Below are 44,394 nucleotides of genomic sequence, written 5' to 3'. Positions count from 1 at the left end.
GGCCCCCCCCCCCCCCCCCGGGCCCCCCCCCGGGGCGCCCCGCGCCTCGCCCTTGCCCGGGCCCGGGCGCGCCCGGCCCGCCGGGGGCCGCGGGGGGCCCCCCCCCCCCCCCACGCCCAGCAGCAGGGGGGGCAGCACGACCAGCAGCAGTACGGGGGCCAGGGCCGCCATGCCGGCGAGGGCGCCGACGGCGGTGAACACGAAGGAACGGGTCGTCAGGACCAGTCCCGCGAAGGAGTCCCTGGCCATCTCCGTCTGCTGGGTCAGCCGGGAGACCGCGCCCGTATCGGCTCCGCGCGCCGGGTCGGCGACCGCGCGGTCGAGCGCGTGGCGCACCGTCCGCCGCACCAGGCCGTCCCGCAGCGGCTCCACCAGGTCCGCGAGTCCGCCGAACACCCCGCGCAGCGCGAAGCCGCCGAGCAGCGCTCCCACCCCGGCGGCGCCCAGCCAGGCGAGACCGGTGCCGGTACGGCCGGCGAGGAAGCCGTCGTCGAGGGCGCGGGCGACACCGTAGCCGCCGAGGAAAGTGTGCGCGGATTCCAGGAGTGACCACCCCGCCAGGCGCGCGAGGGCGCGCTTGCGGCCGCGCAGGAAGCGCCGGCCCTCGGGCGCCACCCGGCGCCAGGTCTCGGTCTCGGTCTCGGTCCCGGTCACCGCGCCGCCTCCTGCCTGCCCGGCGGTGCGCGGCGGTCGTCCGGATCCGCGACCGGATCCGGATCCGACGCGGCTCCCGTTTCCGTGGCGGCCTCGGCTCCGGCGTCAGGTTCCGCGCCGGCGGCGAACACCGTGCGGTAGGCGGGGTCGCGCCGCCACAGCTCGTCGTGGGTGCCGACCGCCCGGACCCGCCCGTCCTCCAGCCATACGACGAGGTCGGCGCGGGCGGCGGACGAGAGCCGGTGCGCGATCACGATCCGGGTGCCCGGCCGGACCTCCCGGTCGAGCGCGCGCTCGACCTGGCGGGCCGTGACGGTGTCGAGGCTGGAGGTGGCGTCGTCCAGTACCAGGAGCCGGCCCGCGTGGCAGAACGCCCGTGCAAGCCCCAGCCGTTGGCGTTCGCCGCCGGACATCGGGGCCTCGGCGAGCGGCGTGTCGTACCCCTCGGGCAGCCGCCGTACGAACAGGTCGGCGCCGGCGGCCCGGGCGGCGGCGCGCACCGCTTCCGGGGCGGGGCCGGTACCCGGTCCGAACGCGATCGCGTCGGCGACCGTGTCCCCGAACAGCACGGGCCGGTCGAAGGCGTGCACGATCTCGCGGCGCAGCGCCGCGGCGGTCATCTCCCGCAGGGGCACCCCGTCCAGGAGCACCTGGCCCGCGTCGGGGTCGGTGAGCCGGCCGGCCACGGCGGCGAGCAGTGTCTTCCCGGCGCCGGACCGGCCCACCACGGCCACCGTGCTGCCTCCGGGGACCACCAGGCTGATGTCGCGCAGGACCGCGGATCCACCACGCACGAGCCGTACGTCGCGCAGTTCCAGGGTGCCGGGTCCGTCCTGCGGCAGTTCGGTCCGGCCGTGGCCGAGTACGGGCAGGGTGAGGAGCTCGGCGGTCCGGCGGGCGGCGGACCGGCCGCGGACGACGGCGGCGAGCCCGCCGGTCACGGCGCCGATGCCGGCCGCGAGGGCGGCGTACCGCAGGGCGGCGAGCAGTTCGCCGACCCCGATGGCCCCGGCCGACAGGCGGACGCCGCCGACGGCGAGCACCACGTACAGCAGCATCGGCATGAGGGCGGTGGAGCGGGCCGTCGTGCCGCCGTAGATCTGCCACATCCGCCTGCCCTCGGCGCCGAGCGCGGGCAACTGGGCGAGGATGCGGGCGCGTTCGCGGTCGGCGGTGCCGGCGGCGGCGATCGTGCGCGCACCGGCCAGTGCCTCGACGAGGCGGCCGGCGGTCGCGAGCTGCACCTGCTGGTAGCGGGCGACGCTGGTGTGGGTGTCGCGGGCGAAGGCCCGCAGCAGGAGGAGGAGTAGCGGGACGCCCGCCAGGAAGGCGAGCGCCGCCCACAGGTCGATCAGGAAGAGGGCGATCACGGCGCCGAGCGGCGGCAGCAGCGCGGCGACGGCGTGGGCGACTGCGGCCGGGGTCTTCCCCGCCTCGGTGGCGTGTGCCGTCAACCGCGCGGCGGTGTCGCCGGGTGCGTGGCGGGCCGCGTGGTGCGGGGCGGTCCGCAGCAGGCCGGCGAGTGCGAGCCGGCGCAGTCGGGCGGTGGTGCGGCCGTCGACCACGCCGGTCAGGCGTGCGGCGGCCGCGTCCAGCAGGACCTCGGCCGCGATGACCGCGGCGCACAGCAGTGTCCAGGCGGGAGCCGATGGGGATCCGCTGAGCAGCAGGTCGAGGGTGTGGCCGAGGACGGCCGGTTCGGCGAGGGCGGCCGCGGCGGCCGCGAGCGCGCATCCGAGGACGGCGGCGGTGCGTCCGCCGCTGTGCCGGGCCGCCGCCACGAGCTCCCTGTCGGCGGCCTGTGCGGCGGCCGACGCCCGTGCCGAGTCGGCCTCGGCGTCGGGACGGCTCATCGGCGGATGCCTCCAGTGAAGTGGTGCGGGCCCGGGCGGCGAACCGCCCGGGCCCGGGGCGACCCGGTCAGTTACAGGTCGTGACGCTCAGGCTGCTGTCACCGCAGAGCAGCAGGCTGGCACGGCTGCCGCCGCCCGTCATCGCGGCCTCGGTGGTCTCTTCCTTCGGGGTCTCCATCGACTGCAGGTCAAGAAGCGTCATGTCGGTTCCTCTTCTTCTCTTGAGTGGTGCGATGGGTCACGGCCCCGGACGGGACCGGCTCTGGGGCCGCCGCGCGATCGCGCAGCGGCGGGAGGAACGGCAGGTGCGCGCGCCCGTGGGGGGCCGCACTGCCGAGGGCGAGGAGAGCGCCGGCGGTGCCCGTGGTGAGATCCATGGACAGCCGCATCATCTGCTCGCCGGGAAAGGCCAGATGCCCCTGGTACGGCACGGCGTGCCGGGCCAGTGCGTCGATCTGGCGGGTGATGGCGTCGGGCCCGGTGCCGGGGCCCGGGGTGGTGGTCCGGGCCAGGTGGAGGATCATGCCGGCGGCGCCCCGCATGAGGCCGGGCTGGGCGTAGAAGGTCGCCTGCGCCGCCCGTACGATCTCGCGCCGGGCCTGTTCGAAGCGCTCGTCCGGTGCGTGCTCCAGCCAGTCGTCGAGGACCATGCCGATGCCGACGCTGCCCTCGCCGAGGTACGGCATCGTGCGCCAGCCCTCGTTCACCTGCAAGGTGCCGTACGCGCTCGTGACGCAGCGGTCGAGGTCGCGGCGGAGCGCGTGGGCGGCCTGGACGAGGAGTTCCTTGTCGCCGGTGCGCTCGTACAGTCGCACGAGGAGCAGGGCTGGGCCGGAGTGGCCGTGGAGCAGTCCGGCCCGGGTGGGCCGCTGCTCGGGTCGGGTGAGCAGGTCGGCGCAGCGCAGGGCCGCCGCGTGGAGCCGGCTGTCGCCGCTCGCGGTGCCGAGCGCGTCCAGGGCCAGGCCGATGCCGGCCAGTCCGCTGTGCAGGTCGGGCCCCGTGCTCTCCCAGGGCTGGCGCAGCAGCTGCTCGACGAGGTCGAGGGCGCGGTCGTGGTGGCCGAGCCGGTGCAGGGTCCAGGCGGTGCCGGCCAGGCCGTCGTAGAAGCCGAGCGGTGTGCCGGAGTCCGGCTCGGCGGTCCGGTCGAGCAGCCATTCCTCGGCCTCGGGCCAGGGTTCGGCTCCGGTCTCGGCGAGGGCGTGGAGCACTCCGGCGATGCCGTGGCCGAAGCCGACGCCTCCGCCGGCGGTGGCGAACTGGGCGATGTCGCCCGGGACCATGCGGTCCTCGCGGTCGGGGGTGGCGCTGGCGCGCAGCGCGGCGGCCATCGAGGTCCGGGCGGCCGGCCACTCCCCCGGCGCGACGGGCAGGTACGGATCGGCGGGCGCGGGCGGGCGGGCGCCGGTGCCGTGCGATGTACCTCGCGGAACGGTCGGCGACGTACCTCGCGGTGCGGTCGGCGGTGCGCCGTGGGGTATGCCCTGGGGTGCGCCGGCCAGGATCTCCTCGACCGCCTCGTCGAGGAAGCCGCGCGGTACGGGGAACTGCTCAGCGGCGACGGCGGCGAGATGCGCGGCCTTGGCCCGGTCCAGGACCAGCAGGCTGGTCAGGGGAAGGAAGAGGGCGAGCCGCAGGCAGGCGAGGGCGTAGCGGTCGACGGAGAACCCGCGCCGGTCGGCGGGCGCGACGAAGGCCGGGTTGGCCACGGTCTGGCGCAGGCCCTCGTCGACGTGCGCGGCGGCCTCGAAGTCCAGCAGCGCGACCGAGGGTTCGCCCGACTCGTCCTCCGCCACCATGATGTTGAAGAGGTGCAGGTCGTTGAACACCACTCCGCGGGCGTGCACCGCGTCGACGGCTTCCGTGACCCGCCGGTGGATCGTGAGCGCCCAGTCGGTGTACGAGGCGAGCTCCGCGGGGTCGGGATCCGCCTCGATCAGCGGGTGGCGGCGGGCGAAGTAGGTGTTGAGCGGTTTGCCGGCGAGGTGTTCCAGCACCAGGAAGTGGTGGTCACCGACCGTGAACGTCCCGCGGACGGCGGGGACGCAGTCCAGGCCGTCCAGTCTTTCCAGTGCGGCCTGTTCGCGGTGCAGCCGGGTTACCGCGTCGGCGCCGTCGGCGGCGAGGCCGGCGTGCGGGCGGGCCTCCTTGAGGACCACGGTCTCGCCGGTTCGGCTGTCCTTGCCGACGTAGACGCCGCCGCCGTTGGAGAAGTGCAGGGCCCGCTCCACGGTGTAGGGGAGGCCGGCCAGGTTGACCGCGGAGCGCGCGGCGAGGTGGGGTGCGAGGAAGTCGGGGAGGTCGAGCCACTCGGGCGGTTGGAAGGCCGGCCCGCGCTGGTCCGGTACGAGGCGCCCGTCCGGGGCCTCGATCGCCGGGACCAGCTCGCCGCGCTCGTCGTAGCAGTGCCGCAGGGTGAAGCTGCCGTACCGCAGGTGGACCGGTCCGGCGGCCCAGCGCAGGTCGCTGAGGATGTACGGGCCGGCAGCCCCCGCGAGTGCGGCGTCGAGGTCCTCGGCGATGCGGCGGCACTGCTGCTCGTCGGCCGGGTAGACGGTGATGAACTTCCCGCTGGCCGCGCGGGCGGCGTACTTGGCGTTGCGCAGGTGCAGCAGGTACCGGCTCGGGACGAACTTGAAGGCGATGCGCCGGGCGGTGCAGTACTCGTACACCGTCGTCAGCACCGACTCGGCGTTGTCGAGGGTGGCCGACACGTGGATCTTCCAGCCCTGGGAGGGCAGTTCGGTACCGACGGGCCGCAGGGCGAGCCAGTCGCCGCTCCGGTGCGAGCGCCAACCGGAAGGGACGGGGGCGAGCGCGGCCGGATAGCTCTCGCCGGTCCGGCGGTACGGCGCGTCGTAGAACCAGCGGTCTGCGTCGCAGAAAGCGGCGTACCCCTTGTTCACTCCTGCTCCCTCGGTCGGTGACAGACCCGACCGTGTCACGCCCGGCGGAGGCGGCAACAGTCACCGTTGTCACCGCCGGGGTGTGCAGTACTCATGAGTCACAAGTGGTGGGCGGCGAGGCCCCGTTGCGGGTTCCGGTGGCCGGTGGCGAGCCGGTACGCGTCGAACTCCGCCCAGACGGCCTTGCCCGCGCCGTGGGTGGTGGAGCCCCAGCGGTCCGAGAGCCGCTGCACGATGTGCAGGCCGTGGCCGCCGAGGGCGCCCGGCCGACGCGCGGTCAGGGGTCGGGGGGCCGCGTCGGCCCCGTCGAGGACGTCGATGCGCAGGCTCTCCCCGGCGGTCAGTACGAGCTCGTGGCAGCCGCCCGCGTGCAGGGCGGCGTTGGTCACCAGCTCGGACACGACGAGGAGGACGTCCTCGGCGCTCTCGTGGCGGTCCCAGCCCCAGTCCCGGAGGGTCTGGCGGGTGAACGCGCGGCCCTTGGCGACCGCGCCCCGGATGTTCCGCAGGAAGAGCCGGCGGCTCTGCCCCGTGACCGGCGCCCCCGTGGTCGGAGGATCGCCCGTAATCGCTACCGTCATATTCACTGTCGCCTCACCCCGACCGTCGACGCACTGCGGTGGATGGGGGCGGGCCGCACCGTCCGCGTGCCGCCCGGGCGGTCGTCCTGTGACCGCCGCTCTCGGCCCCGGTCCCGCGTATGCCCTCCCTGATCGAGCGGACACATCGGTGCGTGGTCGGGCGAAGCGGGGGCAAAGGCGGTACATGACCACAAGTGAGCAGACCCGCTTACGGGACACCGGTGTGCCGGCAGAGGCCACGGGCGCCCGCGGGGACCACGGGAGGCGACGATGACGGCCGGTGGGAGTCTGGCGGAGGTCCCGGTGTGGGTGCACCTGGCGGTGATGGCCGGGGCGCTGCTGATCCTCGTCTACGACTTGATCCGGGACGGCAGGTGACAGGCCCCCCGGGATTCCCGGGGGGCCTGTGTCAGGTGGCGCCCCGGGTCTCCCGGGGGCCTTCTCAGGCGGCGGACGCGGTGGTGATCTCCACGCAGCCCGCGACGACGGCGGCGAGGTCGCCGCGCGCGCTCAACAGCTCGCGCTGGACCCGGGCCCCGTTGCCCCGTTCCAGGAGCTCGGCGATCCCCGCGCTCACCCGTTCCTGGTCGCCGTGGTCCTCCAGCGCCTCGCGGACGTGGTCGTGGAGGGCGCGCACGGCGTCGGCGGGAGCGGCCTCCCGCATGGTCCGGGGGTGCAGGAGCGGTCCGTCCAGCCCCGAGCGCCCCGCCCTCCAGGCCGCCAGCCGCAGCAGGCTGGTGCTGATCCTGGCCGGCGGTTCACCGGCCCGCCAGGCGCGGGCCGCGGTCTCCACGAGCCCGCGGGCGAGGGCGGCCAGGAGGACGGGGCCGGACGCGTCCAGGCACACGTCCGCGACCCTGATCTCGACCGTGGGGTACGCGGCCGACAGCCGGGCGTCGAAGTAGATCATCCCCTCGTCGTGCAGCACGCCGGTGTCGACCATCGCGCGCACCTGCTCGTGGTAGCGGTCCGCGGACTCGAAGACACCCACCGGCCCGGCGGAGGGGAAACGGTTCCACACCCGGCTCCGGTAGCTTCCGTAGCCGCTGTCGGCGCCCTGCCAGAAGGGGGAGTTCGCGCTCATGGCGGTCAGTACGGGCAGCCAGGGGCGGATCCGGTCAAGGACCGCGACGCCCTCCTCGTCCGACTCGACCGAGACGTGGACGTGGCAGCCGCAGGTCAGCTGCTCCTGAGCGGTCAGGCCGAACTGCTCGCCCACCCACGCGTACCGCTCGCCGGGGCTCAACGAGGGCTGCACGGGCAGCGGTGACGTCCCGAGGGCCGCCACACGGGCTCCGGCGGCCCGGGCGTGCCGGTCCGCCTCCGCGCGCCAGCGGATGATCTCCTGCGCGAGCTCGCCCATCTCCGTCACGGGCTTGGTGGCGAACTCCACCTGCTCCTTCTGCAGTTCCTTCTCGAAGGTGTGCTCCTGCGGCTCCCCCGCCCCGGACCGCCCGCCCGCCGAGCGGTCGGCCGCGGCCAGGACGGCGCCCGACACGGCCAGCGGATCGCCGCTGGACGCGTCGACCAGCAGCAGTTCTTCTTCCACGCCCACGCTTCGCATTGCTCTGTCACCCATCGATCCGTCGTTGAGGGGCGGGGCCCCGGTACCGGGCCCCGCCCCTGCCTTCCGACTGCTGTGTGGCCCCACGAGGTGTCTCCCCGGGGCGGCCGGCCGTTCCGCGCGTCGTCGCCGCCGGCCCTCGGTGCCCGTCCGGGCACGTCCTACCAGTAGTGACGGCGACCGCCGACCGCGTGGCCGACCGAGCCCAGGATCCACAGCACCGCGCCCACCACGAGCAGGACGATGCCGATGGTCCACAGGATCGAGATCCCGGTCAGGAAACCGATGAGCAGGAGGATAAGCCCGATGAAGATCATGATTCTCTCGTTCTCCCGTTGGAAGCGGCGGAACAGTTGGCTCCGCCGGGCGACTCAGCGGGCGTCTACCCTCGAACGCCGTCCTTATCGGTGCCGCACCCCACTGATCCACACCACGCGCCACGCCGGTCCTCCGGCTCCGCCTCGTCCGACAGGCCCAGCGGCGGCCCATCGAGACGGAACCGCCTTGCACGGCACTAGGCGTCGCGGCGCAGCGTGAACCAGGAGGTCGGCATCGGGTTGGTGCCCGGGGTGACGTCGAGTAGTTCCCAGGCGGGGAATCTGGCGCGGAGCTCGTCGGCTGTGACACCCGCGGCCCACGACGTGATCTCGGTGTTCGGGCTGCCGAGCGGCTCGGGGCCGTATCCGAACATCAGCAACCGGGCTCCGGGAGCGGCGCGGTGGGTGAGGCCGGCGGCGTAGGCGTCGCGGCGGTGCAGCGGGATGCCGCAGTAGCAGCTCAGGTCGAAGAACAGGTCGAAGGGGCCCAGTACGTCCAGCTCGTCGAGTCGGGTGGCGTCTCCGTGCAGCAGCCGTACCGCCGCTCCTGCCTCCGCGGCCTTTGCCTTGGCCTGGTCGACGGCGCGGTCGATCAGGTCGACAGCCGCCACCTCCCAGCCGTGCTGTGCGAGGTAGATGGCGTTGGTCCCTGTGCCGCAGCCGAGTTCGAGAGCGCGGCCGGGCGGCAGCGCGCCGTGCCCTTCTACGAGGGCGACCAGTTCGGGCGGTGTCACGCCGGTGTCCCACGGTGCCTTGCCGGCGCGGTAGTAGCCCTCCAGTGCTCGGTGGACGGACTCCTCCTCCGGGTCTCGCCGGCTTGAGGCCGGGTCCCGTTCCTGGTTCTGGGTGGCGCTGGAGTGGTCCATCGTCTCCTCCAAAAAATTAGAGTTCAACTCTAGTGACGCTCTCTAGAGATAGACTCGTGACATGGACACTGTCAAGCGGCCGGACAAGCGGGCCGAGCGCTCACGCCGCACGCGTGAGAAGGTCGTCGAGGCGGCTCGCGAGCTGTTCGTCGCGCAGGGGTACGGGGCGACGAGCTTGCAGGAGGTCGCGGACCGGGCGGGCGTGGCCGTCCAGACGGTCTACTTCGTCTTCCGCAACAAGCGCACGTTGTTCAAGGACGTCGTCGACACGTCCATCGCCGGGGACAGCGAGCCGGTCGCGACGATGGATCGCGAGTGGTTTCGCGCCGCGTGCGCCGAGCCCACCGCGGCCGGCCAGCTGCGCGCGCACGTCCACGGCACCCGCGAGATCCTCGGCCGGGTCGCCCCGATCATGCCGCTGATCGCGGCCGCCGCGGCCACCGACCCTGAGATCGCCGCACAGTGGCCGGACGGACCCGACCCGCGTTACACCGTGCAGTACGCAGCGGCCGAAGCCCTGGTCCGCAAGCCCGACACCCGACCTGGCCTCTCCGTCGAGAGGGCGGCGGACCTGCTGTTCGGCCTGCTCAGCCCGCAGCTCTACCTGGTCTTCGTCCGCGACCGCGACTGGTCACCGGACACGTGGGAGGAATGGGCCCGCACCACCTTGACCTCCCAACTCTGCGCGGACCCGGGATAGGAGAACGTCTCGTCCCGGGGTAGGTGCCCCCACCGATGGAATGAGCGGTGCGCGATGCACCGCACTCCCCCACCCGCTGGTGCGCACGGCAAGTACGTACGGTGACGGTGCAGGTTGCGGCGGGACAGGGCCGGTCTGAATGCGCGCACCGCCGGCAGGTGCTCGGGGTCGCTGCGCGGTGGCGAGCGTGGTCAAGCCGTCTGGCGCGCCAGGGAGTCAAGCTACCTGCTTGGTCTGCTGCGAAGGCGATCGGCGTCGTCGTTGAAACTGGGTTCATGACAGGTGAAGCGAGCGAGATCGTTCTGAGCAAGCAGGACCTTCGTGCGGTCACCGCGTTCGCCGCGGCGTGCGCGGAGGCCGCGCTCAAGATATTCGAGGCCGACCAGCCGGATGACTCCCGGCCCCGAGACGCGGTCGGGGCCGCGTGGGCATTCGCTCGGGGTGGCGAGCGCGGGAAGGCTCTGCGCGACACGGCGTCGGCGGCCCTCAAGGCGGCCAAGAGCGCGGACACCGCGGCTGCGCGCGATGCGGCCTGGGCGGCGATGTCCGCGGCGGGCGCCGCCTATCTGCATCCGCTGGCCAAGGCCACCCAGGTCAAGCACATCCTCGGAGCCGGCGCCTACGCGGCCAGAGCAGCCGAACTCCTCGCCGGCGACGATCGGAGCGTCGGGGCCGAACACATTGAACGGGCGGCGCAACACGCGACTCCGGTCGTCGTTGACGTGCTCAAACGTTTCCCGGCAGCACCGGATGGGGGCGGACGGGTCGGCGAGTTGATCCGCGTGCTGGACGCCGATCTCCGTTCACTCACCCTCCTGGAGTGAGCAGAGACGGGGCGGCACTCGCCGACAGAGCCTGCCGTGGCCAAGGCGGGGGTCACGCAGAAGCTGCAAGCAGTGGTGCGAAGGCGTGTTGTCCGTCCCTGGTTCACCCCTGGTTCGGGTCGCCTCCGGCATGGTTGATCGCGGTGGAGCCCATCGGTCTATCGGGCGAGAGCGAGTTGTGCATCCGGGCGATGCCGAGCATCGCGTGGTGGACACCGTCTCCCTTGAGGCGGCAGTCGCGGAGGATCTTCCAGGTCTTCATGCGGGCGAAGACGTGCTCGACCCGGGCCCGGACCTGCTTGTGGGACCCGTTGTGCTCTTCTTTCCAGTCCGGCAGTTCGGTCTGGCCGCGCTCGCGACGGTGCGGGATGACGAGTCCGGTGCCCGGGTAGCCGCGGTCGGCGATCACGAGGGTCTTGCCGACGGCGGCCTTGGCGCCGGATTCCGCACACGCCTTGCAGTCGTTGCGGTTCCCGGCGAGCGGTCGGCCGACCACGACGACGCGCCGGGTGTCGGCGTCGATGATGACCTGGTGGTTGGTGGAGTACCGGTAGTTCTTCGACCGCTCGGCGATGGTGTGGTCCCGGGTGGGGACCAAGGTCCCATCCACGATGAGCACGGCGTCCTTGGCGAAACGCTTGCGGGGCTGGAGCGCGAGCATCGGCCCGAGGTGGTCGATCGATGATCCGGTCCGCCGCCGACTTGGACACCCCGAACAGCGGGACGAGCTGGCGCATGGTCAGGTTCGTGCGCCAGTACGCGGCCACCGGCAGGGCCCGGTCTTCCAGTGGGAGGCTCCACGGTCGGCCCTTGCGGACCACATCCGCACCTTCACGTCGCAGCACGGTCACCAGCTTCCCGAAAGCGCGAGGGCTCAGCCCTGAGAATGGAGCTATCCAGGACGGCTCCGACGCCGTGATCACACCAGTCACACCATGATCGTTCCACCCAAGTGAGGCTGCGCGAGTCCTCTTCCGCCCCAGCGCCGGCGGTCATCGAACCTGTGCCTGCCGACGTGGCCGGTCCAGAATGCTGCCGTGGCCGAAGACGAGCAGAGCAGCATAGAACCGCGTTCATTCCTGGCATGCGTGACAGAGCTAGCCCAGCTGTTGGGCGTCGGAGACGTCGGTATAGAGCCGGAAAATCGGCATGCCCGCCATCTTGCCCATGCGGTGCGCAAGCCCCTGCTCGGACGTGCGAGTCTGCCCGATGAGTGGTTCGTCCCGCTGATGGCGGCAGCCGCGTACGACCCGGATCCCAGCTTCTGCCGCTGGTTCGTCGAGCCGGCGGTCTACGCATTCGGACGCCGCCGTGTGATGGCGGCATTGGTCGACTACCTGCAGGTCGGCACGGATGCCGAGCGAGCCGGTGCCGTGCGGGCCTGGTACAGCGCCCATGTGCCGTTGCGTGCAGACCGGTCTCCAGCGTACGGACCCGGCGGGGTACGTGATCCCGCGCTGGACGAGTCGCAGGACATCAAGGGCGCCTGGCTGGAGGTATCCCTGCGGGTGTTCGCCGAAACCACCGACCTGCAGATGCGCCACCGCGTCCTGCTGGACCTGCCCACCGCCCGCGCGGCCTACCCGCCACCCCTGCACGAACTACTCGAAAGCACGCTCGTATCCGCCCGTGCCCATCCCGACCCGCACATCCGCCGCTGGGCCGCAGCAGCAGACCGCAAGGGAGTTTGAGCCCGACGCTTACTCCTCCAGACAGTTACGGGACAGCCCTTAGGCGTTGGCCGGATCGAAAGGCTTGACGGCCACCACGTCGCCGGCGGCCGCGGGGGCGGTGAGGGTCAGGGGTTGGGGACAGTTGTCGGTAAGCCGTACGGTGCCGTCCGCGTTCGCGTCGGCCTTCCAGAGCGACCCCTCATTGGCGGCGCTGAAGTTTTGGAGCCTGACATCCACGGCGGTGGCCGTGGTGCACGTGTTGGTGCGTCGCAGGCCCCAGCCACCACCGTTGGTGAGGCCGTGCGGCTTGCCGTCGCCGATGATGCTGGGCCCGTAGTCGATGGCGCTCCGGAACAGGTGGCCGAGCGCCGTGCTGTCGGCGGCCTGACGGTCCGCGCCGAGCGCGGGTTCCGGGACGTCCGCCGACCGGCCGCAGGAGCAGCCCGTCAGCTCGGCCCGGGTGACTCCGGCAGTCCCCGACCGCGATTACCCTTCGCAGGGGTACGTGGCGGGCCTGTGGGCGCCGGCCGCCGAAGGCCCACCCGCAGCGGCTTCGCCGCGACGTCCCACCGTCGACGACCCGTTGCATGCGAGCCGCCCCGTGGCGTACCGGGCCGGCTCCACCGTCGTCGAAGTCACCGGCGCCTCGCAGGTCGCCACAGTCAGCGACCCCTAGATCACCACAGGGCCGATCGAACAGGCCGACCCGGCCACGGACCGGACCGGTGCCGGGCAGTCAGGCGTCGAAGCGGTGACGTGAGGCCTCGATGTGCCCGAAGTGCCGATGGGTCCACTCGCACATGACGTCCACGGTCTTGCGGAGGGCTTCACCCGGCTCTGTGAGGGAGTACTCCACCCGCGGCGGCACAGTGGGGTGGACGTCACGCACGATGAGCCCGTTGCGCTCCAGCATCCGCAGGTTCTGCGTGAGCATCTTGTGGCTGATGCCGTCGACTTCGTTGCGCAGCTCCGTGAAGCGCAGGGTGCGCTCGCCCAAGGCCTCGATGATCAGCAACGCCCACTTGTTGGCGATGTCCGAGAAGATCTCGCGTGCCAGTGAGTCCGCGCGCCTGAGGTCCGCTTCGTTGGAACTGCCGTTGAGCTGCTTGGTCACCATGAGGTTCCCCTCTCACCAAAAAGTGCGTTCTTCCACGTCAGCGGCCACTCTCCTACGGTTACCAAGTAACCACAAGGGAGCGAAGTCCGCCCCGTCTCGGCGGAAGCGCGTCCCCGGATCCTCACGACAAGGAGCAGGCATGACCATCAACCTGGTAGACCCCGCGGGACTGGTGAAGGTGGACCTCTACCGGCAGACGGCGGTTGCGACCGGATCAAAGCTGATCTTCATCGCAGGACAGGTCGCCTGGAACGCCGACGGCGTACTCGTCGGCGAGGGCGACCTCCCAGCCCAGGTCGAGCAGTGCTACCTCAACATCGCAGCCGCCCTCGCCGAGGTCGGTGCCTCGTTCGACCAGGTCGCGAAGCTGACCGTCTACGCCGTCGACTGGGCCCCCGACAAGATGCCCCTGTTCGTCGAAGGTGTCGCGCGGGCCGCCGCGAAGCTCGGGCCCCTCCCCGCCCCGCCGCTCACCGGCATCGGGGTCGCGGCGCTGGCCGACTCCGGCCTCCTCGTCGAGGTCGAGGCCACAGCGGTCATCGACTGATCGGCCTTCGGGTGGGTCACCCCGAGCGGCTGCGCCTGTTGCCGGTGCGTATCCCGGCGGACCCCGAGACGCCCCGGGACGCCGGAAGGCTTTGTACACACCGCCGCGTCTGCCTCGGCCGTGTTCAAGAGCCGGGATCAAGGCCTGAGTCGACGTTGGCCGTCAAGGCAGGCCGGTCCCCGGACGGGTGCTGCCAACCAGGCACGCGTACCGGTACGTGAAGCGCCGTGGCCCTGGGGATTGTCTCTCTGCCTGTTCCTGTCCGGGCCGTCGGCGTCGGCGGCCGGGCCACCAGTGCCGCAGCGCGCTTCGGGAGGGGTCTTGTGATCGAGGACGGATTACTCGGCGCTGCTGGTACCGGCTCAGGTCCGAGGCGGTACTGGCCTGGCGGTTCAATGTGGTGGACCTGTCGGCCGCAGTGATGCCGGGAGCGTTCTTCACGGTGGCGGCGTGGCGAAACCTGCATCTGCCGGCATCGGATCTTGCGTGGGTGCTGGTCAAGAGCCTGGTCTACTGCTGGCTGTTCCTGTCCGTGCACACCTTGTCGAACCAACTGGTCGGGGTGGAGGAGGACCGCGCGAACAAACCCGACCGCCCCCTTCCCAGCGGCTTGGCCACGGTGCGGGGAACGACACACCGCCTCGTCGTGGTGGTCGTACTGTTCCTGCTGGCCGGGCAGGTGTGGGGCGTGCTGCCCTGGACGGTCCTGTGGGTTGTTCTGGTCGGAGTACGCACGTACGAGAACCTGATGCGCTGGTGGTTCGTGAAGAATCCCGCGATCGTCGGGGGTGCATTCGCCCTGCTGGGAGCGGCCTGGCAGCTGGCCGGGCCGCTGACCCCTGCGGCCTGGTACTGGGTGGTCGCGGGCACCGCCTACTGGCTGACCGGGTTCGTGGAGGACCTGCGGGACGTCCCCGGCGACACGGCGGTGGGCCGACGGACGTTGCCGATGGTCGTAGGTGCGCCCGTGGTACGGGGCGTAGTGGGAGTGGCGCTCGTCCTCGTGCCCTGCGCGGCGCTGTGGGTGCTGGGGCCGGGCTTCACCGCCCCGGTGGCCGTCTGGCTGGCGGTGCTGGCCCTGGGGTGTGTCCTGGTGACCGGTACTGATCACCGGCTGCTCCAGCGGCATCGGCAAGACGCTCGGTGGTGGACAGCCCCGCGCTGCGGGCGCAGCCCCCCGGCAAGGTGGCGCAGTGGATGCCGCAGCCCGGCCGCCGCGTGATCGTGCCCTCCAGGCCGCGGCTGCCGCTGCGGCCGGACCCTGTCCAGGCGCAGCGTGTCCGCGCGAGAGGTTGTCGCCGGGGTGCGCACTCGCGCCCGGAGCCCTCGTTAGATGCATTGGATAAACTTGGACAGGACGTCTAATCTGTGCGACGACCCGTCAACCGAGGTGCTGGTGGAAGCACGGCGCGCAGAAGAAGGTGGAACAGACCATGACCGCTGAACAGCACGCAGCCGCTCCCGCACCCCACCTGTATGACCGATCCGGGAACCGCTACTCCCTGGACGACCCCCGCTGGCGAGGCGAGGACGGCAGCCCCCTCACCGTCAGCCCGCTGCCGGGCCTGCGTCCTGACCGGATCGACACGAACGAACGGTCCATCTGGCGGTACCACGCGGCACTGCTCGTCCCGGCCGGCCACCGGGTGAGCTTGGGAGAAGGATGGACTCCGATGATCCCGGTCAACTGGGCCGGCCAGCGCGTCCACTTCAAGCTGGAGTGGTTCAACCCGACCTCCAGCTTCAAGGACCGAGGCGTTTCGGTCATGATGTCCCACCTCGCGGCACACGGCGCCCTCCGAGTGCTGGAGGACAGTTCGGGAAACGGTGGTTCCGCGGTCGCCGCCTACGCCGCCGCTGCCGGCATCCGCGCGAAGATCATCGCCCCCGCCGCCACCTCGGCAGCCAAGATCCTCCAGGCCCGCGCCTACGGAGCCGAAATCCAGCTTGTGAGCGGCAACCGCGAGAAGGCCTCGGACGAGGCGATCCGCCAGTCAGCGGGAATTCCCTACGCCAGCCACAACTGGCACCCCATGTTCATCCAGGGGACGAAGACCATCGCCTACGAGATGTGGGAGTCCCTCCGCTTCACGGCGCCCGACAACGTCGTCCTGGTGGCCGGGGCGGGCAGCAACATCATCGGTTGCGACATCGCCTTCGGCGAACTGCTCGATGCCGGTCAGATCGGCAAGCGCCCGCGCCTGTTCGTCGGGCAGCCCGAGCACTGGGCGACCATCGCCGACACGTACAACGGCATCGACCCTGCCAGCCGCGGCGAGCGGGTACCTACGATCGCCGAAGGCGCATCCATCGCCAACCCGGTCCGACTGCCCGAGGCGGTGGACGCCATCAGCCGCTCCAACGGCGCCGCATACGCCGTCTCCGAGGGGGAGATCCGCGCCGCGGTCCGCGCGCTGAGCGCACGAGGCCTGTACGCCGAGCCGACGAGCAGCGTCGCCGCCGCAACACTCGACCACTTCATCGCGACCGGAGACATCGCACCCCACGAGACGACCGTGGTCGTGCTCACCGGCGCCGGGCTGAAGTCCGCCGAGAAGATGGCCTCCGTGTTCGACGGGCCCTCCCACTGACCTCCGGAAGAGAAGGAAGAGCGCGATGGCACCCCCCTCGCAGCCCCCGCACCGGGGCCGTGCAACCGGCATTGACAGCCTGGACCCGTCAGCCGAGACCCTGGCCTCCGCGGATGACCGACCCGATGGCGAACTCGCCGACGAGCACCTCCTTCGGGAGGCGGAACGAATCGCGGTCGCCGTCGGGCGCATGTTCCCGGGGTTGTGCGAGGTCGTCCTGCACGACCTGCGTCGGCCTCGCAGCGCCATCCGCGTCATCGAGAACAACCTGTCCGGGCGCCAGGTCGGCGACTCCGCCACCGAACTGGGGCTACGCCGAATCGCAGACCCCGGGTACCCCAGCGTCCTCCAGAACTACAGCAACCGGTTCCCCGACGGCCGCCCGGCCAAGAGCACCTCGATCGGGATCAGAAACGCCGACGGTCGTTACATCGCGGCACTGTGCCTGAACCTCGACATCAGCACGCTGTCCCCGCTGACGCTGACCCTGGCGAACCTCGTCGCCGCAGACATCGAACACCGCGGCGAGCCCTTCGAGACGCTGCGCGACCGCACCGAACGCGAACTCCGGGCGGCCATCGACTCCTTCGCGGCGGATCGCTCCAGCACCCCACGAAGCCTCAACCGCGAGCAGAAGCGCGAGCTGGTCCGGCAACTGCATCGCGACGGGTTCTTCGAGACCCGGAGTTCCGCACAGCACATCGCCGACCAGCTCGGCATCTCCCGAGCAACCGTCTACAACTACACGAAGTAGCTGCACCACGGCCGGCGCCCGAGGGGCCGCTGTTCCACGATCCCGCCGAACCCGCCGGAGTGCTTGCCCGCTCGGGAGACGCCGACGAGGCCGCGCACCACATGGAGCAGGGCAAGGCCTGTTCACCGAAGTGGCCTCCGGTCGGGCGCGGGCGCACAGCGAACCCTTCAGCCACCTCACTCCCGAGACCCGTCGGCGGCTCGTTCCCACACGACGAAAAGCGGTAGAGTCAATAGTTGCTGCATGACAAATGTTTCGCGGTCGCATCACCCGCTCGTCGGAGCGGATCGGGCCAGAACGAGGAGACGCCTCGACGCGCGCCTGCGGCGCCTCCGTATCGCAGGTGCCGGCAACCACCACTGCTTCTCGAAGAAATGGCCCGTGACCATGACGAACTTTCTGGCTGTGGAACGTGCTCTGCGCACGGCAGCGCCCCATGACCTTCTCCACACGGTCCGCGCCGCCCTCATCGAGCATTTCCAGGCGATCGAGGTTGAACTTCTCATGGCCGACTACAGCCTCACCGTGCTGCAGCCGGTGACCGCGTTGCCGCACACCGCGGAGCCCCTACCCGTCCAGAGCACGTCGGAGGGCCGCGCGTTCGGCAGCCAGGAACCCTACGGGCAGTACGCGTCGCGGGAAGGCGCCATCGACCTGCATGTGCCGGTTACCGTACGGGGCGATCGCCTGGGCATCCTCACGGTGCGCATGCCCGAGGACGCCTGCACCTCCGAGACCGTCAGGGAGCTGGCCGACGTGGCGGAGCTGCTCGGGCATGAGATCGTCGTGGCGGAACGCGATACGGACCTCTATCTCCAGGCCCGCCGCGCCAGCCGGCTCACCCTGGCGGCCGAGATGCAGTGGCAGTTGCTCCCGGCAAGGTCCTGCGCCCGGCCGGAGTACGCCATCGGGGCACAGCTGGAGCCCGCGTACGACATCCACGGTGACAATTTCGACTGGTCCACCACCGCCGAGACCCTCACGCTCACCGTCACCAACGGCATGGGTGAAGGAATCCAGGCCTCGCTCCTGACGAACCTCGCGATCAACGCGCTGCGCAACGCCCGACGTGCGGGTATCGGCATCGCCGACCAGGCGGCGCTGGCGGACCAGGCCATCTACGGGCAGTACCGGGGGCGCGAGTTCGTGTCCACCCTTCTCCTGTCCTTCGAGCTGGGTACCGGGTGGGCGCATGTCGTGGACGCCGGCTCCCCACAACTGTGGCGCTACCGGGACAGACGTGTGGAGCGCGTCGAATTCGAGGCGCAGCTTCCTCTCGGGATGTTCGAGGAGTCCCTCTATGTCGCGCAGGAATTTCAGGTTCTCCCGGGAGACCGGCTGGTCTTCGTGAGTGACGGCGTGTACGCAGCCGCCAGTGCGGGTGGCGAGGCGTACGGTGACCGCGCTCTGGCCAAGGCGATTCAGGCGGCCGGCTTGCTGCCGGCCGCCGCGGTACCTCGGGCCATGCTGCAGGAATTGGCGGCCTACCGTGGCGCGGACTCCGATGACGATGCTTTGGTCCTGTGCCTGGACTGGTTCGGGCGGCCGGCGACGAATTGAACGGCCGCACGCCGCGGGCTCCGGGAGCGTTGCGCGCTGGGGCGCATGTTTCCGGCAGCGGGGATACTCTCCTGAGAGAGGGCAGACGAGGGGTATCCGTTCAGATGTGAACCTGTCGCCGGCAGCGCCTCTCCCGAGGGATTTGCACTTGCCTACAGGGAGTGACGCCAACAGTGAGCGCACAACCGCCCGAAGATCCGCTGTACGAGACGGCGTGCGAGGTGGCTGATGCCTCGGAGGCCTTGACGGCTCTTTGGGAGCGGGCGTCGCAGAGTGCTCCCCCGCGGCTGTCGGCCTTGCAGTTGCGGGCCCTGGTGGTGGTGCGGGGCTCGCCCCGGATCAACCTCACGCGGCTCGCCGAGGAGATCGACGCGACGGCCCCGGCCACCAGCAGGCTGTGCGATCGGCTGGAGGCCGCCGGGCTGCTGCACCGTGATCGGGCCGACTCGGACCGGCGTGAGATCGTTTTGACCCTGGCGCCGCACGGGTTTCAGGCCATCGACCGCCTCCATGAGCAGCGGTGCCGCGCCATCCACGAGGTTTTGCAGCGTATGGCGCCCGAAGAGGGCCGGGAGCTGTTGAAGGGTCTGAGGGCCTTCACCGGGGCGGCTGGGTCGCTGCCGCCCGGTCGCGAGCACTGAGTGCGTGCCCGTCGTGCGGGTTGACGGTTTCCTGCGCCCACGTCACCGCTTGCGCGTGGGGCGGGGGGTCAGCCGCCTGACGGCCGTTGTCCGCCCCGCCAGTCCAGGCATACCACTGCGGCGTCATGGGGGAGGTCGCTCCCACCGTGGAATTGGACGAGGCCGTCGACGAGGGCTCGGGCGGTCTCATGTGTCGATGACCTCTGGGTGGCGGCAATGGTTTCGCGTAGGGCGCGTTCGCCGAAGGCTTGGCTGCCATCGGCCGGTGATCCGTGCACGCCGCTGCTGACGATCACGAGACGGTCACCGGCGGCGACACTGAACGGCTGCGGGTGGTATTCGGTTTCCTGGAACATCCCCAGGGGTGTCTGGTTCTCCAGGACCATCTGTTCCACAAGGTTGTCGCGCACCCGGAACACCTGTGGGGATCCGGCGTCCACCGCCTGCACCGTGCCTGTGGCCAGGTCGAAGCTCAGCAGGAGTGACGGTGCGCAACTCTTTCCCCCGTACTGGGCGTAGACGGCCTCGCCGGCGAGCGTCGCCTGCTCACCGAGGGGGACACCCGCGCGCCGGGCGTTGCGCAGCGCGCTGACTGCGAGGCTGGTCAGCAGGGCGGCGTCGATGCCGTGTCCCTGTCCGTCGGTGCACGTGATGGTCAGAGTGTCGTCGGTGGTGCTCCAGTCGAAGTTGTCTCCGCCGATGGCGTAGGCGGGCTCCAGGTGGGCGCCGAGGGTGTACTCCGGGTGGCTCAGTCCGCGTCCCGGCAGAAGCTGCCACTGCATTTCCGCGGCCAGGGTGAGCCGGCGACGGCGGCGGGCCTGCAGATACAGGTCCGTGTCCCGTTCGGCCACGATCAGCTCGTGCCCCAGTGCGGTGGCGAAGGCAGCGAGCTCCAGCATGCGGGGCGTGCCCTGGTCCGGCTCCGGCAGACGGACGGAGAGGACGCCCAGGCGGTCGCCCCGCACGGTGACGGGCAGGTGGGCGATCACCGTGCGGGGGTCGTCGGTGACCTCGATGACCGCGGCTTCGGCTGTGAATGCCCGGCCCGCGGCTGTCCCGTCCCGGACGGCGACCTGGGAGCCGGTGTGCGGTAGCCGCGTGACGGGTTGCAGTACGGACAGGCTGTAGTCCGCAAGCAGTACGGTCACCTCGCTCGCCTGTACGTAGCGGGCCAGTAGCTCGGTGGCGGCCGAGAGAAGCGAGGTGGGGGGTGCGGCACGCAGAGCGCTTTCTGCGGCGCCGAGCCAGACGTCCGTACTGTTGCTCATGGCCTCTTCCTCATCCCGCGTGCGAGCCCGCCACATCGGCGTGGGCCCGGGGCCGAGGGTTTTTCGGCCTGTGTGGCAAAAGAGGTGCGCTAGGCGGTGGCGCTGTCCTCGTCCTGCCCCTCGAAGCCTATGCGTGTGAGCGCCGCGGCGCGGAAGGCCTGCAGGCCTTCGGCCACCGCTGTGAGATGCCCTGGGGGAATCATCGCCAGGACGGTTTCGATCTCGCGGGACCGCCGGGTACGCATCTGCGCGAGCATGCGGCGGCCGCCGGGACTCAGCCTCAGTTCGACTTCCCGGCGGTTGGCCGTGCCGCGGGAGCGCTGGAGGAGTCCTGCGGCCTCCAGCCGGTCGCACAGGCGGCTCACGGACGGCGGTGTGGAGCCGAGCGCTTCACCGAGGTCCCGCAGGTTCGTCCCCTCCCAATGCTCGATCACGGTCAGCACGCGAAGCTGGGAGGCCGAGACGGGGACCGGGGCGGGTGCGTCGCCGCCTCGGCCCCACAGCACATCCAGAACCTCCAGGAGGCCGCATGCCTCCAGCGCAACCTGCTCGGGGCTGACGGAGGGCAGGGCGTGAGGCATCTGCTCGTTCCGGCAGCGGGACGCCTGCGTGTCAGCCGCCTCGTTCTCAAGCACCTCTTGGTACCTCTCGGTGGGCGGTCCGGGACGGGCGTACGGCAGGAACTGGACCGACCGTGGCCTGCCCTGAGTGGAAGGGAACGGTCCGGATTTTCGTGCCGCTGGGGTCGAGGCTATCCGAGTCCGCGTCCGGGCCCGGGCCCGGGCCTGGGCCTGGGCCCGGGCAGACGGTGCACCGGCGCCGGCTGTCACGTCCTTGGACCAGTCGTGCGGGTGAGGCGCAGGGCCAGGGCCAGGGTGTCGTCGGCGTGAAGGACGATCTGGTGCATGTCGGCCGCGATGGCTGCGGGAATACCGGCCAGGGGCAGGTGGGCGTGGTTCTGGGCGGCTCGGACGAGCCGGATCTCCCCTTCGTAGGCGTCTTTGCGGCTTTCGGTGAGGCCGTCGGTGTAGAGAAGGAGGAGGTCTCCCGCGTGCAGTCGTGCGGACAGGACACTGTCGCTGCCCGGGAAGGGGAACCCGATGCCGCGGCCCGGCACTTCGAGGTACTGCGCGCTGCCGTCGGAGCGGACCAGGAGAGCGGGCGGGTGGCTCCCGTTGGCGAGCTGGAGTTCCCCGGTCGCGGGGTCGATCCGGGCCAGGAGCACGGTCGCCATCAGTTTGGGGTCCAGCGGCATGAGGATGTCGTGGGTGCGGGCCGCGATCGACTGGAGCGGATGGCCTTCGAGGGCCAGGGTCCGCACGGCGTGGGCGACGTTGAGGGCGCTGCGGGTGCTGCCCACGCCGTGGCCCACCGCATCCACGACGGTGATGTGGAGGGTGCCGTCGGGGAGGGCGAACCAGTCGTAGAGGTCGCCGCCGGTGGGGGCGCCGGGGTCGGCGGGTGCGTAGTGGACGGCGACTTCGAGGCCCGCGATCCGGGGCGGCGGGGGTCGCAGGGCGTCCTCAAGTTCCCGTAGGACCTGTCCATGGGCCTGGCGGAGCCGCTCATCCTGCTCTTCGAGCTGCACGTAGAGGGCGAGTACCCCGGCGTTGGTCTCGGCGAGTTCGTGTTTGAGGAGGCGGTGTTCGCCGGCGAGGCTGTCGGCGAGGGCGAGAGTGGCGCGCAGTTCTCCGTCGCTGTCGTGGGATTCGGCCTGCAGCCGTCCGGCGGAGTTCTCGGGTCGGGGGTGGAGGGGGTCCTGCGGGCGGGGTGGTCCGGCTTCGGGTACGGGAATGTGCCAGGTCACCGTGTGGCCGGATGTCGTTGGCGCGGGCAGGGGAAGATCGTGGGTGGCGAGGTGCGTCGTTGATTGGGGTGCCTGGAGGGTGACGACGAGGAACCCTGTGTCGTCGGGTTCCTTCGCGCGGGAGGCGCTGAGGGCGATGGGTCCGGCGCGGAGTTCGGCCGTGGCGAGGTCGGTCACCGACAGCATGAGGCGGCCGCGGACGTCCGCCGGCAGGCGGTGGGCGCGGGCAAGCCGGCGGACCGCCCTGCGGAGTGCGGTCAGCGTCGAGTAGCTCGTGGGTTTCACGGGTTCACCGCTTGGTGGCGGGCCGTCTGGCGGGCCGTCAGCACGGTGGCGTCGTCCCAAAAGCGCCGATGGCGGTGGCCGGGAATGTGCGCGGTCGCGGTCGCGGGGGTGGGGGTCACGGGCCTGCCCAACGGGTAACGGTCACCGTCGTGCCTTGTCCGGGTGCGCTGCGCAAGGTGAAATCGTCCACGAGGCGCTTGGCGCCTCCCAGGCCGTGGCCGAGTCCGCCCCCGGTGGTGAACCCGTCGGCGAGGACTTCGTCGGTGTCGCCGATTCCGGGGCCGTTGTCGCTGATCGTCAGCCGCAGTCCGTTGCCGCCTTCCCGACGCGGGTATTCGATGAGCAGTGTCCCTCCCCCGCCGTGCACGTAGGCGTTGCGGGCCAGTTCACTGGCGGCGGTGACCACTCGTGTCTGGTCCACGATCCCGAAGCCGGCCTTGAGTGTTGCGGCGCGTACCGCGTGCCGTACCGACAGCAGGTCCTCCTCCGTACGCAGCGCCAGGGGCAGGGGTTCGGCGGGACCGGCGGGGAGGGCCGGGTCGAGGGGGTCGGACTGCTCCCCGGGTTAGCCCGCACATGCAACAGTTGTCGTGTGACAAATATAGGCACGGTGCGGCGGCGTGGGAAACCCCGACTCCCGGCACGAAGGGCGGTATGCCCGTGGAATCCGGAATGCGCGGCCCTGCCCTGCGGGCCTGACGTGCCGTCCGGCCCCGGGAGGAGCCGCCCTTCGCCGAGGGCTGTCGGCTCTGGGAGCAGTGGTGGAGTCGTTGTTCGGCAGGAGGTCCGGAAACCGCCCGGAGTTGTCAGCCCCCGTCGGGCGCCGTGCGGGCCCGTGTCTCCTCCGGAGTGAGGTAGTGGTCCGTGTACTCGAAGTCGCGCAGCGTCCCCGGCTTGTACGTTTGGAAGCCGGTCCGGACGAAGTCGTCGCCGGCGACGGCGTTCAGGAGCCAGTTCGTCATCACCCGGGTCTTCGCGGCGCCGGTGCGCAGCGCCGCCCAGTGGTAGCCGCGGGCCACGGCCTGGGCGGGCATTCCGCGCAGGTCGATGCCGAGGGGCCGGGAGACACCGTCGCGGCCGCCGAGGTCGACGACCAGTCCGAGGTCCTTGTGGACGTACGGGCGCAGCGGCGTGCCCCGCAGGGTGGCGACGATGTTGTCGGCGGCGGCCTTGCCCTGGCGCTCGGCATGCTGTGCGGTGGGCGGGCAGACCGCACCGTCCCCGCCGTCGGCGAGGTCGGGAACGGCGGCCGCGTCACCGAGCGCGAACGCGCCGTCCGCCCCGGGCACCCGCAGGTCCGGAGTGACGACGAGCCGGCCGCTCTTCGCGGTGTCGGCGCCCAACGTGGCGATGAGCGGGCTCGCGGCGACGCCGGCGGTCCAGATGAGGGTGCGGCTGGGCAGCACGCGTCCGTCGGTGAGGGTGATGTCCTCGGGGCCCGCCTTGGCGACGGAGGCGCCGAGCGAGACCTCGATGCCGCGGCGGCGCAGGACGTCGAGGGCGGCCCGGCCCAGCCGGTCGCCGAGCTCGGGCATCAGCTTCGGGGCCACGTCCACGAGGTGCCAGCTGATCTCGCGCCGGTCCAGCCGCGGGTAGCGGGCGACGGCGTTCGTGGTGAGCCGCTCCAGGGACGCGGCCGTCTCGGTGCCCGCGTAGCCGCCGCCGACCACGACGAAGCCGAGCCGTGAGGCCCGTTCAGCGGAGCCCGGCGCGGCGGCGTCGGCCAGATCGAGCTGGGCGATCACGTGATCGCGCAGGTGGGCTGCCTCGGCCAGCGTCTTCATGCCGCGACCGTGCTCGGCCAGGCCGGGGATGTCGAAGGTGCGGGTCACACTCCCCGGCGCGAGCACCAGGTGGTCGTACGGCTGGTCCACCAGCTCCCCGGTGATCTTCCGGACGACGCAGACCTTGGCCCGGGTGTCGACGCCCACGGCCCCGCCCGGCACGATCCGGGTCCGGTGGCGGCGGCTGCGGCGCAGCGACACCGCCACGGACTGGGGGGTGAGCACCCCGGAGGCCACCTGCGGCAGCAGGGGCAGGTAGAGCTGGTAGGAGAACGGAGTGACCAGCAGGATCTCCGCCTCCCCGGGTGACAGCGTCCGCTCCAGGCGGCGTACGCAGGCGACGCCGGCGAAGCCCGCGCCGACGACCACGATCCTCGATCGCGCCATGGTGTCCGTCCCTTCTCGGGTGTACGGGTCACCGGCACGCCTTCCCCGGCAGGCCGTTCCTGCACGCGGAAAGGCGGGCCGATGCCTCCGGGCGGCCCGGACGGCCTGGAGGGCGACCGACCGGCCCCAGCGCGCCGGCCTCGCCGCCTGCCTCATCTCGCACCGACACGTCCGACGCCTCGACCGCTGCCGGCACCAGGACGTCACGCCTCGGAGTCATTGAGAGCCCGGTCCCGGACCTGGCATCCGGCCGGCGGAGATTTCAGATGTCCGAGAATCGCTGCAACGCGAACTTCAACGGTTCGGGCTCCACATGGATCCCTCCGCCGAAGGGGTGGTTCATTGCCGACAGCACCGTCAGCACGGCCGATACCAGCAGTGCCAGCAGGCCGATGCTGAAGACGCTCGTCCAGGTCAGGGCGCGGATCTGGACTGCGGCGGCAGCCACCAGGAGCAGAGCGGACAGGAGCAGGCCGATCCAGAGGTAGGGAGGAATTTCGTGGGACACCGCGAGGATCCGGGCTCGCCGGGCGTCCCCCACCTCTCGGAGCGCTACGAGCGAGTCCCGGGCGAAGACCTCCCCCTGCTTGGACTCGCCGCGGGTGTCCTGCAGCGTCCGCCGCAGCTCGTCGTAGAGCTTCTGGGCCTGCACGCTGGACTCCCCTCTCGCCATGGCCGGCCATTCCTCGTTGATCACCGTGACCGTGTACTGGCGGGTCAGATCCCGTACCCGTTCGCGAGAAGTGTCGGGCAGTGGCCGCGTGGCCCAATGGAGGTTGACCAGGCTCGCTCCCTCGTTGCTGACGTCCTCGGCGGCTTTGCTCAGGCTCGCTTGGGCCGAGACGATCGAGAGCGCGAGGATGAAGCTGAACAGGGTCCTGTTGAGCCCCGAGAAGTGGTCGAGGGTGTCCTTCAGAGCGTGGCGCTCGTGCCAGTGCTCGGGCACGTACCGCACCATCAGGGCCATGAGGAGCAGCGAGGCTAGGACACTGCCGGCGACGAAGGCAGTCGATGACCAGTTCATGGACTGACCAACCCGCCCAGCATGTGCGCGTCGTGGCATGCGCCGTTGATTCACCACATCGAGTGCACGCCGCCGCCGCATGAAAGTCGCAGTGCCGCGCACGCGGCGGCGGGGAGCCCGGCGGGCGGCAGCCCGCGGTTCAGCTGCCGGAGTCGGGGGCGGCGGCGGGATCGGCACTGGAGTCGGCGTCGAGGTCGAGCAGGGCGTTCTCCACGACCTCGGTGAGCGCCGGGTGGATCCAGTACGGCACCTTGGCGAGGGTGGCGGCGTCGATACCGAGCGCCATCGCCAAGACGAGGGGCTGGATGAGGGTGGGGGCCTGCGGGCCCATCAGGTGCGCGCCGAGGAGTCGGCCGGTGCCGCGCTCGGCGAGCACTTTGCACAAGCCCGTGGTGTCCTCCATCGCCCACCCGTACGCGACGTCGCCGTAGTCGGCCGTCCCCACGACGTAGTCCAGGCCCCCCTCGCGGCAGTCCTGCTCGGTGGCGCCGACCGAGGCGATCTGGGGGTCGGTGAACACGGCCGCCGGCACCAGGGTGTGGTCGGCCTCGATCTCGTCGTCCGGGTGCCGCAGGTTGTGCGCGACGACCTCCGCCTCCCGGTTGGCCACGTGCTTGAGGGGAACGGGCGAGCAGATGTCGCCCAGCGCGAAGACGCCCGGCGCGGTGGTGCGCTGGTACCGGTCGACGACGACGCGGCCGTCGTCGTGGGTGGCGACACCGGCCGCGTCGAGGTTCAGCCGGTCACTGTTCGGTACCCGGCCCACCGCGACGAGCAGCGTGTCGGCCTCGACCGTCGATCCGTCGTCCAGGGTCAGCCGCAGCGCGCCGGGCCGGCCGCCGACCGCCGTGAGCTCGCGGCCGAGTCGCAGGTCGTAGCGGGACCGGACCAGCTCGGTGAACCGCTCGGCGACCGTCTCGTCCTGCGGGGCGAGCAGGCGCTCCTCCTTCTCGATGACGGTGACGGAGCTCCCCGCCGCCGCGAAGACCTCGGCCAGCTCCGCGGCGATGTATCCGCCCCCGAGGATGGCCAGGCGCCGGGGCGGGGAGTCGAGGCGCATGACGGTGTCGGACGTCTCGTACGGCAGGCCGGACTCCACGACGGGCCCGGGCACGGCGGGGCGGCCGCCCGCGGCGATGACGACCTGTTCGGCGCTGATGTCGAGGCCCCCGTCCGGGCCTTCGACGCGCAGGGTCCTGGGGCCGGTGAAACGCGCACTGCCCTCGTGGACGGTGATCCGGTCCGCGTGCTCGCGTCCCGCGCGGCCGCCGTCCCGTTCCGCGTCCAACCGGCCGAAGACCCGGTCGCGCACCTGCCGCCAGCGCACCGCTCTCAGCTCGGCGTCCACGTCGTAGGTCCCGGCGCCCTCGACGGTCCGCGCGACGTGCGCGGTGTGGGCGAGCATCTTGCTCGGGATGCATCCGGCGTTCAGACACGTCCCGCCGAACCAGCGCTCCTCGACGACAGCCACGTCCAGGCCGGCGAACGAGTCGTCGACGACGGCATTGCCGGAACCCGCACCGATAACCACAAGATCGTAATGAGGCATCCCTCCACCCTACGAGCCCGCTCCGCCCGCGGCCCGGTCGGCGCGCGCGGACTCCCCCGCGCAACCGACGCCTCCGCGCCTCCCCCGCCCCGCCGTCACCGGCGGCCCGGCCCGGCCCGTTCGAGGCCGCGCGGCGGCCCGGCACGCCGGGCGACCCGCGGCGGCGCCCCATGTCCCATCCCTCCCGCGGGGGTTGGGTCGGCGCCGATAGGGTGGGGCCATGAGGAACGCACGCACGACGGGCCCCACCGGCTTCCGGTAGCCCGCCAGGAGATACCTGGCGGTCGCTACCTACGGAGCCCCGTGGCACGCACCGCTCACCACTCGCCCCAGTCCCCCGGCCGGAACGCACACGACGGCCCACCGGGGCGCCCTTGGCGTTCCGTCGAACTCCGCGACCTCCGCTACAGCGCCCGCGAGCTCGCCGAGGCGACGCGCGGGTCCAGGAGGCCCCGCCCCCGCCTCGTCCGCCGCGCGGTGGACGTGTACGCGTACCCCCGGCTCAGGCACGACCGTTCCGTCTCCTTCTGTGCCTCCGTGGAGGAACGCCGCGCGCGGCAACGGCTCCGCCGGCGCCTGGGGGTTCTCGTCGGGCTGGTGAACGGGCCCGCCGGCGGACTCGACCTCGACGCGGCGGACGCCGTGGACGTTGCGCCTGCGCGTCACCGGCGCGGCGCGCTCTGGCTCGCCTGACCTCCGCGCGGCGCCGTCCCCGTACCCCCCTGGTCACCGCGGGGGTGCGGGGCCGGCGCCGCGACGCTGCTTCGCCCGCAACTGGTGGACAGTGACGGGGACTTCTACTCGGCGGCCGGCTTCGTCGCCGTGAGGACGCCGATCTTGTCGAGGCGGTGTTCGGGGTTGTTCTGGGCGTCGCGCCAGAAGTTGCCCGCCGCGTCGTCCTCGGGGGTCAGGCAGGTACTCACGGTGATCATCGCCCGGGTGGGGGCGGTGCCCGGGGAGCCGGGGACCGCGGCACGCTGCGCGTCCATGGAGGCCGGGGACCGGAAGGACGTCGTCCGTGTCGCGGTGACGGTGTACTCGTACCGCACTCCGCCGGCGGTCACGAAGACGGACTCGCCCGCCTGCAGCGCCGGCAGCGACCACAGGGGTCCGCCGGCCGAGACGCGGTGGGCGGTCACGATGTAGTTCCCCACCTGTCCGGGGCCGACGCCGCCGCGTGGCCCGTACGGGCTGGCCGCGGCGCCGCGGTCCTGGATCCGGGTGCCCGGCGCGTCGTCGGGGCTGCCCGGGTAAGGCACCACGGACAGGTTGGACACCCCGATGGCGGGTATCGACAGCGAGGCCTCCTGGATACGGGCCACCGCCTGCGGAGGCAGCAGGTCCGGGGCGGCCGCCGCGGGGGCGGCGAGCAGGAGGGCGAGTGCGGCGCTCGCGAGCGCCATCGGCACGGTACGGGAGGCGGGCGACGGGTGCTTGGTCATGGCACGGTCCACGGGTTGGCCGGGGGCCGCGCGGGATTCGGCGGCCCGCTGTGCCCCTCCAGCCTCCCACGGGACCGCGGGACGGGCCAAAGGACCGGGCCCGCCGCTCCCGGCCCGCCGGCCTCCGCCCCGCCCCGCCGCTCCCGGCCCCGCCGGTCCCCGCCCGCCGAGCCGGGCACCGCCCGCCGTCGGGGCCCCGTCCCGCCGCCACCCGGGGCCCCGCCGCGGTCAGCGGGCCGGCGTCACTGGCACAGCGCGACGTCGAGGAGGGCCTGCGCGTCGCCCTCCTGCCCCGGCGCGGGACCCGGGTCCGCGGTGACGGCGACCGCGGCGGCGCGGCGGCCGTCGTCGGTGACACCGGCGCGCGTGGCGTAGCCGGGAATGTCGCCGCCGTGACCCCACTTGAGGCCGCCGCAGGCCAACGGCGTGCTCACGAGGCCCAGTCCGTACCGGGAGCCGGTCCACCAGCCCGCGTCGTCGGGGATCTCGACGGTGGCGCGCATCTGGTCGAGCTCGGCGGGGTTGAGGAGCTTGCCGCCCAGCAGGGCGGAGTAGAAGCGGTTCAGGTCGGCCGGGGTGGAGACGAGCTGCCCGGCCGCCCACCCCCAGGAGGGGTCCAGCTCCGTGATGTTCTCCAGCGGCGCTCCGGGCGCCGGTGCGAAGTAGCCCTCGGGGTGCGGGCCGCGGATGCCGCGCTCGCCCACGTCGGGGAAGTAGGTGTGGCGGAGTCCGGCACGCTTGATGACGCGCTCGGTGATCTGCTCGGCGAGGGGGCGGCCGGTGACCTTCTCGATGAGCAATCCCGCCAGGACGTAGTTGGTGTTGCTGTACGCCCAGCCGGTTCCGGGAGCGAAGGTCGACTTGTGGCCCAGGGCCACGTCGAGGAGGGTGCGGGGCTGGTAGTAGGTGTGGCGGGTCTCGCCGAGGACGGCGTCCTTGATGTAGTCGGTGTAGTTGGGCAGCCCGCTGGTGTGCTGGAGCAGGTGGCGGACCAATATGTCGGAGCCGTCGATGCCGTCGCCCCGTACGAGACCGGGGAGGTACCGCTCGACGGGGGCGTCGAGTTCGACCTTGCCCTCGCCGACCAGCTGCAGGACCACCGCGGCGGTGAAGGTCTTGGTGTTGCTGCCGGCCCGTACCCGCCCGTCGACCGGCGCCTTCCGGCCCGTCCTGAGGTCCGCCACGCCGACCGCGTAGCTGCGGGTCCGCCCGTCCCGGCCCAGGGTGGCGGCCAGGGCAGCGGGGTTGCCGACGTCGTGCACCAGGCGCTCAAGTTCGCCGCGCACCGCGTCCCGCGGCCCCTGGGACTCCGCCGCGGTCGCCGGCAGCGTACCGCCGACGGCGGTCATGGCGGCCGCCACGAGCGCCAACGCCGCGAGCCCCCGCCGGGGTGCGGACGGGAAGGGGCCGCCGGGACGGCGGGTCGGGCGGGAAGAACGGAACATGGGGAACTCTCCTTGTGTCACGCGGCTGCGCGCCGGGATCCGGACCCGTTCAGCCTGCGTGTTCAAGATCCACCGTTCCATCCGGGCAGCAGGCCCCCGCGCCTTCGGGATAACCCCCACAGGCCCCTGCAGCCCACCCGGGGGCGGCGGGGTCGCACCCGGCCGTTCCGGCCGCCCCGGCCGGCCCTGATCGGCCGTCAGGGCCGGACGGGCCACGGCCGGGCGGGGTGCGGCCGTGTCGGGGTCGGCGTCCGCGGGGCTCCTGCCATCGTGGGCCTCCGCGCTCCGTCTTCCCGGGAGGTCCCCCCGTGTCCCCACGCCCGAACGGCCACGCCCGCCGGTTCCGTCCGTCGCTGCGCCTGGCCGCCGCCACCGCCGTGTGCGGCGCCCTGCTCGGCGCGTCCGTGCAGCCCGCGCAGGCCGGATCGGACCGCGAGCCCCCGCGCGGGGGCTCCCTCCACCAGGAGCTCCGGGAGCTGGTGGAGCGGCCCGACGGACCTCCCGGCGCCATCGCCGTCCTGCGCGCCGGCGACCGTACGGAGGTCTACCGGGCGGGTGTGGCCGACCTGCGGAGCGGCCGGCCCCCCAGGGCGACCGACCACATGCGGATCGCCAGTGTCGCCAAGGCTTTCAGCGGAGCGGTGGCCCTGGTGCTCGTCGACCGCGGCCGGCTGCACCTGGACGACACGATCGGCGAGGTGCTGCCCGGCCAGCCCACCGCATGGCACGGGGTGACGCTGCGTCAACTCCTCAACCACACCAGCGGGCTGCCCGACTACTCGGCGTCCCAGGGGTTCATCGACATCGTCTCCGCGGATCCCCGCCACCGCTTCGACTCCCGGCGCCTGCTGGAGTTCGTCGCCGGCGAGGACCTCGCGTTCCGCCCCGGCAGCCGCTACCAGTACTCCAACTCCGACAACATCGCCGTCGCCCTGATGGCCGAGGCCGCCACCGGACGCCGGTACGAGGCCCTGCTGCGCGAACTGGTCAACGAGCCGCTCGGCCTGGACTCCACCAGCCTGCCGCAGGGGTACCGCCTGCCCGTCCCCTTCCTGCACGGCTACCAGATCGACCCGCAGGACGGGCCCGTCGACGTCAGCGAGGCCGTCAGCGCCTCCGGCGCCTGGGCGGCCGGGGGCATCGTCTCGACCCCGAAGGACCTGACCGCGTTCATCCGGGGCTACGCGGGCGGCGCGCTGGTCTCGGAGCGGACCCGCCGGGAGCAGTTCAGGTTCATTCCCGGCGCACTGTCCCAGCCGCCCGGGCCCGGCCGTACGGAAGCGGGCCTCGCCATCTACCGCTACAGCACGCGATGCGGAGCGGTGTACGGCCACACCGGCAACACGCCCGGCTACACGCAGCTGGTCGCGGCCACGGCGGACGGCCGGCGGTCGCTGACCTTCACGATCACCACGCAGACCTCGCTCACCGTCAACCCCGACCTGCTCGCCCAGGTCCGCGATGTCCAGGAGGACTTCGTCTGCGCTCTCCTGCGCAGGTGAGCCCGCCGGCACCGGGACGGGCCCCGGGCCGCACGGACCGTCAGCGCTCGCCCGCGTCCCGCGCGGGCAGCCCGCTCAGGCCGGTCTCGCGCAGGACGCGGCCGACGGTGTCGCCGAGGGCGCTGTCGGCCCCGATGACCGTCTCGACGGCGCCGGGCAGCAGGTCGAGCGGCCGGTACCAGGAGCTCAGATCGGCCTCGGAGATGTAGTCCGCGATCGGTTTGGTCGCGTGCCGGGCGAGTGTCACCTCGAAGGGCACGTCCAGGTAGTAGCCGTGGGTCGGGCCGCGGTGCTCGGCGCGCAGCCGCGCGAGCATGGCGCCGTAGTGGTCGGCGTAGAGGATGCCCTCGACGACGACGTGGTAGCCCGCGTCGAGGGCATAGCGTGCGACGGTGTCGATCAGGCCGATGTTCGCGGCCCCGGGCCGGTCGCGTTCGCGCAGGACGGCGCGCCGTATGACGTCCTGGCCGACCAGGGCCAGGCCCCGGCCGAACCGCTCGCGCACACCGGCCGCGACCGATGACTTTCCCGAGGCGCTGTTCCCGCGCAGTACGACGAGCCGGGTGTCCGGGGTGCCCACCATCATCCGGGCCACGCTACCGGCCAGCTTCCCCATCCGGAACCCGGATGTCACGTTCCGTGCTGCCTTGTCCTGCTCGGTCACGGACCTTTTCCATCCGGGTCAGATGGACACGGTCGGCGTAATCTGGTCGAACCGCCGCATAAGCAGCAGGACGCGTACGAGCGGCGCGGCGCCCGCCGCGCACCGCGCCGCGCTGCGCTCGACCGAGGGAGGCGGAGCGTGACCGATCCGTTCGGCTTCCTCAGGATCCCCCGCGAGGCCGTGCCGGCCCGACCCGTCGCGGAGCGGCTCGGCGACTGGCGCGAGGTCCACGCCGGTCAGGCGCTGCTGCCGCTCGTCTCCCGGCAGGCCGACCGCTGCATGGACTGCGGCATACCGTTCTGCCACACCGGCTGCCCGCTGGGGAACCTCGTACCCGAGTGGAACGCCTTCGCGGCGCGGGGCGACTGGGAGGCCGCGTACGAGCGGCTGCACGCGACCAACAACTTCCCGGAGGCCACGGGACGGCTGTGCCCGGCCCCGTGCGAGGACGCCTGCGTCCTCGCGATCAACGCGGACCCGGTGACCATCAAGAATGTCGAGCAGGCGATCGTGGACGAGGGCATGCGGCGCGGGTACATGGCTCCGAGGCCGCCCGAGCGGCGCAGCGGCAAGACCGTGGCCGTCATCGGCTCCGGGCCGGCCGGCCTGGCCGCGGCGCAGCAGCTGACCCGGGCCGGGCACGCCGTGACGGTACACGAGCGGGCCGACCGGATCGGCGGCCTGCTCCGCTACGGCATCCCCGAGTTCAAGATGGAGAAGGCGCGGCTGGACGGCCGGATCGAGCAGATGCGGGACGAGGGCACCGTCTTCGTCACGGGTGCGTACGTGGGAGGCGGGAGCGGCGCCCCGGGCGGCGGCTCCGGCGTGCCGACGGCGGGCGGCTCCGGGGGCGCGGCCGGGTCCAGCGCGGCCGAACTGCGGAGCCGGAGTGACGCCGTCGTCGTCGCGATCGGCGCGGGCGAGCGCCGGGAACTGCCGGTCCCGGGCCGCGCCCTGCACGGCATACACCAGGCCATGGACTACCTGACCTGCGCCAACCGGGTCCGCGAGGGCGACTACGACCTGTCACCCCTCACCGCCGAGGGTCGGCACGTGGTCGTCGTCGGCGGCGGCGACACCGGCTCCGACTGCCTGGGGACGGCGCTGCGCCAGGGGGCGGTCTCGGTGCTCCAGCTGGACATCAACCCGGAACCCGGCGTGGAACGGGCCGACGGCGAGCCCTGGCCGGTGTATCCGAGGACCTACCGGATCTCCCACGCCCACGAGGAGGCCCGCGGGCGCGCGGGGCGCGACCCGCGGCTGTTCTCCAGCGCCACCCTGCGGTTCGAGGGCGACGCCGCGGGGAGGGTACGGGCGCTGCGCCTGACCGCGGTCGAGCCGCTGGCCCGGGGCCGTCTGGCCGGCACGGAACGCGTGATACCGGTGGGCCTCGTCCTCCTCGCGCTCGGCTTCTCGGGCCCGGAGCGGGCGGGCGGCCTGCGCGAGCAGCTGGGTCTGGAGCTCGACGAGCGGGGCAACCTGGCGCGGGACGCCGGTTTCGCGGCGGGCGGCGGGCGCGCGCCGGGTGTGTTCGTCGCGGGCGACGCGGGCCGGGGGCAGTCCCTCGTGGTGTGGGCCATCGCCGAGGGCCGGTCGGCGGCCGCCGCCGTCGACCGCTACCTGACCGGCTCCACGTGCCTCCCGGCTCCTGTCGCCGCCCACGACCGGCCGATGACGGCGTTGGGGCGGATGCGCTACGGGGACGTCTGATGCTGTGGCCTGCAAGCCTCGCGGACGCCGCCATGCGCCGGTCCCTGCGCGCCCCGGCCGCCCCGTAGGGGCCGGCCGGGGCCGCGGCGCGCGATGTGTCGGATCAGCGGGTGGCGAGCAGCGTGAGCGTGTCGATCACGCGGTTCGAGAAGCCCCACTCGTTGTCGTACCAGGCGACCACCTTGACGTGGCGGCCGTCGACGCGGGTCAGGGCCGAGTCGAAGATCGACGAGGCGGGGTTGCCGGTGATGTCGGAGGACACGAGCGGGTCGTCCGAGTACTCCAGCACGCCGGCCAGCGGTCCCCGCGCGGCGGCGCGGTAGGCCTCCAGGACGTCCTCGCGCGTGACCTCGCGGGCAACTGTCGTGTTGAGCTCGACGATGGAGCCCACCGGGACGGGCACGCGGATCGAGTCGCCCGACAGCTTGCCGTCGAGGCCCGGCAGCACGAGGCCGATGGCCTTGGCTGCTCCCGTGGTCGTCGGCACGATGTTGACGGCGGCGGCGCGCGCACGGCGGGGATCGCGGTGCGGCCCGTCCTGCAGGTTCTGCTCCTGCGTGTAGGCGTGCACGGTCGTCATGAAGCCGTGCTCGATGCCGGCGAGGTCGTCGAGCACCTTGGCCAGGGGCGCGAGCGCGTTGGTGGTGCACGAGGCGTTCGAGACGACGGTGTGCGCGGCCGGGTCGTAGGCGTCGGTGTTGACGCCGAAGGCGAGCGTGACGTCGGCGCCGTCGGACGGGGCGCTGACCAGGACCTTCCGGGCCCCCGCCTTGATGTGCCCGCGGGCGGCCTCGGCCGAGGTGAAGCGGCCGGTGGCCTCCAGCACGATGTCGACACCGAGCTCGGCCCACGGCAGGTCCTGCGGTTCGCGCTCGGCGAGCACCGTGATGCGTCGGCCGTCGACGAGGAGGTCGTTGCCCTCGACGGTCACCGGGCGGCCGAGCCGGCCGGAGGTGGTGTCGTAGGCGAGCAGGCGGGCGAGGGTGGCGGGCTCCGTGAGGTCGTTGACGGCGACGACCTGGAGGTCGCTGTCGCGCTCCAGGAGTGCGCGCAGCACGTTGCGGCCGATGCGGCCGAACCCGTTGATGGCGATGCGAGTCATGAGCGATGTCCCTTTCGTTCGCCATCAGGTTCGCTCCCGGCGCCCGCCCGCGACAGCGGCGTGATCGCCACGGTTCAAAAGGATCTCGCCATACCGGGGGCGGACCGCGGGATCTACTCGCCCTGGGTGAAGGTGCGCCGGTACTCCGTCGGGGTGGTGTCGAGGATGCGCTGGAAATGCGTCCGCAGGTTCGCACCGGTGCCGAGGCCGACGTCGGCGGCGATCTGCTCCACACCGCGCTGCGAGCGTTCGAGCAGTTCGCGGGCCACGTCGATGCGGGCGCGCATCACCCACTGCATCGGCGTGTACCCGGTGTCCTCGGCGAAGCGCCGGGAGAAGGTGCGGGGCGAGACCCCGGCGTGCCGGGCGAGTACGTCGAGGGTGAGGGGCTCGTCGAGCCGGTGCAGCGCCCACTCGCGTGTGGCGGCGAACCGTTCGCCGAGCGGCTCGGGCACACTGCGCGGCACGTACTGCGCCTGGCCGCCACTGCGGTAGGGCGCCGCCACCAGCCGGCGGGCCGCGTGGTTGGACGCGGACACGCCGATGTCGCCGCGCAGGATGTGCAGGCACAGGTCGATGCCGGAGGCGGCGCCGGCCGAGGTGAGGACACTGCCCTCGTCGACGAACAGGACGTTCTCGTCGACCCGGACCAGGGGGTGCCGGGCCGCGAGGGCCCGGCTGTAGTGCCAGTGGGTCGTGGCGCGTCGGCCGTCGAGCAGTCCGGTGGCGGCGAGCGCGAACGCTCCGGTCGAGATCGCGGCGAGCCGCGCGCCCCGCGCGTGGGCTGCGACCAGCGCCTCGATGACGGCCGGCGGCGGGTCCTCGCGGTCGGGGAAGCGGTAGCCGGGCACGAAGACGATGTCGGCCCAGGCGAGGGCGTCGAGCCCGTGCGTCACATGGTAGGAGAGGCCGTCGCCGCCGGTCACGAGTCCGGGCGCGGCGCCGCACACCCGCACCTCGTACGGCATGCTCGCGCGGGTCGTGAAGACCTGCGCGGGGATACCGACGTCGAGCGGCTTCGCCCCTTCGAGCACGAGGACGGCGACGCGGTGGAGGCGTGAGGCGGACACGGGGACGAGCGTACGCGGGCCCGGCAGCCGCTCGGGCGCACCGCCCCCGCGCGCGGCCGGCGGCTCCGCGGGCTCCCGTCGGCCGTCCGGGACGCCGCACGGGCGGGCGCGGGCCGCGTCCAGTGGTCCGTACACCGCCGGGCGACCAACGCCGTCGGACCGGGCCCGCCCGACGGGCAGAGCCGGCCCGGCGGGCAGGGCAGCCCGGCGGCGTCAGGCCGGGGGCGGGGTCCGGGTCAGGGCGCGGGCCGGCGGCGAATTCCTCGCGGGAGACCTGCTCGGCGAGGTCGAGGCAGCCGTAGGCGTCGTCGAACCAGTGCCCCTTGGTTGCCGCCCGGGGGCCCAGTGCGTTCTACAGGCTGCTCATGTACTGAACAGCCACTTCCCGCCTTCGATTCTCCATCGGAAGATGTCATCGGCGAAAACGACCAACACAAGGTCGAGGGGGAACGCTCGTTGCCATGTGCACCTCGGCATCCCGGCTACTCGCCCTTCCCAAGAGGGTCGGACTGCTCACGGCCGTTCTGCTCAATGTGCGCCATGTTCAGTTGTCCTCTCATCCGCTGACGCCGTGTGCGCCCGTCGAAGGCGGGGTCTGGTTGAAGAACCCGCCCTCTGCGATGCGCCTGCGGTGGGCTGCGAACAGCCGCAAGTCCATGCCGTGTTGGCGGACCGCGCTGAAGCCCGCACACGTGACTCACCAAAACCTTCTGACCAGGCACGATCCACGTCACCCCAAGCGCGAAAGCCCTCTGCTCCAACCCGTTGCGGACCTCGTTCCGGACGAAAACCGGTCACGGGACCCTTTCGCAGGGGCCGGCGGGCTCGACGATCCGTCATAGTCCGCCCGCCGCGCCTGGATCTCCCAGCCCTTCCGCGACGAGCCGGCGCAAGACAGCGCGCTCGTGGAACGGAGCCGGATGCGGACCGGCGCGGAGTCTTCCGGGGACGGCTGTCCGGGTGGACCGCGAGTCGCGGACGGGGAGCCGCCTCGCTCAGCTCAGCACAGGGCCATCTGCTCGTGTCGGCGAGATTCCCGCTGGACCCCATCGACTTCCACACGCCGGTGCCGGGGATGCTGTGGAACAGGCGGCACACGCACCGGCACCCCCCTGGCTGGGTCTGCTCCCAGAAGACCAGGAAGTGGAGCCGCAGGGTCAGGAGGGGTGTGGTCACCGTGGTCGTCTACCGGTTCGTCTCGGGGTTGGTGCCGGGCTCGAACTCGACGGCGTCGCCCTTGCGGTGCTTCTTGAAGCCGACCAGGAGCATCCGGTGGCCCATGGACGAGCTGCTCGGGCCGATCCAGTTCCGCAGGCCTTTCCAGTCGCTCGCGTCGACCAGCTCGCGGCAGCGTGGGCAGGCGTAGAACCGGTCTCCCGAGAGGTAGCTGTCGCCCGGGCCGGTGATGCCGAACTCGTTCACCTCGTAGTACGCGAGGGGCCCGGTAGCGCCGCAGAAATCACAGACGGGATCTCCGTCGGCGGCCGCGCTGATCGCGTAGGGGGCCATCGCCACACTGCGCAGTGTGGCGGTGTCGCGCTGGGCGAGGGCGTCCAGTAAGCCGGCCACACGACGCCCGGGCCCGCCCCTCCCGACCCTCCTCGTCAGAGAACAGACCCCGGTCCATCGCCAGGAGCGGCGCCCGTAGCCCTTCACGCGGCAGAGCCAAGTCGACCAGCGGCATCGGGTCCTACCCGTCGTCATCCTCGTCGAGGTCGACCGCGTAAGGGTCCTGTAGCGGCCGCAAGCCAACGGAGGCTGGGGTAGGGGCGGTGAAGCTGTAGCGGCCAAGCACGTTGGGATTGCGGTGCTTGAGCGGAAAGAGCCAAACGATGTCCTCGTCCCGGATCTCGTGGCCCTCGGCGCGGAGCTGGGCGACTGCGCGCTCGGCGAGGGCGGTGCCCGCCCCGCCACCCGCGCGCAGGCCCTCGTTGCGATCGCGCGAGGCGTAGAGGCATGCCCGTTCGCCGGCCCGAATCCGACCTCGGACTCCTCGACGCCTGAACCCTGCCCCTCCCGGCTCCCGCCGGCGGTATCACCGCGGTCGGGTCCACCCATCGGTTATCCAGGGGCGGAGGGCCCTTGTGCAGCTCAGGCGCACACTCGGTGGTGCAGGCAAGTTCGGCAAGTAACAGGAGGTACTTGTGTGCAACGCCTCCCGGGGGCTGGTCGAGAACGCCGGCCCTCTGGAGTTCCCCGTGTCCCTGACGGAGCGCTGCTCCTTGCCGGCGTTTTCCGGTTGTCAGTTGAAGATGTCCAGGAGGTCGAGCCGGGAGCCTGTGTTGTCGGCGGTGCGGCGGGGCCGCACCGGGAGCGGATCAGGGTAGGTCTCCGCTGCGGCCCTCGCTCGGACGATGTTGGGCCCGCCGCACGCCGCGACCGCGAAGGCGCCGAAAACCTTGGCGAACGCGGCCGGGTCGCGGAACTCCACGCCGAACGCCCGGCCGTCCCGCAGCGGCACCCACACCACCCGGTCGAACCGTGTCCATTCCCCCACCGGCTGGTCGTCCGCGGTTGACCGCCCCTCCAGCCACAGTCGTGCCACATGCAGCAGGTTCACCTTCACCATCGGCAGCCGCTTGCGCCGCACCCGCAGTTCACGCGTGGTCAGCTCGACGCGCTGGTCCTTCTTCGGGTACCAGACGACGCCGATCCCGAAGGGCACCCACAGCAGGACCCCGATCATCGGCAGGACCAGAGCGCCCCCCCACGACCGGAGCAGCCCGCCGTCCAGCAGGTACAGGGCCCCGAAGACCACAACCCACTTCGACGTCGTCTCGTTTGGCGTGGAACTCACATATCTCGGGCCGGGCCGTACGCCTCGCGGGTCCGCTCGTCAGGTCCCGTGGGGAGGTACTCCAGTAGGACGGGACCGGGGTGCAGGGCCGCGCTGGCCCAGCCGGCCATCTCTTCGCCGGTCAGGTAGCGGTACAGCCACTCGGCGAAGTCCATGGCGTGGCCGGCCCAGTCGCCCTCCGAGCCCTGGACCACGATTCCGTCGGAGTACCCGTGGACCTCTGGAGCCAGGAAGACAGCGGCTCCCTGGTCCGTGCTCGCAAGAGGGATGAGGCCGTCGGAGGAACCGAAGGTGATCTGCGGACGGTTGCAGATCACTCTTGGGTCGGCGTCTGGTTCCAGATCGTCGGACTCCCATGACCGCCACTCGGACCAGCCTTCCGCCTCCGACCGGATCTCCTGGCCCAGGTTCCGCCAGGGACAGGCCGGGTGGGACGAAAGGTAGAGGTTCCCGTTGAGCTGGACGGGGGCGTACGCATCGACGATCGCCTTGTAGTCGGCGGGAAGCCTTCTGTCGATCTCCTGCTCCAGGTGCAGCCAGGCAGCAGGATCGTTGTATCGGTTCTCCGCTGGGCCGAGCATGGCGAAGACGGCCTGCAGATAGTCGGTCATGGCGGTCATGCCCCTCGAAGATGCTGGCCGGGAATGGCTCGTGCCAGCATCGAGCACCCCTCCTGACGACGGTTGGCCGGGGTCCTCGTTGTCTTGGCATGGAGATGGTGCGGCAGCTGGTGCCAGACAGTTTGTGGGAGCTCTTCCTTCGCGTGATGCCCGAAGCGCCGGTGCGTCCACAAGGCGGCGGACGTCGCAGGCTGACGACCGTGGAGTCTTGGCCGCGATCCTTTTCGTTGCCACGTCCGGCTGCACATGGCGGCAGCTCCCACCCATGTTCGGCGCGTCCTGGCAGACCGCCCACCGCCGATTCACGCACTGGACCGAAGCCCGGGTTTGGGCCAAGCTCCACCGCATCATCCTCGACGAACTGGGTTCCACCGGGGAACTGGACTGGTCGAGGTGTGCGATCGACTCAGTGAGCCTGCGGGCAGTAAAAGGGGGCCGCTGACGGGACCGAATCCGACCGACCGCGGCAAACTCGGATCGAAGATCCACCTGATCACCGACCGGAATGGACTGCCTCTCTCACTGGGCGTCTCGGGCGCCAACATGCACGACAGCCTCGGCCTGGAGCCGCTCGTGCGCGGGATTCCACCGATCCGTTCTCGCCGTGGACCCCGCCGGCGACGGCCTGCGAAACTGCACGCGGACAAGGGATACGATTACGTCCACTTGCGCCGATGGCTCCGCAAACGCGGCATCCGCCACCGCATCGCTCGCAAGGGCATCGAGTCCTCGCAACGGCTCGGCCGCCACCGGTGGGTAGTCGAGCGGACTGTGTCCTGGCTTGCTGGGTGCCGACGGCTCCACCGCCGCTACGAACGCAAGGCCGAACACTTCCTTGGCTTCGTCGGCATAGCCGCGACCCTCATCTGTCACCGCCGCCTCACCAACTGAGACGTCGTCTTCGCCGTCATACGCCAGAACCCGGTGCCCTGCCGGTACAGGACCCGTCGCTTCCCCGTTATCGCCATGACCGCACGCTAGTGCTGTGACGGCGAACCTTCGCCGGGTTGCTGGGCCGGTGATCAAAAAAGGAGGGGTGAATCCCTCCGGTCGCGGTACGGTCCTGCCATGTCCCGATCAGCCGATATTGCCCTCTCCCAGCCCCCCGTCACCGCGGACGACCTCGACCTTGCCGTGCAACTCGCTGTGGCAGTCCTTCGCGAGGCGCCCCCAGCCGCGTGGGAAGGCAAGGCCGGTTCGCTGGAATGGGACTGCTGGGAAACCGTTGAGCACCTCAGCGACGACCTCTTCGCCTACGCTGCGCAACTGGGCCCCAAAACACCGCCCTTGGATGGCGAGGTTCCCTTCGTATGGGAGAGCCGACGTCCTGGCGGCCCAGCGAACGCCATTCACGCGAACCGCAACGCGGGGCCCGTCGGGCTGCTGCAGGTCCTGGAAGCGAGCGGCGCGCTGCTGGTCGCCATGGTGCGCACGACGCCTCCGCAGACCCGCGCTCACCACGTCTTCGGCGTCTCGGACCCCGAGGGCTTTGCCGCGATGGGCATCGTGGAGACCCTGGTGCACACGCACGACCTGGCACAAGGGCTCGGTCTCGCATGGAGCCCGCCTGCCGATCTGTGCTCTCGGGTACTCGCCCGGCTGTTTCCGGACGCACCGTCGTCCACGGATACCTGGCCCACCCTCTTGTGGGCCACCGGACGCGCCGAACTACCCGGACACCCCCGTCTCAGCACATGGCGCTGGGACGGCACACCCCGGGCATAGGCTCAGGCGTCTCCGCCGCAGAGGAGAGGTTCGGTCGGGGTTGCCTGGTCAGGCTGCTGCTGAGATCGGTCGGCCACCCCAGCGGATGCCTTTCTCGCTTCGGATGCGTGCGCGTTCCTTACGCTCGGCGGCCAGGACGTCGCGGTGACGGGCGTTGGCGTTGCGCCAGCGCAGGTAGGCGTGCAAGGCCCGGGTCTGCACCGTGTGGTTGGGGTGGTTGGAGTTGGCGATGGTGAACGGCCTCAGCGGTCCGAAGTGCGCCTCGATGGGGTTCGCCCACGAGGCGTAGGTCGGGGTGAAGCACAACTCGACCTTGTTCTTCCTCGCCCAGCGGCGGATGTCGGCGCCCTTGTGAGCGGACAAGTTGTCCATGATCACGCAGATCGGTGCGCCGTCGGGCCGTGCGGCGCGGATCGACTTCAGCGCGGCCAACGTATTTCCGGCGCCCTTCTTGCGGCGGTTGACGCCCCACAGGCGGTCGTCGCCGACCGAGTAGCAGCCGTGGAAATACCGGACTCCGTGGGTGCGGTGGTAGGTGGCCGGCACACGGTCGGGGTGCTTGTGTTCGGCCCAGCCCGAGCCTGCGGTGGGCCGGATTCCGAGCGGGCCGAACTCGTCGAAGGCGAACACTCGGTCCGGGAGGCGGTCAAGGACCTCCTCGATCCGGTCCAGCTTCGCCTCGCGTTCCGGGTCGGGAGATTCCTTCCATGTCTTGGTGCGCTGGAAGGTGACACCGCGGCGGGCGAGCAGGCCGCGTAACGCCTCACGGCCGATGTGGATGACCCGGCCGTGGACTTTCCGCAGGTAGGCGACGAGTTTGCGCAGCGACCAGCAGGTAAAGGGCTGGCCGAGCTTGGTGGGGCGGGTGGTGGCCATCTGGACGACGAAGTTCTCGTCGTCACGACTGAGCAGGCGGGGACGGCCTCCCGCCCATCGAGGGTCCAAGCATGCCAGGCCGATCTCGTTGAACTTGTGGATCACATCGCGCACGGTGTCCTCGTCGGCCTGCACCAGCTGGGCGGTCACCGGCACCCGGTTCCCACCGGCCGAGGCCAACAGCATCATCGCGCGCCGATAGCGCACTGAGTTGGTGCTGCCCCGACGCACGATCTGCTGCAGCCGCTGCCCTTCCTGGTCAGTCAGTCTGCGGACACGGACAGGCTCGGCCACCGCGCCTCCAGCGGTCGGATCGGACGTCACCGCACATCCAACCGCCACGACCGCCAACCCGGCGAACCTATGCGGTCAGAGCACTAGCTGCCGCCCCGCAGCTCACCGTAGGCGCCCTTCGCCACCGCGAGGGGCGGGTGGCGTCACCGACACCACCCGGCGAAGTGGAGGAGAAGCTCTGCCACTCGTGTGGTGAGTGGGTTACCCAACTCGTGCGGGCGTCGGCGAGGGCGGTCGTGCCGGCCTCGGCGGAGGCGGTCGTGCGGGTGCCGGTAGGGGTGGCCGTGCGGCCGTTGCCGGTAGTTCGTGGTCAGGGGGCGGCATCGCGCGGTCATCCCTCCCGCGGGGGCGCGCGGAGGCGCGGGGGCGCGTGTCTGGGCGCGCACGCGCCGCTCGATGCGCCTGCGGGTGGAATGTCGGCTCTGCCGCCACCTCCGCGCCTCCCGTCGAGGACGGGGCGCGGGATCACACCGAGACCGCGACGACCCCCACCAGCCGGCACAGCCTGGCCCGGACCCGTTCCGCCTCGGCCGCCGGCACCACCACCTCGACGGTGGCCAGGCCGTGTTCGGCGGACTCGTAACTGAACCTGTCGACGCGGTGGTTGTTCAGGACGCAGGCCACCCGGGCGAGCGCCCCGTGGCCGTGCCGGAGCCGTACGAGGAGCCGGTGGCCCGGGACGGTCTCGGTCCGCTGCTGCCGGGGTTCGAGGACGGTGGTGTCGGACATCTGGGCTGCACTCCTGTCGGTGGCGGAAAACAAGAAGACCCCTCGCGGAGTGCGAGAGGTCTGCGTGCGGACGGGGGGTCGCCGGGCGGGTCAGCCCGGTCAACTCGGTGTCGGCACGCTGTCGTCGATAATCATCGGCTGACGCTGCATGGACACCGAAGGTGGCAGACGGGCCGGCGCGCGTCCATCGGGTCTCACGATGCGGACGCGCGCCCGGGGCGTCAGTCGACGTCGAGGTGGTACGCGCCCGCCTCGGCATCGGCGAAGAGGGTGAACCGCACCTGCGGTCCCGCGCCCGGTACGTCGGAGTCGGTCTCCGTCTCGACGGGCTCCGCGTCGACGAGGACGAACCCGCTGTACCCCTCGAAGTCGCCCGGCCCGTCCGCGACTCCGATGTGGATCGGTGTGTCGTCGGGAACGTCCGCCAGCGCCGCGCGCAGCCGCGCGGCGGTCCACACCTGGGGAATGTGATCGAACATCTCAGCCATGCGCAGAGGCTAGAACCACCCGCCCCGTGATCCCGGCGCGGCGCGCCGGGAGGAACCGGAGCGCGCCGGGAGGCCGAGCGCGTGACCACGGACGCGGCGGATCGTTTCTCTTGATGTCGTGCGGGGTGCGGCCCGAGTGGAAGCGGATCTTGCGGGGAAGGACCTACGGCAACCTCGTGGTGAGTAGCATCCGGCAACACCACAACAGGTACGAGGAGAGCGAGCAGACATGGCCGACGAGCCGGACACCATGCCCATCCAGAGCCTGTACGCGCAGCGGTTCGCCAGCGACCTGGAGGCGAACCGGAAGGAGCAGGAGGACGTCTCCGCCCGGATCGCCGAGCTGGGGCTGCGCCTGGAGCAGTTGAGGGCGGACGAGAAGTGGCTGAGCGGTCTCCAGGGCGCGCTGCCCGGGACCGCCCCCGACGAGACGGCCGCGGGGGGCGCCGAGTCCCCGGACGCAGCGCCCGCGCCGGGGCCGGGGGCCGTACCGCGGCCCCGGCGCGGGAAGAAGGCCGGCGACGGCACGGTGCGGGCCAGGAAGGCGGCGCGGCCGGCGGCGGAGTCCGCCGCGACGCCCGCCGAGGCAGCGCCCGCCGAGGCAGCGCCCGCCCCTGAAGCGCCCGCAGCCCCGGAAGCGCCCGCCGCACGGGCGGCCGGCAGGGGTGCGCGGGGCGGGAC

At 71.8% G+C, this 44,394-nt stretch carries 41 protein-coding genes and 6 pseudogenes; 16 read left to right on the top strand and 31 right to left on the bottom strand.

What is annotated here, in order from left to right; translation table 11 throughout:
- From ACFWUQ_RS19325 to ACFWUQ_RS19290, 8 genes and pseudogenes are all read right to left on the bottom strand, one after another.
- Window positions 1-654 (bottom strand): annotated as a pseudogene (locus tag ACFWUQ_RS19325) (ABC transporter ATP-binding protein); the annotation flags it as partial.
- Window positions 651-2,507: an ABC transporter ATP-binding protein gene (locus tag ACFWUQ_RS19320; RefSeq protein WP_384539243.1), complete on the bottom strand. Its 1,857-nt coding sequence runs from the start codon at window positions 2,505-2,507 to the stop codon at window positions 651-653. The gene ACFWUQ_RS19320 and the pseudogene ACFWUQ_RS19325, both read right to left, overlap by 4 nt.
- A 67-nt stretch (window positions 2,508-2,574) precedes the next feature.
- The gene (locus ACFWUQ_RS19315; protein WP_376196603.1) at window positions 2,575-2,709 is read right to left on the bottom strand and encodes a SapB/AmfS family lanthipeptide; all 135 of its coding nucleotides are present in this window, start codon (window positions 2,707-2,709) and stop codon (window positions 2,575-2,577) included.
- On the bottom strand, window positions 2,696-5,410 hold the full coding sequence (gene lanKC / locus ACFWUQ_RS19310) for a class III lanthionine synthetase LanKC (protein WP_384539240.1): 2,715 nt from the start codon (window positions 5,408-5,410) through the stop codon (window positions 2,696-2,698). Before lanKC ends, ACFWUQ_RS19315 begins: the two co-directional genes overlap by 14 nt.
- Before the next feature lie 98 nt (window positions 5,411-5,508).
- The gene (locus ACFWUQ_RS19305) at window positions 5,509-5,991 is read right to left on the bottom strand and encodes an ATP-binding protein (RefSeq protein ID WP_384539239.1); all 483 of its coding nucleotides are present in this window, start codon (window positions 5,989-5,991) and stop codon (window positions 5,509-5,511) included.
- A gap of 442 nt (window positions 5,992-6,433) precedes the next feature.
- Entirely contained in the window at window positions 6,434-7,555 is a 1,122-nt protein-coding gene (locus tag ACFWUQ_RS19300) for a glutamate--cysteine ligase (protein ID WP_384539253.1), read from the bottom strand.
- Window positions 7,556-7,716: 161 nt separating this feature from the next.
- Window positions 7,717-7,872, bottom strand: coding sequence for a DUF6131 family protein (locus ACFWUQ_RS19295; protein WP_384539237.1), 156 nt, complete (start codon window positions 7,870-7,872; stop codon window positions 7,717-7,719).
- Between the two features lie 197 nt (window positions 7,873-8,069).
- The gene (locus ACFWUQ_RS19290; protein WP_384539235.1) at window positions 8,070-8,738 is read right to left on the bottom strand and encodes a class I SAM-dependent methyltransferase; all 669 of its coding nucleotides are present in this window, start codon (window positions 8,736-8,738) and stop codon (window positions 8,070-8,072) included.
- A gap of 61 nt (window positions 8,739-8,799) precedes the next feature.
- Here ACFWUQ_RS19290 and ACFWUQ_RS19285 point away from each other — a divergent pair, with 61 nt between their 5' ends.
- A complete protein-coding gene (locus ACFWUQ_RS19285) occupies window positions 8,800-9,438 on the top strand; it encodes a TetR/AcrR family transcriptional regulator (protein ID WP_384539234.1) in 639 nt (212 codons plus the stop codon).
- Between the two features lie 275 nt (window positions 9,439-9,713).
- A complete protein-coding gene (locus tag ACFWUQ_RS19280; protein WP_384539232.1) occupies window positions 9,714-10,262 on the top strand; it encodes a putative immunity protein in 549 nt (182 codons plus the stop codon).
- Between the two features lie 103 nt (window positions 10,263-10,365).
- On the opposite strand, the pseudogene ACFWUQ_RS19275 reads toward ACFWUQ_RS19280, so the two are convergent.
- Window positions 10,366-11,194 (bottom strand): annotated as a pseudogene (locus tag ACFWUQ_RS19275) (transposase).
- 105 nt (window positions 11,195-11,299) lie between these two features.
- On the opposite strand from ACFWUQ_RS19275, the gene ACFWUQ_RS19270 reads away from it, so the two are divergent.
- On the top strand, window positions 11,300-11,953 hold the full coding sequence (locus ACFWUQ_RS19270) for a hypothetical protein (RefSeq protein WP_384539231.1): 654 nt from the start codon (window positions 11,300-11,302) through the stop codon (window positions 11,951-11,953).
- A 39-nt stretch (window positions 11,954-11,992) separates the two neighbouring features.
- Here ACFWUQ_RS19270 and ACFWUQ_RS19265 read toward each other — a convergent pair whose 3' ends face one another.
- Entirely contained in the window at window positions 11,993-12,172 is a 180-nt protein-coding gene (locus ACFWUQ_RS19265; RefSeq protein ID WP_384539229.1) for a hypothetical protein, read from the bottom strand.
- Window positions 12,173-12,671: 499 nt separating this feature from the next.
- Window positions 12,672-13,052, bottom strand: a complete 381-nt coding sequence (locus tag ACFWUQ_RS19260) for a winged helix-turn-helix transcriptional regulator (RefSeq protein WP_384539227.1) — start codon at window positions 13,050-13,052, stop codon at window positions 12,672-12,674.
- A gap of 139 nt (window positions 13,053-13,191) precedes the next feature.
- On the opposite strand from ACFWUQ_RS19260, the gene ACFWUQ_RS19255 reads away from it, so the two are divergent.
- From ACFWUQ_RS19255 to ACFWUQ_RS19230, 6 genes are all read left to right on the top strand, one after another.
- Window positions 13,192-13,599: a RidA family protein gene (locus ACFWUQ_RS19255; RefSeq protein ID WP_384539226.1), complete on the top strand. Its 408-nt coding sequence runs from the start codon at window positions 13,192-13,194 to the stop codon at window positions 13,597-13,599.
- 421 nt (window positions 13,600-14,020) lie between these two features.
- Entirely contained in the window at window positions 14,021-14,821 is an 801-nt protein-coding gene (locus ACFWUQ_RS19250) for a UbiA family prenyltransferase (protein ID WP_384539251.1), read from the top strand.
- A 211-nt stretch (window positions 14,822-15,032) separates the two neighbouring features.
- Window positions 15,033-16,190: a pyridoxal-phosphate dependent enzyme gene (locus tag ACFWUQ_RS19245; RefSeq protein ID WP_384539225.1), complete on the top strand. Its 1,158-nt coding sequence runs from the start codon at window positions 15,033-15,035 to the stop codon at window positions 16,188-16,190.
- Between the two features lie 25 nt (window positions 16,191-16,215).
- Entirely contained in the window at window positions 16,216-16,944 is a 729-nt protein-coding gene (locus tag ACFWUQ_RS19240) for a transcriptional regulator (protein ID WP_384539223.1), read from the top strand.
- A gap of 387 nt (window positions 16,945-17,331) precedes the next feature.
- Window positions 17,332-18,504 carry a PP2C family protein-serine/threonine phosphatase gene (locus ACFWUQ_RS19235; RefSeq protein ID WP_384539249.1) on the top strand — a complete coding sequence of 391 codons (1,173 nt, stop codon included), beginning with the start codon at window positions 17,332-17,334 and terminating at the stop codon, window positions 18,502-18,504.
- 173 nt (window positions 18,505-18,677) lie between these two features.
- Entirely contained in the window at window positions 18,678-19,145 is a 468-nt protein-coding gene (locus ACFWUQ_RS19230; RefSeq protein WP_384539220.1) for a MarR family winged helix-turn-helix transcriptional regulator, read from the top strand.
- 68 nt (window positions 19,146-19,213) lie between these two features.
- On the opposite strand, the gene ACFWUQ_RS19225 is transcribed toward ACFWUQ_RS19230, so the two are convergent.
- From ACFWUQ_RS19225 to ACFWUQ_RS19195, 7 genes are all read right to left on the bottom strand, one after another.
- A complete protein-coding gene (locus ACFWUQ_RS19225) occupies window positions 19,214-20,413 on the bottom strand; it encodes a PP2C family protein-serine/threonine phosphatase (protein ID WP_384539219.1) in 1,200 nt (399 codons plus the stop codon).
- An 89-nt stretch (window positions 20,414-20,502) separates the two neighbouring features.
- Entirely contained in the window at window positions 20,503-20,994 is a 492-nt protein-coding gene (locus tag ACFWUQ_RS19220) for a MarR family winged helix-turn-helix transcriptional regulator (RefSeq protein WP_384539248.1), read from the bottom strand.
- 245 nt (window positions 20,995-21,239) lie between these two features.
- Window positions 21,240-22,505, bottom strand: coding sequence for a PP2C family protein-serine/threonine phosphatase (locus ACFWUQ_RS19215; RefSeq protein WP_384539216.1), 1,266 nt, complete (start codon window positions 22,503-22,505; stop codon window positions 21,240-21,242).
- A 115-nt stretch (window positions 22,506-22,620) separates the two neighbouring features.
- Window positions 22,621-22,929 (bottom strand): ATP-binding protein, encoded by a 309-nt coding sequence (locus tag ACFWUQ_RS19210; RefSeq protein ID WP_384539247.1) that lies wholly within the window; start codon window positions 22,927-22,929, stop codon window positions 22,621-22,623.
- A gap of 382 nt (window positions 22,930-23,311) precedes the next feature.
- Window positions 23,312-24,676: an NAD(P)/FAD-dependent oxidoreductase gene (locus ACFWUQ_RS19205; RefSeq protein ID WP_384539214.1), complete on the bottom strand. Its 1,365-nt coding sequence runs from the start codon at window positions 24,674-24,676 to the stop codon at window positions 23,312-23,314.
- A 262-nt stretch (window positions 24,677-24,938) separates the two neighbouring features.
- The gene (locus ACFWUQ_RS19200; protein WP_384539213.1) at window positions 24,939-25,700 is read right to left on the bottom strand and encodes a hypothetical protein; all 762 of its coding nucleotides are present in this window, start codon (window positions 25,698-25,700) and stop codon (window positions 24,939-24,941) included.
- Between the two features lie 139 nt (window positions 25,701-25,839).
- Window positions 25,840-27,249: a mycothione reductase gene (locus ACFWUQ_RS19195; RefSeq protein WP_384539212.1), complete on the bottom strand. Its 1,410-nt coding sequence runs from the start codon at window positions 27,247-27,249 to the stop codon at window positions 25,840-25,842.
- A gap of 303 nt (window positions 27,250-27,552) precedes the next feature.
- On the opposite strand from ACFWUQ_RS19195, the gene ACFWUQ_RS19190 reads away from it, so the two are divergent.
- Window positions 27,553-27,942: a hypothetical protein gene (locus tag ACFWUQ_RS19190; protein WP_384539211.1), complete on the top strand. Its 390-nt coding sequence runs from the start codon at window positions 27,553-27,555 to the stop codon at window positions 27,940-27,942.
- Between the two features lie 104 nt (window positions 27,943-28,046).
- Here ACFWUQ_RS19190 and ACFWUQ_RS19185 read toward each other — a convergent pair whose 3' ends face one another.
- Entirely contained in the window at window positions 28,047-28,691 is a 645-nt protein-coding gene (locus ACFWUQ_RS19185) for a class E sortase (protein WP_384539210.1), read from the bottom strand.
- Between the two features lie 242 nt (window positions 28,692-28,933).
- Window positions 28,934-30,136 (bottom strand): serine hydrolase domain-containing protein, encoded by a 1,203-nt coding sequence (locus ACFWUQ_RS19180; RefSeq protein ID WP_384539208.1) that lies wholly within the window; start codon window positions 30,134-30,136, stop codon window positions 28,934-28,936.
- A 308-nt stretch (window positions 30,137-30,444) separates the two neighbouring features.
- Between ACFWUQ_RS19180 and ACFWUQ_RS19175 the strand changes: the two genes are divergently transcribed.
- Window positions 30,445-31,638, top strand: coding sequence for a serine hydrolase domain-containing protein (locus ACFWUQ_RS19175; protein WP_384539207.1), 1,194 nt, complete (start codon window positions 30,445-30,447; stop codon window positions 31,636-31,638).
- Window positions 31,639-31,678: 40 nt separating this feature from the next.
- On the opposite strand, the gene ACFWUQ_RS19170 is transcribed toward ACFWUQ_RS19175, so the two are convergent.
- Window positions 31,679-32,221: an AAA family ATPase gene (locus ACFWUQ_RS19170; protein ID WP_384539245.1), complete on the bottom strand. Its 543-nt coding sequence runs from the start codon at window positions 32,219-32,221 to the stop codon at window positions 31,679-31,681.
- Between the two features lie 219 nt (window positions 32,222-32,440).
- Here ACFWUQ_RS19170 and ACFWUQ_RS19165 point away from each other — a divergent pair, with 219 nt between their 5' ends.
- Window positions 32,441-34,012, top strand: coding sequence for a glutamate synthase subunit beta (locus ACFWUQ_RS19165; RefSeq protein WP_384539205.1), 1,572 nt, complete (start codon window positions 32,441-32,443; stop codon window positions 34,010-34,012).
- 103 nt (window positions 34,013-34,115) lie between these two features.
- Here the strand turns inward: ACFWUQ_RS19165 and gap are convergent, their stop codons facing one another.
- The 5 genes and pseudogenes from gap to ACFWUQ_RS19140 all read right to left on the bottom strand — a co-directional run.
- Complete coding sequence (gene gap / locus ACFWUQ_RS19160; protein WP_384539203.1) at window positions 34,116-35,114, bottom strand: type I glyceraldehyde-3-phosphate dehydrogenase; 999 nt, start codon at window positions 35,112-35,114, stop codon at window positions 34,116-34,118.
- A gap of 113 nt (window positions 35,115-35,227) precedes the next feature.
- The gene (locus ACFWUQ_RS19155; RefSeq protein ID WP_384539201.1) at window positions 35,228-36,184 is read right to left on the bottom strand and encodes a GlxA family transcriptional regulator; all 957 of its coding nucleotides are present in this window, start codon (window positions 36,182-36,184) and stop codon (window positions 35,228-35,230) included.
- 528 nt (window positions 36,185-36,712) lie between these two features.
- A complete protein-coding gene (locus tag ACFWUQ_RS19150; RefSeq protein ID WP_384539199.1) occupies window positions 36,713-37,360 on the bottom strand; it encodes a DUF6372 family protein in 648 nt (215 codons plus the stop codon).
- 9 nt (window positions 37,361-37,369) lie between these two features.
- Window positions 37,370-37,753: a hypothetical protein gene (locus ACFWUQ_RS19145; protein WP_384539198.1), complete on the bottom strand. Its 384-nt coding sequence runs from the start codon at window positions 37,751-37,753 to the stop codon at window positions 37,370-37,372.
- 121 nt (window positions 37,754-37,874) lie between these two features.
- Window positions 37,875-38,069, bottom strand: a pseudogene (locus ACFWUQ_RS19140) (hypothetical protein); the annotation flags it as partial.
- Between ACFWUQ_RS19140 and ACFWUQ_RS19135 the strand changes: the two are divergent.
- Window positions 38,037-38,111: pseudogene (locus ACFWUQ_RS19135) on the top strand (hypothetical protein); the annotation flags it as partial. The pseudogenes ACFWUQ_RS19140 and ACFWUQ_RS19135 sit on opposite strands and share 33 nt — an antisense overlap.
- Window positions 38,112-38,426: 315 nt before the next feature.
- Here ACFWUQ_RS19135 and ACFWUQ_RS19130 read toward each other — a convergent pair.
- Both ACFWUQ_RS19130 and ACFWUQ_RS19125 read right to left on the bottom strand, forming a co-directional pair.
- Entirely contained in the window at window positions 38,427-38,981 is a 555-nt protein-coding gene (locus ACFWUQ_RS19130; protein WP_384539196.1) for a hypothetical protein, read from the bottom strand.
- Window positions 38,978-39,601, bottom strand: a complete 624-nt coding sequence (locus ACFWUQ_RS19125; RefSeq protein ID WP_384539194.1) for a hypothetical protein — start codon at window positions 39,599-39,601, stop codon at window positions 38,978-38,980. The genes ACFWUQ_RS19130 and ACFWUQ_RS19125 overlap by 4 nt, the downstream gene beginning before the upstream one ends.
- 95 nt (window positions 39,602-39,696) lie before the next feature.
- Here ACFWUQ_RS19125 and ACFWUQ_RS19120 point away from each other — a divergent pair.
- Both ACFWUQ_RS19120 and ACFWUQ_RS19115 read left to right on the top strand, forming a co-directional pair.
- Window positions 39,697-40,492, top strand: a pseudogene (locus ACFWUQ_RS19120) (IS5 family transposase).
- Between the two features lie 177 nt (window positions 40,493-40,669).
- Window positions 40,670-41,326, top strand: coding sequence for a hypothetical protein (locus tag ACFWUQ_RS19115; RefSeq protein ID WP_384539192.1), 657 nt, complete (start codon window positions 40,670-40,672; stop codon window positions 41,324-41,326).
- A gap of 48 nt (window positions 41,327-41,374) precedes the next feature.
- Here ACFWUQ_RS19115 and ACFWUQ_RS19110 read toward each other — a convergent pair whose 3' ends face one another.
- From ACFWUQ_RS19110 to ACFWUQ_RS19100, 3 genes are all read right to left on the bottom strand, one after another.
- Window positions 41,375-42,496, bottom strand: coding sequence for an IS630 family transposase (locus ACFWUQ_RS19110; protein WP_384539190.1), 1,122 nt, complete (start codon window positions 42,494-42,496; stop codon window positions 41,375-41,377).
- A 465-nt stretch (window positions 42,497-42,961) separates the two neighbouring features.
- The gene (locus ACFWUQ_RS19105; protein ID WP_384539188.1) at window positions 42,962-43,225 is read right to left on the bottom strand and encodes a hypothetical protein; all 264 of its coding nucleotides are present in this window, start codon (window positions 43,223-43,225) and stop codon (window positions 42,962-42,964) included.
- Window positions 43,226-43,446: 221 nt separating this feature from the next.
- On the bottom strand, window positions 43,447-43,713 hold the full coding sequence (locus ACFWUQ_RS19100) for a DUF6225 family protein (RefSeq protein ID WP_384539186.1): 267 nt from the start codon (window positions 43,711-43,713) through the stop codon (window positions 43,447-43,449).
- 229 nt (window positions 43,714-43,942) lie between these two features.
- Between ACFWUQ_RS19100 and ACFWUQ_RS19095 the strand changes: the two are divergent.
- Window positions 43,943-44,394, top strand: a pseudogene (locus tag ACFWUQ_RS19095) (hypothetical protein); the annotation flags it as partial.

It is taken from the genome of Streptomyces sp. NPDC058662, assembly GCF_042716255.1.
Classification (GTDB): domain Bacteria; phylum Actinomycetota; class Actinomycetes; order Streptomycetales; family Streptomycetaceae; genus Streptomyces.
This window is presented reverse-complemented; position numbering and strand designations above follow the sequence as displayed.

Bases quoted from the DNA above. Each gene is read 5' to 3' on its own strand.
- ACFWUQ_RS19290 (WP_384539235.1), bottom strand. From the start codon at position 8,738: ATGGACCACTCCAGCGCCACCCAGAACCAGGAACGGGACCCGGCCTCA.
- ACFWUQ_RS19295 (WP_384539237.1), bottom strand. From the start codon at position 7,872: ATGATCTTCATCGGGCTTATCCTCCTGCTCATCGGTTTCCTGACCGGG.
- ACFWUQ_RS19225 (WP_384539219.1), bottom strand. From the start codon at position 20,413: ATGAGCAACAGTACGGACGTCTGGCTCGGCGCCGCAGAAAGCGCTCTG.
- ACFWUQ_RS19205 (WP_384539214.1), bottom strand. From the start codon at position 24,676: ATGGCGCGATCGAGGATCGTGGTCGTCGGCGCGGGCTTCGCCGGCGTC.
- ACFWUQ_RS19250 (WP_384539251.1), top strand. From the start codon at position 14,021: ATGCCGGGAGCGTTCTTCACGGTGGCGGCGTGGCGAAACCTGCATCTG.
- gap (WP_384539203.1), bottom strand. From the start codon at position 35,114: ATGACTCGCATCGCCATCAACGGGTTCGGCCGCATCGGCCGCAACGTG.
- ACFWUQ_RS19125 (WP_384539194.1), bottom strand. From the start codon at position 39,601: ATGACCGCCATGACCGACTATCTGCAGGCCGTCTTCGCCATGCTCGGC.
- ACFWUQ_RS19100 (WP_384539186.1), bottom strand. From the start codon at position 43,713: ATGGCTGAGATGTTCGATCACATTCCCCAGGTGTGGACCGCCGCGCGG.
- ACFWUQ_RS19195 (WP_384539212.1), bottom strand. From the start codon at position 27,249: ATGCCTCATTACGATCTTGTGGTTATCGGTGCGGGTTCCGGCAATGCC.
- ACFWUQ_RS19255 (WP_384539226.1), top strand. From the start codon at position 13,192: ATGACCATCAACCTGGTAGACCCCGCGGGACTGGTGAAGGTGGACCTC.
- ACFWUQ_RS19285 (WP_384539234.1), top strand. From the start codon at position 8,800: ATGGACACTGTCAAGCGGCCGGACAAGCGGGCCGAGCGCTCACGCCGC.
- ACFWUQ_RS19315 (WP_376196603.1), bottom strand. From the start codon at position 2,709: ATGACGCTTCTTGACCTGCAGTCGATGGAGACCCCGAAGGAAGAGACC.
- ACFWUQ_RS19180 (WP_384539208.1), bottom strand. From the start codon at position 30,136: ATGTTCCGTTCTTCCCGCCCGACCCGCCGTCCCGGCGGCCCCTTCCCG.
- ACFWUQ_RS19240 (WP_384539223.1), top strand. From the start codon at position 16,216: ATGGCACCCCCCTCGCAGCCCCCGCACCGGGGCCGTGCAACCGGCATT.
- ACFWUQ_RS19170 (WP_384539245.1), bottom strand. From the start codon at position 32,221: ATGGTGGGCACCCCGGACACCCGGCTCGTCGTACTGCGCGGGAACAGC.
- ACFWUQ_RS19220 (WP_384539248.1), bottom strand. From the start codon at position 20,994: ATGCCTCACGCCCTGCCCTCCGTCAGCCCCGAGCAGGTTGCGCTGGAG.
- ACFWUQ_RS19320 (WP_384539243.1), bottom strand. From the start codon at position 2,507: ATGAGCCGTCCCGACGCCGAGGCCGACTCGGCACGGGCGTCGGCCGCC.
- ACFWUQ_RS19300 (WP_384539253.1), bottom strand. From the start codon at position 7,555: ATGCGAAGCGTGGGCGTGGAAGAAGAACTGCTGCTGGTCGACGCGTCC.
- ACFWUQ_RS19235 (WP_384539249.1), top strand. From the start codon at position 17,332: ATGACGAACTTTCTGGCTGTGGAACGTGCTCTGCGCACGGCAGCGCCC.
- ACFWUQ_RS19280 (WP_384539232.1), top strand. From the start codon at position 9,714: ATGACAGGTGAAGCGAGCGAGATCGTTCTGAGCAAGCAGGACCTTCGT.
- ACFWUQ_RS19185 (WP_384539210.1), bottom strand. From the start codon at position 28,691: ATGACCAAGCACCCGTCGCCCGCCTCCCGTACCGTGCCGATGGCGCTC.
- ACFWUQ_RS19260 (WP_384539227.1), bottom strand. From the start codon at position 13,052: ATGGTGACCAAGCAGCTCAACGGCAGTTCCAACGAAGCGGACCTCAGG.
- ACFWUQ_RS19245 (WP_384539225.1), top strand. From the start codon at position 15,033: ATGACCGCTGAACAGCACGCAGCCGCTCCCGCACCCCACCTGTATGAC.
- ACFWUQ_RS19305 (WP_384539239.1), bottom strand. From the start codon at position 5,991: ATGACGGTAGCGATTACGGGCGATCCTCCGACCACGGGGGCGCCGGTC.
- ACFWUQ_RS19105 (WP_384539188.1), bottom strand. From the start codon at position 43,225: ATGTCCGACACCACCGTCCTCGAACCCCGGCAGCAGCGGACCGAGACC.
- ACFWUQ_RS19115 (WP_384539192.1), top strand. From the start codon at position 40,670: ATGTCCCGATCAGCCGATATTGCCCTCTCCCAGCCCCCCGTCACCGCG.
- ACFWUQ_RS19200 (WP_384539213.1), bottom strand. From the start codon at position 25,700: ATGAACTGGTCATCGACTGCCTTCGTCGCCGGCAGTGTCCTAGCCTCG.